This is a genomic window from Streptomyces sp. NPDC007971, from assembly GCF_042958635.1.
Lineage (GTDB): Bacteria > Actinomycetota > Actinomycetes > Streptomycetales > Streptomycetaceae > Streptomyces.
In genome coordinates this window covers 250911-308221 of record NZ_JBIBJK010000001.1, presented here as the reverse complement: position 1 = coordinate 308221, position 57311 = coordinate 250911, and the positions used below count along the sequence as shown (strand labels likewise).

Here is a 57311-nt window from a genome sequence, read left to right as displayed (position 1 = left end):
GCCGATCCAGGCGGAGTACGCCCAGGCGGCCAGGACGGCGGGGATGCCGCAGACGACGCCCATGAGGACGACCCAGCCGAGCTGGACGTGGAGGAGACCGGCGGCGGCGACCGGACCGGGGTGCGGGGGCAGGAAGGCGTGGGTCATGGACAGGCCCGCGAGCAGCGGCAGGCAGTACAGCAGGATCGACTTGCCGGTGGGGGTACCCCCGGGACGGAGCTCGTCGGCGTCCTGGGGGAGTTTGGCGGCCGCGTAGACGAGCGGCGCGAGGACGAAGATGCCGACGTCGAAGAAGACCGGGATACCGAAGATCAGGCCGGTCAGGCCCATGGCGAGCGGTGCGCGCCGCTCTCCGAAGAGGCCGAGCAGCCGGGTCGCCAGCACCTCTGCCCCGCCGCTGACTTCGAGGATCGCGCCGAGCATGGTGCCCAGCCCGATGATGATCGCGACATGGCCGAGGATGCCGCCCATGCCGGACTCGACGGTGGAGACGGCGTCGGAGCGCTGGACGGTGCCGAAGAGTTCGGTGACGGAGAGCCCGGCGAGGAGGCCGACGGTTATGGAGACGGCGAGCAGGGCGACGAACGGCTGGAGCCTGACCTTGATGATCAGGAAGAGCAGCAGGGCTATGCCGACGGCGGCGACGGTGAGCAGTCCTGGGGTGCCGTCGACGAGGAGGAGCAGGCCTCCGGTGTGGGGTGGCGCGGCGGGGGCGGTCGCGGCGAGCGGGAAGGACATATGGGGGGCCTCTTCGTAAATGCACGGTGCTTTCGGGCAGGGAGGAGCGCGGCACGGCGACCGAGGGGTTGCCGTGCCGTGCGGGGCGTGCGGGAGTGAGTGAAGAAAGGGTCCGTCAGCCGAGGACGGCGAGGGCGTCGATCTCGATGAGGAGGCCGGCCGGCAGACCGACGTAGACCGTCGTGCGGGCGGCGGGCGGCCCGGTGAGGCCCTGCTCCTCGAAGTAGGCGTTGTAGATCTCGTTCATCTCGGCGAAGTGGGCCACGTCGGTGAGGTAGACGCGGATCATCATCGCGTCGTCCCAGCCCGCGCCGCCCTCTTCGAGGATCGCCTTGACGTTGGCGAGGGTCTGCAGGGTCTGCTCGCGCAGGGTGGGGCCGGCCGGCGTCGGGGGCCTGCCCTCCTCGGCGGGCAGGAAGCCGACCTGGCCGGCGACCTGGAGGATGTTGCCCTTCCTGACGCCGTGGGAGAACTTCGCGGGCGGGGTGGTGTGGGTCTTCGGGGTGAGCGCGGTCTTCTCGGTCATGCGCAGGTGCCCTTCGCTGGCGTTTCGGTCATTCGGGGGTGCCCTTCACCGGCGTCCTTCCGGAGTACTCGCCGCTGATCGCGTCCGCGGTACGGCGCACCTGCGGGAGCAGGGTGAGGAGTTCCTCGGCGGTGACGACGACGTTCGGCGCCGACACCGACATCGCGGCGACCACCCGGCCGTCGGCGCCGCGGACGGGGGCCGCGACGCAGTTGATGGACTCCTCGTGGCCGCCGAGGTCGGTGGCCCAGCCCTGTTCGCGCACCTGCTCCAGCTCCCGCAGGAAGGCGGCGGCGTTGGGGGTCGAACGGGCCGTGTAGAGGGGGTAGTCGAGCTTGTCCGCGAGGGCGCGGCGCTCGGGTTCGGGCAGGTCGGCCAGGAGCAGTTTGGCGACGGCGGCGACGGTGATCGCCACGGGCTTGCCGATCCGGGAGTACATCCGGACCGGGTAGCGGCTCTCGACCTTGTCGATGTAGAGGACCTCGTTCTCCTCGTACACGGCGAGGTGCACGGTGTGGCCGCAGCTCTCGTTGAGGCGGACGAGGTGGGGGTGGGCGATCTCGCGGATGTCGAGGTTCTCCATCGCCTCCTGGGCGAGGGCGAAGAGGCGGGCGCCGAGGCGGTAGCGCTGGTCGGACTGGCGGTAGACCAGGCCGTGCTCGTGCAGGGTGCGCAGCAGGCGCAGGGCCGTGGACTTGTGGACGCCGAGCCGGTCGGCGACCTGGCCGAGGTCGGCGGGGCCCTCGGCGAGCAGCGGCAGGATGCTCAGGGCGCGGTCGACGGTCTGACTCATGCGGTGTTCGCCTCCTCGGTGGCCTCGCCGGCTTGCGTCCAGCCGGGGCCGAGTCGAAGTCTCCCCCATGCCTCGTCGTCCAGGGCTGCGAGGCGGTCGGCGCGGCTCATCCAGGAGGGGCGCTGCGACGGGGGTCCCCCCGGGCGTTCGGCTCCGGGGCGGGCTCCTTGAGGGGCGGTGGCCGGGTGGCGGGTGGGAGGGACGGCCAGGTCGCCGGGCGTGGTGAGCGCGGCCGCGGCCATCAGGTGCCCGTGCCGGATGCGCTCTCGCGGGGGCAGGCCGCGCAGGGTGGCGGAGAGGAATCCGGCGGCGAAGGCGTCCCCGGCGCCGACATGGGCGACGACGTCGACCCTCGGGGCCCGGACGAAGGTCGCGGTGCCGTCGGCGTCCTGGAGCCCCTCGGTGTTCCTGTCGAACACGGTCGCTCCGCCGCTGCCCTGCTTCACGACCACGATCTCCGGCTCGGGCAGGGCTTCCAGGATGGCCCGGCCGCCGTGCAGTCCCCACGCCTGACGTGCCTCGTCGTCGCCCACGAACACGATGTCGGCGCACCGCGCCAACTCCAGCAGCACCCGCGGCCCGTCGGCGTCCGGCCACAGCGCGGGCCGGTGGTTGACGTCGAAGGAGACCAGGGGGCGGCCGGGCCGCGGGGCCGTCAGTTCCCGCATCAGTGCCAGGCAGTCGCCGGAGAGTGCCGCCGTGATGCCGGACAGGTGCAGCAGCCGCCCGGCGCGCACGGCGGCCAGATCGACGTTGTCGACGGCCATCGCGGAGGCCGCCGAGCCGGTCCGGTAGTACGCGACCTCATGCGCGTCGGTGGCCCGGTCGGCCGCGGTGCGGAAGTAGATGCCCGTCGGCCGGCCGGCGTCGATGCTGACGGCGCTCGTGTCGACGCCGTACCCGGCGATCCGCTCGACCAGGTGCTGCCCGAACCCGTCCGCCCCCACCCGGCTCACCCACCGCGTGGAGTGGCCGCGGGCCGCCAGGACGCAGGCGACGTTGGACTCGGCTCCGCCGATGGCCCGTTCGAAGGCGGGGACGTCGGCGAGGCGGCCCGGCCGGGTGGGCAGGAAGGTGACCATGGACTCGCCGAGCGCCACGACGTCCACAATGTCAGGGGCGTTGCGGGCTCCGGTGACGGTCACGATCGTCGTAGCTCCTCGGTGGCGGGAGTCCGTTGACCCCGTGTTGGCCGAGATGTTAGACAGCAGTGAGCGACATACGCAATGCACGTTGCAAATAATGCAACGCAGCAGATCAGGGAGGGCCCATGGCTCGCGAAGCCGGTTCCGAAGCACTCGCCCGCCTCGCCGAGGAACGCATCGACCATCGCTTCAAGGGACTCCCGCCGGATGCCGCGGGCCTGACCGTCGCCGAGCTGGCCGCCCAGCGCCGCAACCTCTTCACCGACGGCTTCACCACCCCGGTCCTCGCCCTGTCCGCCGAGCGCCTGGAGCACAACCTGGCGCTCATGGAGACGTACACGGCCCGGCACGGCCTCGCCTTCGCCCCGCACGGCAAGACCTCGATGGCCCCGCAGCTCTTCCGGCGCCAGATCGAGCACGGGGCGTGGGGCATCACCCTCGCGATGCCCCACCAGGTGTGGGTGGCCCGGGCGTTCGGGTTCGGGCGGATCTTCCTGGCCAACGAACTCGTGGACCCGGCCGCCCTGCGCCGCATCGCCGCCGACCTGGCGGCCGACCCCGACTTCCGTTTCGTCTGCTACGTCGACTCCGTGCGCGGGGTCGAGCTGATGGACGCGGCCCTGCGCGGCGCCGCCCGCCCGGTGGACGTCGTGGTGGAGCTGGGCGCGGGCGAGGGTGCGCGTACCGGCGTGCGCACGGACGCGGACGCGAGGGCGGTCGCGGACGCGGTGGCGGGCACCGGGACCCTGCGCCTGGTGGGCGTCGCGGGCTACGAGGCCCAGGTTCCGGGGGCGTCACCGGACCGTGTGGGCGACTGGCTGCGGCGGCTGGTGGCTCTCGCCGCCGAGTTCGACAAGGCGGGGCTGTTCGCCGGGGCCGGGGAGATCGTGCTGAGTGCCGGCGGCAGCGAGTGGTTCGACGCGGTCGCCGACGTCTTCGCCGAGGTCCCCGCGCTCTCGCTCCCCGTCCTGAAGCTGCTCCGCTCGGGCGCGTACGTCTCGCACGACGACGTGCACTACAGCAGGCTCACCCCGTTCAACCGGGTGCCCGAGGAGGGCTCCCTGGAGCCCGCGTTCCGGCTGTGGGCGCAGGTCGTCTCCCGGCCCAGTCCCGAGCAGGCCTTCGTCAACGCGGGCAAGCGGGACGCCGCCTACGACCTCGACCGTCCCGTGGCCCACGTGGTGCGCCGGGACGGCACCGAGCACCCGGCGACCGGCATCGAGGTGACCGCCCTGTCGGACCAGCACTTGTGGCTGGGCACCGGCCCTCGGGCGGACGTCGAGGTCGGCGACTGGATCGGCTTCGGTCTGTCCCACCCCTGCACGGTGTTCGACAAGTGGCAGCTGATCCCGGTGGCCGAGGCGGACGGGACGGTCGTCGACTACCTCCGCACCTTCTTCTAGGGAGCAGGGGAGCGCCGTGGAGGACCTGGTCATCCGGGACGCGGACGTCGTCGACGGCAGCGGTGCGGATTCCTACCGCGCCGATGTCGTCCTGGACGGCGGCCGGATCGTCTCGATCGTCAAGGAGGCCGCGGCGGCGGGCTGCCAGCGGCCCGGGGCGCGGCGGGAGCTGGACGCGGAGGGGCTCGTCCTGTCCCCCGGCTTCATCGACATGCACGCCCACTCCGACCTGGCGCTGCTGCGCGACCCCGACCACAGCGCGAAGGCCGCGCAGGGGGTCACGCTCGAAGTGATCGGCCAGGACGGCCTGTCGTACGCGCCGGTGGACGACCGCACGCGGGAGGAGGTCCGCCGGGCGATCACCGGCTGGAACGGGTACGGCGACGACATCGACATGGACTGGCGGACGGTCGGCGAGTACCTCGACCGGCTGGACGGGGGCATCGCCGTCAACGCCGCCTATCTCGTGCCGCAGGGCACGGTGCGCGCGCTCGCGGTCGGCTGGGAGGACCGGCCGGCCACCCCCGCCGAGCTGGACCGGATGCGGCAGCTGGTGGCGGAGGGCCTGGAACAGGGCGCGGTGGGCCTGTCCTCCGGGCTCACCTACACGCCCGGCATGTACGCGGGCAACGCCGAGCTGACCGAGCTGTGCCGGGTGGTGGCCGGGTACGGCGGCTACTACTGCCCGCACCACCGCTCCTACGGCGCCGGGGCCCTGGAGGCGTACGCCGAGATGGTGGAGCTGACCCGCCGGGCGGGCTGTGCGCTGCACCTGGCCCACGCCACCATGAACTTCGGCGTCAACCGGGGCCGGGCGCCCGACCTGCTGGGCCTCCTCGACCGGGCCCTGGACTCCGGCGCCGACATCACGCTGGACACCTACCCCTACACCCCCGGGTGCACGACCCTGGCCGCGCTGCTGCCGAGCTGGGCGGGCGAGGGCGGGCCGGACCGGATCCTGGCCCGGCTCGGCGACCCGGCGACGGCCGAGCGGATCCGGCACGACCTGGAGGTGACCGGCTCGGACGGCTGCCACGGGGTGCCCGTCCAGTGGGACACGATCGAGATCGCGGGCGTGACGAACCCCGGCCTCGGTGACCTCGTGGGCCGCACGGTCCTGGAGGCGGCCTCGGAGCGCGGTGAGACTCCCTGGTCGACCGCCCGCCGCCTGCTGGCCGAGGACCGGCTGGGCACGACGATCCTCCAGCATGTCGGTCACGAGGAGAACGTCCGCACGATCATGCGGCACCGCGCCCACACCGGCGGCTCCGACGGCATCCTGCAGGGCGCCAGGCCGCATCCGCGGGCCTACGGCACCTTCCCCCGCTATCTCGGCCACTACGTCAGGGAGTTGGGCGTGCTCACGCTGGAGGAGTGCGTCGCCCACCTCACCGGGCGGCCCGCGGCCCGGCTGCGGCTGCCGGACCGCGGACTGGTGCGCGAGGGCCACCGGGCGGACCTGGTCCTGTTCGACCCGCAGACGGTCGCCCCCGGCGCCACCTTCGCCGAGCCCCGCGCGCTGCCGGCCGGCATCCCGTACGTCCTGGTCGACGGCCGGTTCGTCGTCGAGGACGGCCGGCGCACGGACGTACTGGCGGGCCGGTCGGTCCGCCGTACGCCCGTGTGAACGTTCCGGCCGGGGGTTACGGCTTGGGCAGGGTGCAGCCGGACGCGTCGAGGTTCAGCTTGTTCCCGGTGGTGAAGCACGCCGGGATGATGTAGGTCTCCTCGGCGTAGTTGATGCCCTTGCGGACGGTCACGTTGCCGTTCTGGTCGACCTCGCAGGGGTTGTTCTCGGTGCAGCGCTCGCCGTCCTCGTTGCCCGTGTTGTTGACGGCGACGACCTTGCCGGTGGCGGTGTCGATCACGGGCGAGCCCGAGGTGCCGCCGATGGTGTTGCAGGCGGAGGTGTAGCGGAGCGAGTCCTTCCAGGTCCAGTCGCCCTCCTGGAGCCGGTAGACGAACCCGTCGACGTTGCAGCTGTAGATCCGCTTCCAGTAGCCGGAGACGACCTTGATGGCGGAGCCGGCGGCGGGGTGCGTGTCCTGGAGGGTGAGCGGGCTGATGCCGTACGAGCTCTTGATCTTCGCGTACGTGGTGGTGGTGCGGTAGATCGTGATGTCCGTGTCCGTCATGGTCGAGTAGACGACCTGGTTGGCGCGGAGCGTGGCGACCTTGCTACCGGAGGAGTTCAGCAGGCCGAAGGAGCGGCTGGAGGACTGGCCGGTGATGACCTCGCCCGGCCCGGGGAAGCCGGTCTCCAGGCAGTGGCCGTTGGTCAGCACGAGCGCCGGGTCGGTGTCCGCGGAGGCGGGGAAGCGGACGACCGAGCCCGAGCAGTTGCTGAGCGAGACGGTGCCGGCGAAGTCGACGGTCGCCGCGGGGGCCTTGGCCTGCGGGGCGGCGACCGCGGGGGCCGCACCCACCCCGGCTATGGCCAGGGAGGAGAGCGCGGCAAGGAGAGGCTTGTTCATGTGGGGGTCCCCTCTTACGACTTGGGCGACCGGAGTTCTTCCGGCCGCCCACTGAGTTGTCATGCGCATTCTCGATGCCGCGAGGGGGTGCGAACAAGAAGCGCGGTCAGGTCATAGGGGTTTCCCTGTGCGCGGAGCAAGAGGGAACTCGGCCGCACCGCAACCGACTTGGGACGGGCACCCCCGCCGCTCCGCGGCCGCCCGTGGCCCCACGACGACGGCATTCCGGCAGCACCGGCCCCTGAGGACGGCGCCCGGCAGCGCCACCCCCGGGACGGCGCCCGTTACGCCTCCCGTGGCGGCGAAAGCGTCGCCCGCCGGTCAGTGGTGGTGCCACCGGCCGCCGCGACCGTGCTTCCAGCCGCCCGGGGAGCCGGGCGCGGAGACCGTCGGGCCTGCCGTCGTACCGGTGGGCACGGGCGGGCGGGACACCGCGGGCGCCTGGGCGGAGGCGGTCGCGACGGTCGGCCCGCCGGTCGCCCGGGGCCGGGACGCGGTGACGGCCGGGGAGGCGGCCGGGCCGGACGGCGCGGCCGGCCCGGACGTGCCGGTGGCCGTCGCGGCGGACGCGGAGCCGGTGTCCGTGCGCGGGCTCGCGGCGGCGGAGTCACCGGCGGCGACGCGCCCGCGGCCGGACGGACCGGTCCTGCCCGGCCCCGGGGAGTCCGAGCCGCCCGCCAGCGCCGCGATCACCGCGACCGTCCCGGCGGCACCGAGGGCCCCGGCGAGGATCACCGTCCGGCGGCGTGAGCCCGTGCGCCGCTGCCGCCGCCGGCGCTCCGCACGGCCCTCGGCGGGCTCACGCGGCGCCGGCACCACGGGCAGCCGGGCCGTCTCGTCGTAGGCGTTGTGGTGCCAGCCATGGGCGGAGGCCGGATCGGCGTACTCCTCGTACGAGGGGGCGGCGCCCGTCTGCGGGTGGTACACGTTCGGGCGGCCGTCAGGGCCGGCGTCCGCTCCCTGCGCGCCGTGCGCCCCCGCCCCGTGGTCGCGTTCGGTGGACATGGCGGCGGATTCTAGAGAGGCGGGCCGCTTCCGGGACAGCTACCGGCGATAACAGCACAAACCTCCGGGTCCCACGTGGCGGACAACACGGCCCACGAGGCGTTACCGGGCCGTAAGCTCACAGGCATGCAGGTGATCCAGTCGACCAAGCTCGCCAACGTCTGTTACGAGATCCGGGGCCCGGTTCTCGAGGAGGCGATGAGGCTGGAGGCGGCCGGTCACCGCATCCTCAAGCTCAACACCGGCAATCCCGCCGCCTTCGGCTTCGAGTGTCCGCCGGAGATCCTGGAGGACATCCTCCGCAACGTCTCGACGGCACACGGCTACGGCGACGCGAAGGGCCTGCTGGCAGCCCGCCGTGCGGTCGTCATGCACAACCAGACCCTCGGCATCGAGACGGACGTCGAGCACGTCTTCATCGGCAACGGCGTCTCCGAGCTGATCGTGATGGCGATGCAGGCGCTGCTGGACGACGGCGACGAGGTCCTGGTCCCGGCCCCGGACTACCCGCTGTGGACGGCGGCCGTCTCCCTGTCCGGCGGCACGGCCGTCCACTACCGCTGCGACGAGCAGTCCGACTGGATGCCCGACCTCGCCGACATCGAGCGCAAGGTCACCGACCGGACCAAGGCCATCGTCGTCATCAACCCGAACAACCCCACGGGTGCGGTCTACGACGAGGCGATGCTGCGGGGCCTGACCGACATCGCCCGCCGGCACAACCTGCTGGTCTGCTCCGACGAGATCTACGACAAGATCCTCTACGACGGCACCACCCACACGCCCACGGCGGCCGTGGCCCCCGACCTGCTGACGCTGACCTTCAACGGCATGTCGAAGGCGTACCGGGTGGCCGGCTACCGGGTCGGCTGGATGTCGGTCTCCGGCCCGCGCTCCCACGCCGACTCCTACATCGAGGGCCTGACGATCCTGGCCAACATGCGGCTGTGCGCGAACATGCCGGGGCAGCACGGCGTGGTCGCCGCACTCAGCGGACGCCAGTCGATCAACGACCTGGTGCTGCCGGGCGGGCGGCTGAAGGAGCAGATGGACGTCGCCTACGAGCTGCTGACGCAGATCCCGGGCGTCAGCTGTGTGCGGCCGAAGGGGGCGCTGTACCTCTTCCCGCGCCTCGACCCGCAGGTGTTCAAGATCAAGGACGACCGGCAGATGGTGCTGGACCTGCTGCGCCAGGAGAAGATCATGGTCGTCCACGGCACCGGCTTCAACTGGCCCGAGCCCGACCACTTCCGGGTGGTGACGCTGCCGAGCGCCGGTGATCTCCGGGACGCGGTGACACGGATCGGCACCTTCCTGGACGGATACGGCCAGCCGTAGCGGACGGAGACCGGCGGACCGCAGTCCGTGACCAGACTCAACTTTAGACGAAATCCAAGCTAGGATGGCTTCCTGTCAGAGCACAGGAGGCCATCCCCCATGTACGAACCGATCCGCACCAAGTCGGTCCACAGCACGGTGGCCGGCACCCCGTCCGACTTTCCCCACCGGTCGCGCGAGGAGGAGCTGGACATCCAGCTCGCCGGGCACCTCGCCGCGCTCCTCGCCGTCACCGACGAACTGCGCGCCCTCGCCCCCTCGGGCGACCTGGACACCGCCGCCGAGCGGCTCGCCGGTGAGGTGACCCGGCTGCGGGGCGGACGTACCCCGCTGCGGGCGGCCCCGGCCGCCGCAGGGGCGCCCGAGGACCTGCACCGGCGGGCACACGCGCTCGCGGGCCGGGCTCTGGTGGTCGCCGCCTCGCGCGCCGACACGGCGGCGGCGATCCTCGCGGCCGAACGCATGGACGCGCACACCGCTGCGCCGGCCGGGCCGAAGGAACTGAGCACGGCCCACTGACCCCGCTCCAGGGGTCCCCTCGACGGCCCCGGTCCGCGTGCACCGCAGCGACGCGCGGACCGGGCGCCACACACCGCGTCGGGCCAGCCGTGGTGCGTTGCGCCGTTTCGGCTTGTTCCGTCCTGCGACTGCCGGTCGTTCGTGGTTGCTCGCGCAGTTCCCCGCGCCCCTCCGAGGCGCTCCACGCGCCGTTCGCCGTGGGCCCCTTGGGGGCGTTGCAGTGCCGGGGCCGGTATGTCACCCACCGTTCACCGGCCGCCACGGGGAACGTTGGATTCCGGGAGCACGCTCCCCGGCGTGAGACGTATCGCGGGAATCGTCCTCGCGGTCCTGCTGATCGGCGGCGTGGTCATCGCCGTCGTCGTGGGCCGTCAAGGGGAGGACAAGGGCACGGCAACGAAGACCGTGCGAGGAGTGATCGGTTCGGAGAAGGCGGACTTCTTCGCCGATCCCGACGTGGTGAAGGCCCTTGCCGCCAAGGGCTTCACCGTCAGGACGGAGGCATCGGGTTCCTGGGCCATGGAGGGCCTGGACCTCAAGGGGTACGACTTCGCGTTCCCGTCCAGCCAGGCGCCCGCCGACCAGCTGGCCGCCAAGTACCACGTGCAGGAGCCGCTGCCGCGGCCCTTCTACTCGCCCCTCGTGGTCGTGGCCCACCGCAGCGCCGCCGACGTGCTCGCCGCCAATGGTCTGGCGGTCCTGGACGGGAAGAGCCGCGGCACGCTGAAGATGGCCGCCTATCTGGACGCCGCCCGGCACGACCGCACCTGGCAGCAGCTCAGGGGAGCGTCCCGGCACGGGGAGCTGACCGGCACCCTCTACATCGCGAGCACCGACCCCGAGACCTCCAACTCCGGTGCCCTCTACCTCGCCGCGGCCTCCTACGTCGCGGGCGGCGGCAAGGTGGCCGCGAACGACGCCGACGTCGGGCGCACCGCGCCCCTGCTGCACAAGCTGGTCAGCGTCCAGGGCGCCCAGCAGTCCAGCTCGGACGCGGTCTTCCGCGACTTCGTCAGCGGCGCCGGCAACCCCCTGGTGCTCGTGTACGAGTCGCAGGTCGCCTCGCTGCTCTCCCAGAAGCACGGCGCCGGGGCGGACGACCTCGTGGTGCTCTACCCGGACACCACGGTCAACAGCGACCACACCGTCGTACCGCTCGACGCGAACGGCCGCGCGCTCGGTGAACTGCTCAGCACCGACCCGGCCCTGCGCAGGCTCGCCGTCCGGCACGGCTTGCGGCCGCAGGGCGACGCCGCCGAGTTCGCCGCCGCCACCGCGGACCACACCGACTACCTCAACCAGAAGCTGACCGGCGTCCGGCAGGCGCCCGTGCCCACCTCCGCGGTGCTGCACGAGATGGCCCGCCGGGCGCGCGGATGACGGGGGGACAGCACATGACCACGGCAGACGAAGGGTTCTCGCTCACGCCGCCCGGCGACGGCGAGTTCACGCTCACACCGCCCGAGGCCGTCGCGCCCGTGCCCCGGGACAAGGCCGGCGGGCTCGTGCCCGTCGAGGACGGGGTCCGTGCCGAGATGGCGCGCAAGGCCGCCGGCTACGTCGAGGCGGTCGCCTCGCTCGACGCCCGCTCGCCCGAGTTCGCGAGCAGGATCGGGGAGATCACCTCCCTCGGCGCCGGTGACATGCGCGCCGCCGCCGTGCAGTCCAACCGCATGCTGGAGCGGGCCGTGCGCAGCCTGCCCGACAAGGGCGGGGACGCCCAGTCGAAGGTCGCCGGGTCGCTGGTGGAACTCCGCCGGGTCGTCGAGGACCTGGACCCGCGCGACCTGCCGGCCGGCCGGACCCGCAAGTTCCTCTCCAAGCTGCCCGGCGGCACCAGGCTGCGCGACCACGTCGCCAAGTACGCCTCCGCGCAGGGCACCCTGAACAGGATCGTGGGCTCGCTGCGCGGCGGCCAGGACGAACTGCGCCGCGACAACGCCGCGCTGCAGACCGAGCGGGTCCGCCTGTGGGAGACCATGGGCAAGCTCCAGGAGTACGTCGTCCTCACCGAGGCCCTGGACGGCGCCGTCGAGCAGCACATCGACCGGGTCACGGACCCGGAGCAGGCCGACGGCCTGCGCGCCGACGTCCTCTTCCCCGTCCGGCAGAAGCACCAGGACCTGCTCACCCAGCTCGCGGTGTGCGCACAGGGCTACCTCGCCATGGACGTCGTACGCCGCAACAACGACGAGCTGATCAAGGGCGTGGACCGGGCGGCCACCACCACGGTCTCGGCCCTGCGCATCTCCGTGATGCTGGCCTCCGCGCTCGACAACCAGAAGAAGGTCGTCGAGCAGGTCAACGCGCTGCGCGGCACCACCGAGGACCTCATCCGGGGCAACGCGGAGATGCTCGCCACCCAGAGCGGCGAGATCCAGCGCATCGCCGCCGACCCGGCCGTCGGCGCGGACACGCTGCGCTCGGCCTTCCAGCAGATCTACCGCACCCTCGACACCATCGACACCTACAAGGTGCAGGCGACCGAGGCGATGGCCACGACCATCCGGTCCCTGACGGACGAGCTGCAGAGCGCGAGCGCCCACCTGGAGCGCAGCCGCTCGCAGAACGCGCTGGAGGGCGGACTGGGATGACGACCGGACGCACCGGGCGCGCGCTGGCCCTGCTCGCCACCGCCGCCGCCCTGCTGAGCGCCTGCACGGCCGAGGGGCACAAGGACGACGCCACCGCCCCGAAGCCCGGCACCCTGCGGGTCCTCGCCTCCAGCGAACTCAGTGACATGACCGCCGTCTTCGACCGCGTCCGCAAGGACACCGGCGTCACGATCCGCCCCACCTACATGGGCACCCTGGACGCCGTCGACCTGCTCGCCAGGGGCAGGGCCGACGGGAGGTACGACGCGCTGTGGCTGTCCTCCGACGACTACCTGCGGCTGCGCCCCGACGCGGCGAAGAAGGTGGTCTCCGAGACGCCCGTCATGTCCAGCCCGGTCGCGATCGGCGTCAGACCGGCCACCGTCCGGACGCTCGGCTGGAAGCCGGGGCAGGTCACCTGGGCGCAGGTCGACCAGGCGGTGCAGAACGGCGGGCTGACCTACGGCATGACCGACCCCGCCCGTTCCAACTCCGGCTTCTCCACGCTGATCTCGGTCGCCTCGGCCCTGTCCGGCGCCCAGTCCGCGCTGACGGACGCGGACGTGGCCAAGGCGACGCCCCGGCTGAAGCAGTTCTTCAAGGGCCAGAAGCTGACGTCGGGTTCGTCGGGCTGGCTGGCGACGGCGTACCGCAGGCGTGGCACCGTCGACGCCCTGTTCAACTACGAGTCCGTCCTCAAGGGCATCCCGGGGCTGACCGTGATCCGCCCCGCCGACGGCGTCGTCACCGCCGACTACCCGCTCTCCTCGCTCTCCTCGACCGGCGCCCGCACCCGCGACGACGTCCGCAAGGTGGCGGACGACCTGCGCACCGAGGCCGTGCAGAGGCTCATCACCGCGACCACCCGCCGGCGCCCGGTCGTGCCCTCGGTGCCGCCGGCGGCCGGGCTCGACACCGGCCGCCGCCGCGAACTGCCCTTCCCGGGCAGCCGCTCGGTCGCCGACGGGCTCCTGAGCTCGTACGAGAACGAGCTGCGGCGCCCCTCGCGCACCGTGTACGTCCTCGACACCTCCGGCTCCATGGAGGGCGGCCGGCTGAGCGCGCTGAAGAAGGCGCTCACCGGCCTCACCGGCGACTTCCGCGACCGCGAGGAGGTCACGCTGATGCCGTTCGGCTCGGACGTCAAGAGCGTGCGGACGCACGTGGTGGACCCCGGGGACCCGAAGGCCGGCCTGGACGCCATCCGCCGGGACACCGACTCCCTCGACGCCGACGGCAACACGGCGATCTACACCTCCCTGGAGAAGGCCTACGACCACCTCGGCACCGGCCGCGACACGTTCACCTCGATCGTGCTGATGACCGACGGCGAGAACACCACCGGCGCGAAGGCCGGGGAGTTCGACGGCTTCTACCGCCGGCTCACCGGCACCCGGCGGGACACCCCCGTCTTCCCGATCCTCTTCGGCGACTCCGACCGCGCGGAACTCGCGCACATCGCCGACCTGACCGGCGGCCGCCTCTTCGACGCCCGGCACGGCTCGCTGGACGGCGCCTTCGAGGAGATCCGTGGCTACCAGTAAGGTCCTCGGCTACCTGGAGTCCCGCAAGAACCTCGCCGGCGGCGCCTGCGGCCTGCTGGGTCTGGTGCTGACCTTCACCGGGGTCGCGGGCCCGTACTGGCCCGTCGTGGTCGCCGGACTCTACGGCGCGGGCGCGCTGATCGCCCCGCCGGAGCGGCCTGCCCTGCCCCGGTTCCCGGACCCGTCGGCGCAGCTGGACGCGGTGCGCGAGGACTTCGCGAAGCTCGGCGCCTACCTCGCCGACGTCGACGTGCCGCAGGCCCTGCGCACCCGCCTCACCGAACTGACCGACCTGCTGGGCGCGCTGCTGGACCCGGGCTGGGCCGCAGAGCTGCTCGCCCAGGACCCCGAGGCCGTGCACACGCTGTCCCGGGCCGTGCGGCAGGACGTCCCCGAGGCGGTCGACACCTTCGTGCGCACCAGGTGGTGGACCCGCCTGGCCCCGGGCACCGAGCCGCCCGAGCGGCACCTGGAACGGCAGCTCACCCTGCTGTGCGAGGAGGCGGAACGCCTGGCGGCGGCCCTGCGCGACACGGAGGCCCGGCGCCAGGAGACGCACACGCGGTACCTGGAGGACCGTTCGCAGTAGGCGCGAGCCGCAGCCGACGGCGCTTCGGCATGGACGAGGGCCCCGCACGCCGTTGTGCGGGGCCCTCGACGGTGTCACCACGGCCGGCCGTGACGATCGCTGGTCAGGGCATCCCAACCGGCCGTGGAGTCTTGTCGGTCTCAGCCCAGGCGCTCGACCAGCGCGCGGTACTGGTCCCACAGCTCCTTCGGCGTGTGGTCGCCGAAGGTGTTGAGGTGCTCGGGGACGAGGGCCGCCTCCTCGCGCCAGACGTCCTTGTCGACCGTGAGCAGGAAGTCCAGGTCGGACTCGGACAGGTCGAGACCGTCGGTGTCCAGCGCGCCCTTGGCCGGCAGCACGCCGATCGGGGTCTCGACGCCCTCGGCCCTGCCGTCCAGCCGCTCCACGACCCACTTCAGGACGCGGCTGTTCTCGCCGAAGCCCGGCCAGACGAACTTGCCCTCGTCGTTCTTGCGGAACCAGTTGACGTAGTAGATCTTCGGCAGCCTGGACTGGTCCTTGTCCTTGGCCACGTCGATCCAGTGGGCCATGTAGTCGCCCATGTTGTAGCCGCAGAAGGGCAGCATCGCGAAGGGGTCGCGGCGCAGTTCGCCGACCTTGCCCTCGGCGGCGGCGGTCTTCTCGCTGGCCACGTTGGCGCCGAGGAAGACGCCGTGGTTCCAGTCGAAGGACTCCGTCACGAGCGGCACCGCGGTGGCGCGGCGGCCGCCGAAGAGGATCGCCGAGATCGGCACGCCCTTCGGGTCCTCCCACTCGGGCGCGATGATCGGGCACTGCGAGGCCGGGACGGTGAAGCGGGCGTTCGGGTGGGCGGCCGGGGTCTCGGACGCCGGCGTCCAGGCGTTGCCCTTCCAGTCGGTCAGGTGGGCGGGCGACTCCTCGGTCATGCCTTCCCACCAGACGTCGCCGTCGTCGGTGAGCGCCACGTTCGTGAAGACGGCGTTGCCCCACAGCGTCTTCATCGCGTTGGCGTTGGTGTGCTCACCGGTGCCGGGCGCGACGCCGAAGAAACCGGCCTCGGGGTTGATCGCGTACAGCCGGCCGTCCTCGCCGAACCGCATCCAGGCGATGTCGTCGCCGATGGTCTCCACGGTCCAGCCGGAGATCGTGGGCTCCAGCATGGCGAGGTTGGTCTTGCCGCAGGCGGAGGGGAAGGCCGCGGCGACGTACTTGGACTCGCCCTGCGGCGGGGTGAGCTTGAGGATCAGCATGTGCTCGGCCAGCCAGCCCTCGTCGCGGGCCATGACGGAGGCGATGCGCAGGGCGTAGCACTTCTTGCCGAGCAGCGCGTTGCCGCCGTAGCCGGAGCCGTACGACCAGATCTCGCGGCTCTCCGGGAAGTGGGAGATGTACTTGGTCGAGTTGCAGGGCCAGGGGACGTCCTCCTGGCCGGGCTCCAGGGGGGCGCCGAGGGTGTGCACGGCCTTGACGAAGAATCCCTCGTCGCCCAGCTCGTCGAGGACGGCCTGGCCCATGCGCGTCATCGTGCGCATGGAGACGGCGACGTAGGCGGAGTCCGTGATCTCCACGCCGAGCGCGGACAGCGGGGAGCCGAGCGGTCCCATGCAGAACGGCACGACGTACATGGTCCGGCCGCGCATCGAGCCGCGGAACAGTCCCTGCTCACCGGAGAAGATCTCCCGCATCTCGGCGGGGTCCTTCCAGTGGTTGGTCGGGCCCGCGTCCTGCTCCTTCTCGGAGCAGATGAAGGTCCGGTCCTCGACGCGCGCGACGTCGGTCGGGTCGGAGGCGGCGTAGTAGGAGTGCGGGCGCTTGATCGGGTCGAGCTTCTTGAAGGTCCCCTTGGTGACGAGCTCCTCGCTGAGACGCTCGTACTCGGCCTCGGATCCGTCGCACCAGACCACGTTGTCCGGCTGGGTCAGTTCAGCGATCTCGTTGACCCACGAGATCAGTTCCTGGTGGTTGGTGGGGACGCCGGTGGGAGCCGCGATGTCGCGCGCCACGATTGCTCCTAATTGAGGGATTTTTTGTCTTGTCGCCCCGTGGGGGCTGCGACCCGGACGCTTCGTAGCCGCTCATCCGGTGCCGACCGCACTCATTTGATCATCCGATTCTAGTGCCCATCTGTCCAGAGGGCATCACAGGTGAGCGGCGTGAGGAACGCCACGGTTTCCGTGATTCTTTGCGTCCACATGGAGTTCAACGGAAGGACTTTTTGCGTTGTGCGTGTTCATCAGAGCGTGCTGACGCGCGACTTACGGTGGCGTAGGTACCATGCCGGGCATGACTGCGCCCGTCCCCGACGCGCCCACGGACACGCCGGCCGCCGGCCGCGGTCCCGCCGCGCCCTCCGAGTCACATCCGATCAAGCCCCGGCTTCGCGGCTGGCTGCACCTCGGCATGTTCCCGGCCGCGCTGGTCGCGGGCCTCGTGCTCACCGCTCTCGCCGACTCCACCAGGGGCCGCATCGCCTGCGGGATCTACGCCCTGACGGCATGCCTGCTCTTCGGCGTCAGCGCGCTGTACCACCGGGGCAATTGGAGCCCGCGGATGGACGGCATCCTGCGCCGCCTGGATCACGCCAACATCTTCCTGATCATCGCGGGCACCTACACCCCGCTGACCATGCTGCTCCTGCCCGGCGCCAAGGGCCAGTGGCTGCTGTGGGGCATCTGGGCCGCGGCCGCCGCGGGCATCGTCTTCCGCGTCTTCTGGGTCGGCGCACCGCGCTGGCTCTACACCCCCTGCTACATAGCGATGGGCTGGGCGGCCGTGTTCTTCCTGCCCGACTTCATGCGCACCGGCGGCATCGCCGTCCTGATCCTGGTGATCGTCGGCGGCCTCCTCTACAGCGCCGGCGGCGTCATCTACGGCATCAAGCGCCCGAACCCGTCACCGCGCTGGTTCGGCTTCCACGAGGTCTTCCACTCCCTCACCCTCGCCGCGTTCGTCGTCCACTACGTCGGCATCTCGCTGGTGGCGTACCAGCACGCATAGCCCCTCCCCCTTCCCGCCATCCGGCCACGGCTCCCGAGCCGTGGCCGTTTTCTGTGCTGGCATCAGATTTCATTTGACAGCTCCTCGATTTTGAGAGCTACTCTCATTTCATGACCACTGTCACGCACACCCACGACACTCGGCACGACCCCCGCCGCTGGTGGGCCCTCGGGGCCCTGGTCGCGAGCATGCTGGTGCTCGGCTTCGACATGACGATCCTCAACGTGGCCCTGCCGACCATGGCGGAACAGCTCGGCGCGACCACCGGCGGGCAGCAGTGGATGGCGGACGCGTACGTCGTCGTCTTCGCGGCCCTGATGCTCCCGGCAGGCCTGCTCGGCGACCGGTTCGGCCGACGGCTGATGCTGATCACCGGGCTCGTGATCTTCCTGGCCGGTTCCCTGCTCGGCGCCCTGGCCGGCGAGGTGAACCTGGTGATCGCCGCCCGCGCGGTGATGGGCGTCGGCGCCGCGCTGATCACACCGCTGGCGATGTCCGTGCTGCCGTCGCTGTTCGCACCCGACGAGCAGGGCAAGGCCCTCGGCCTCGTCTCGACCGGTTCGGCCCTCGGCCTGCCGCTGGGACCGATCATCGGCGGCTGGCTGCTCGACCACTTCTGGTGGGGCTCGGTCTTCCTGATCAACATCCCCATGGTCGCGATCGGCATCCTCGCCTGCGTCCTGCTGCTGCCCGAGACCGGCAACCCGGCCTCCCCCAGGGTCGACAGCCTCTCCACCGCCTTCACCGTCGGCGGGCTCGGCACCCTCATCTACGCGATCATCGAGGCCCCCGAGCGCGGCTGGGGCGATCCGCTGATCCTCGGCATGTTCGCCGCGGCGGCACTTCTGATCACCGGGCTGGTGCTGCGCTCGCGCCAAGTGCGCCACCCCATGCTGGACATGAGCCTGCTCACCCAGCGCGGCTTCCTGTTCAACACCGTCGCCGCGACCCTGGTGATGTTCGTGCTGTCCGGGCTGATGTTCGTGCTGCCGCCCTATCTGCAGGCGGTGCTCGGCAACGACACCCTCGGCACCGGCGTCCGGATGCTGCCCATGGTCCTCGGCCTGTCCGTCGCCGCGAAGTTCGCTCCCCCGCTCGCCAGTCGCTTCGGAGCACGCGCCGCGGTCAGTGCCGGCCTGGTCGTGCTGGCCTTCGCCGCCCTGCTCGGCAGCCGCACGACGACCGGCTCGGGCTACGGCTTCACCGCCCTGTGGCTCTCCGTCGCCGGCCTCGGCTTCGGCCTCGCGCTCGTGCCCGCCATGACCGGTGCCCTCGCGACCCTGCCCCGGGACCGGGCCGGCAGCGGCTCCGGCCTGCTGATGACCCTGCGCCAGGTCGGCTCCGCGATCGGCATCGCCCTGCTCGGCAGCCTGCTGGCCAACGTCTTCCGCGACCGGCTGGACGTGACCGGCCTGCCCGCACCCGCCGCCCACACCGCCGGGGACTCGGTCGTCGCCGCGCACGTGATCGCCCACAGGACCGGGTCCGCCCACCTCGCCGCCTCCGCGAACGGCGCCTACGTCCACGGCATGGGCATCGTCCTGCTGGTGTGCGGCGCCGCAGCCCTGGTCTCCGCGCTGCTGGCCGCGGCGTTCCTGCCGAACACCCCCGTCGTGCGACGCACGGAGGGCGAGGAGATGCCGGTCGTGGCCGAGCCCGCGGGGAATGCCTGACAATGACGGGCATGACGGCCGCACAATCCTCCGCCTCCGCCGCCGACCGGCCCCGTCTCGGTCTGCGTGAACGCAAGAAGATCAAGACCCGGGAGGCGATCCGCGCGGCGACGTACGCCCTGATCGGGGAACAGGGCTACGACGCCACGACGATCGACCAGATCGCCGAGCGGGCGGAGGTGTCGCCGTCCACCGTCTTCCGCTACTTCCCGACCAAGGAGGACATCGTCCTCACGGACGAGTACGACGCGCTCCTGCTGGAGGAACTGCGCGCCCGCCCGGCGGACGAGCCGCTGACCGACTCCCTGCGGTACGTGATGCGCAGGGCCGTCACGCTGGGCATGAGCGAGGGGCCCGAGGTGACCCGGCTGCGGACACGCCTGACCGCGGAGGTCCCCGCCGTGCGCGCCCGCATGATCGAGAGCATGTCGGCCACCGGCCTGCTGCTGCGCCGGGCCGTCGCGGAACGCTCGGGTCTGGCGGAGGACAGCCTGGAGGTGCGGGTGTATGCCATGTCCCTCATCGGCGGTCTGATGGAGGTCTCCCTGTACTGGGCGGAGAACGGCCACCAGGGCGAGCTGGCGGACCTCATGGACCGCGCCCTGGACGTCCTGGACGACGGCCTGCCCGCCGCAAAACCCTGAGGCTGCGACCGCCGGCCGTGCCATGCTGGCCAGGTGAACGGTCCCGAGATCCACGTCGAAGTCGCCCCCGCACTGCACCTGTTCGTGCCGCCCGCACGGCGCGCCGGCGCCACCGCGCTCGGCACGGACGGCGTCTCGACCCTCGGCCATGTGATCGAGTCCCTCGGCATCCCGCTGACGGAGGTCGGCGCGCTGGTGGTGGACGGCCGCGAGGTGCCGACGTCACACATCCCGGCGGCGGCCGAGCGCGTCTCGGTCCGCGCGGTGGAACGCCCGCAGCAGGTCCCCGGCGCCCCTCTGCGCTTCCTCCTCGACGTCCACCTCGGCACCCTCGCCCGCCGGCTGCGTCTGCTCGGCGTGGACGCGGCGTACGAGTCGACCGACATCGGCGACCCGGCGCTGGCCGCCCGCTCGGCGGCGGAGCAGCGGGTCATGCTCAGCCGCGACCGGGGCCTGCTGCGCCGCCGTGAGCTGTGGGCCGGGGCCTACATCTACAGCACCCGCCCCGACGACCAGCTCCAGGACGTCCTCGACCGCTTCGCCCCGGTCCTGCGCCCCTGGACCCGCTGCACCGCGTGCAACGGCCTGCTGAAGCAGGCCACCAAGGAAGAGGTCGCCGACCAGCTCAAGGGCGGCACGCAGCGCTCCTACGACGTGTTCGCCCAGTGCACCAAGTGCCACCGCGCGTACTGGAAGGGCGCGCACCACGACCAGCTGGAAGCGATCGTGGAACGCGCCCTGAAGCGCCCTGAAGGGGCGCGGGGAACTGCGCGACCAGCCCCCACGCGCCCGCAGTGACTACCGCACGTCGCCCCTCCCGCACGCGACCTTGTCCCCGTTGCGGTCCAACCCCGCAGGATCGTCCCCGCCGTTGACCTTCAGCCGCCCGTAGTGGTTCTGCCGAAGCCAGGCGCAGCGTCCCGCGGCCGTCCTCTTCACCTGCGGCGGGAACACCGTCGGCACGCACACGTTGACCGAGCCGTAGTGCCGGTCGCACCCGGAGATCGTGGGGCTGACCTTCTGCGAGGACCGTTTCCTGCCCGGCCCCGAGGTCGCGCCCTTCAGGCCGTCGGCGAAGGAATGGACGTGCGCGGAGGCGGCGGAGGCGCTCAGTGCGGCCGGACCCCGCAGGTGCACCCACCTGGCCACCGACGGCACCCCATGGGAGTCCACCGCGAAGAGCATGTACCAGCCGGGCGGGGCCAGGTCGGGGTTGCTCGTCACGTTCAGGTCGACGTTGTTGCCGTCGACGGACAGCGGCAGGTCGACGAAGCGCTGGTTCGGGTCGGAGGAATGGGTGACCGCGGCCGGCCGGATCAGCTCGGCCTTGGCGATGGGCCGGTCGACGGTGATCCGCTGGGTGTCGCCGTACTTCCACTCCTGGTCGATCACCGAGGTGATCGCCGGCCGGGTGCCCTTGTAGAGGTAGGGCGGGGTGTAGATCGACACGTTGTGGTTCCAGGTGCCGTTGCCCGGGTTGTCGCCGGTGGCCATCACCCGGCCGTCGGGCAGCAGGAACGCCGAGGAGTGGTACCCGCGGGACTCGGGGTCGGCGGCGACGGGGTCGAAGGTGTTGGTGTCCGGGTCGTAGACCGAGGCCTCGTACACCGGGTCGGCGCGGTTGTGCAGCGCGCCGCCCGTCTCCAGCACCTTGCCGTCGGGCAGCAGCACCGCGGAGACGTACATCTTGCCCTGGTTGCCGGTCTCCGGCCGGGGACCGTTGCCCAGGTCCACCGTGCCCTGCGGGATCTGCGGCCCGGCGATGTACGACGGGTTCGCCAGCTTGAGGTCGATCAGATCGGTCAGGCGGCCCGCGTCCGGGTTGGAGTCGATGTTGCCGCCGCCGATGGTGAGGACCTTCTGGTCCTGGGCCGGAGGCAGCAGCACGCTGGCCGACTGGTCCCGCTCGTCCTTGTTCCGCAGCCCCGGGATCTGGGTGACGGTGCCCGCGCCGTAGTCGTAGACCGCCGAGCCCGTGCCGGGGATGTTGTTGCCGAAGACATGGCTGCCCGAGTAGAAGAGCCGGCCGTCCTGCATCAGGATCATCGACGGGTACAGGCCCCAGTACGACCAGGTCTGGTTGACCTTCGACAGCGGCAGCCACTGCTGGTCCTTGTCCGACCAGAGCTCGGCGGTCACCGAGCCGGTGGAGTCCTCGCGCAGGCCGCCGAAGGAGATGACGTCACCGTTGCCCAGCTCGGTCGCCGAGGGGTACCAGTGGCCGTCGTTGAGGTCGTTGGTCCTGCTGTAGGTCTCGGTCTTCGGGTCGAAGACGTACGACTCCCTGAACCCCTCGTAGCCGTGCCCGCCCGCGACCGGGTAGGCCTTGTTGCCGCTCAGGACGAGCACCCGGCCGTCCTGGAGCTGCACATGGCCCGCGCAGAACATGTCCTTCGGCGTCGGGACGACCTTGTACGTGCCGTTCGCCGGGTCGTACACCGCGGACGTGAAGGTGCCCGCGTGGAAGTTCTCCTCGCTGTTGCCGGAGCCGGCGATCAGGAGCACCTTGCCGTTGTTGAGGACGACGGAGTGCATGGAGCGGACCGGGTTCTGCGTCGGCAGCACCGACCAGCTGCCGTCCGCGCACTGGTCGGTCGTCCCCGTGCACTGGGCGGGCGGCAGGGTGTCCGGGACCTGCTCCATGGTGTAGTCGTCGGTGGTCGCCGAACCGGTGCCGTAGACGGAGACGCCCCAGGTGATGCGGTCGGTGCCGGCCGGTACCTCGGGCGTGCGGACCGTGGCCTGCGTCCACGCGTTCGCCATGTCCAGGGTCTTCAGGTCGGTCCAGTACTGCCAGCCGGCCGTGGCGTCGTGCCGGAAGAGCGTGATGTTGGCATCCGGTGTCGTGGTCCTGTACCAGAGCCCGAGGTCGTACTGCCTGCCGACGCTCACCACCGGCGCGCACGCGGTGGACTCGGTGATCAGGGCCTTGCGGTCGCCGTCGGCCCGGCGGGTCAGTGTGACCTTCATGGCCTTCGCACCCGAGTGGGCGTCGGAGGTGGTCTCGAAGCTGAAGTCGTTGTCGCCCCAGCCGGACTTCTCCCAGCAGGACGGCATGCCGTCCGTGCCGGCCGTCTCGAAGCCCGGGTTCTGCACCAGGTTCGCGGCCTGGGCCGGCTGCGGTGCGGTCAGGAGCAGACCGGCGGTCAGGACCCCCACCCCGGCCAGCGCGGTCCGTCTGCGGCGCTTGTTCACACGGCTCTCCTTGCGGTCGTACGGTTCCCCCGCCTGCGCGGGAGATAGACCAGCGCTTCGGTCCCCACGAAGCGCAGGACGAACGTCAGCACCAGCGCGAGCGCGGTGGCGGGCAGCGCCCCCATGCCGAACCGGTCGACGAGCAGCGCGATCAGCGGGATGCGCAGCACCAGGTCGGCGTTGGCGAGCAGCGCGAACCGGCCCAGGCGGTCCCACCAGCGGCGGTGCGCACGCCGGTCGCGGAACAGCAGCTGCTCGATGAGCAGGAAGTTCCAGGCGACGCCGAACTGGTTGGCGAGGATCTCGGCGAGGACGAGGGGGGTGCCCCCGTGCGAGCTCATTTGAGCATGGGGGAGCAGGCCGAGCACGGTCAGCGCCCACAGCGCGGCCAGGTTGGGCACGAAGCCGCTGGCGCCGATCAGGCCGAAGCCGACCATGCGGGCCACCGGCGAGGCGGTGCGCAGCCCGGCCAGGTGGCGCAGGAAACGGAAGCCCTCCTGCGCGCTCGACTTGGACTCCCCCGCGAACCGGTCCTGGAAGACGAACGGCACCTCGGCGACCTGCCGGGGGCGGCTGCGCACGGCCAGTTCCAGGAGGATCTTGTAGCCGAGCGGCTTGAGGACCTCCGCGGTGACCGCGCTGCGCCGGATGGCGAAGAAGCCGCTCATCGGGTCGCTGATGCCGCGCAGTCTGCGCGGGAAGAGGGCCTTGGTCAGCCAGGTCGCGCCGCGCGAGACGGCCACCCGGTAGCTGTCGGCGAGCCCGGCCCGGCTGCCGCCCTTGATGTACCGGGAGGCGACGACGAGCGCGGCGTTCGCCCGCTCGCCGGTGGCCACCAGCTCCGGCACCAGGGACGGCGGGTGCTGGCAGTCGCCGTCCATGACGACGATCCACTCGGAGGCCGCCGCCTTCAGCCCCTCGACGACCGCCCCGCCGAGCCCGCCGACCGGTTCCTCGCGGTGCAGCACGGCCACCGGGAACGGGCAGTCCTGCGCGGCCTCGCGGATCACCTCGGGGGTGTCGTCGGTGGAGTCGTCCACGAAGACGACCTCGCAGGGCAGCCGGGCGGGCACCGACTCGGTGATCCGGTGCAGCAACTGCCGGATGTTCGCGGACTCGTTGAAGGTCGGGACGACGATGGTGACGGCGCCGGGCTCGGCGACCTCGGCACCCTGGACGGCCGGATCGCCCAGCTCGCCCGGAACGGTGTGCTCGTGGCTGGTCATCGCGCGCCTCCCGCGGCTGCCGTCCGGATCTGCCGGATCTCGATGCGGTCGTCCCCGGTGCCGAAGGTGGCGACCGGCTCGGAGTGCCGGATGGCGGCCCTGACGTTCGGCAGGTCCTTGGCGTCGCGGCGCACGGTCGGCGAGGCGACGACGTAGTCGAGGTCCCGCCAGCCGTGCGGCATGGTCCTGGTGACGGCCGGGTCGAGGTCGGCCTTGTAGAACCAGATGACGCCGAGCCCGGGCCGGTATCCGGCGTGCACGAGGTCCAGCCACAGGGCGTCGTCGACCAGGACCCGGGTGCGCTCGGGGTGCTCGACCCGCGTGCTCAGCCAGCTGGAGGCCTGCCGGTAGGGCTTGTTGGCGTCGGCGGTCAGGGCGGTGCGGTCGCCGTCGTACCAGTGCGGCACGACATAGGCGCCGGCGGCGACGGCGAGGACGGCGGCGAGGGCGTACCGCCCGCCGGTGGCGTAGCGCCTCTCGCCCTCGGTGCGCCACCGGCGCAGCACCGCGTGGGCGACGGAGGCGGCGCCGCCGGCCAGGACCAGGGCGAGGAAGGGCAGGGCGCCGATGATGTACATGGCGGGCAGATAGCCGCCCGGACGCAGGGCCACGGCGGCCAGGATCGCCACCGTCAGGGCCGGTCCGGCCAGCGCCCGGGCGGTGACCGACCAGCGCCAGGTGACGATCAGCAGCAGGGCCCCGGCGAGGCCGCCCAGGGGCAGCACCCGGTCGTAGTACAGCCAGGAGTGCAGCACGCCGTGGGAGCCGGAGGAGGCGTCCAGGATGAATCCCGAACCGGGCCTGGACATCTGGTACTTGATGCCGTCCCACAGCGAGACGTGCCCGGCGCCCGGGAACAGCTCGCCCTTGAGCAGGGCGAAGAGCGGGTAGGAGAAGCCGATCAGCACGCAGGCGGTGACGGCTCCGGTGAGCGCGAACTTGCGGGTGTCGCGGTGGCTGTGCCGCCACATGGTGACGAACAGGGCGGGCAGGACGACGAGCATCGTCTCCTTGGTGAGCACGCCCGCGGCGGCCGCGAGGCCCGCGCCGAAGTGGTGCCACAGATGGCGGCTGGGCGAGGCGGCCAGGCAGAACGCCAGCAGCAGCCACATCGCGGCGAGGTTGTCGAGGAAGATCTCCCGGCTGAGCACGACCGCGAGCGGGGAGAGCCCGAACAGGGCCGTGCCGAGACCCGCGGCCCAGCGGGGCAGGGACAGCCGCCGTCCGAGGACGTAGACCAGGAGCGCGCTGACGGCGCTGATCACGAGCATGACGACCCGCATGGCACCGACGGTCATCGAGCCGGGGCTGAGCGCCGAGGGTATCCAGCTGAGCAGGGCTATCTGGATCCAGCCGAGCGGCGGGTGGTCGTACCAGTAGGTGTAGTGGGCCAGGCCCCGGCCCTGCTGGACGGCCCAGGCCTGGGCGAGGTAGGTGCCCTCGTCGTCGCTGAGGGTCGGGTAGTCGGCGATGTTCCAGCCCTGGACGACGAGGATCACCGCCAGCAGGAGGCCGCACAGGAGCAGGTCGGAGCGGGAGGAGCGGAGCCGCTCCGGCGGGCGTGTCCGGCCGGTCGAACGCCCGTCAGGCGCAGGCCGGCCCTGCGCGGGGACCGTCTTCGTGGTCACCGCGGGAAGGGTGGAGGTCACGCAGGAACGTCCTCTCGGATGGGCTCGGCGGCGGTGAGGTGCGCGCCGACATGAGTGGTCAACTCCCAGTCGTTCCGTCCGCGTTGCTCGCGCCACACTGCGCGGATCGCGGCACCGGCGAGGAGGACCTGGTAGAAGGGGCCGCCCACGACGAGCTTCGCGTAGTGCACGAGGCGGACCCTGAGGCCGTACTGCTTGCCGAAGTCATGCAGTCCGACGATCTCGAAGACGAAGGTGACGGCGGCCGTGACCAGCGGCAGGAAGGTGAGGAACGCGACGCCGACGGGCACGTCGAGGAAGAGCGCGACGGCCGCGTTGAGCGGGATGATCACCCCGGAGAAGGCCTGCAGGAACGGGGTCATCAGCGTGTACCGGGCGAGCAACCGCTGCCTGAGAGAGGGCAGTTGCCTCCAGTCCTTCTTCCGGTACACCTGCAGGAAGCCCTGGTTCCAGCGGGTGCGCTGCTTGAGCAGCGACATCAGCGAGCCAGGGGTCTCCTCGCGGGTGACCATCTCGGAGTCGTAGGCGACGACGACCTTCTTGCCGACGCTGGAGAGCCTGACACCCAGGTCGCAGTCCTCGGCCAGGCAGTTGGGGTCCCAGCCGTCCGCTTCCCTGAGGACACCGGTCCGCACGAAGACGGTGTTGCCGCCGAGCGGGATGAAGCCCTTCTGCGCGTGCAGGTGCAGCCGGGAGCGGAACCAGAAGAAGTACTCCAGGCAGTTGCGCAGGCTGTACCAGCTGGAGTGGAAGTTGATGAGCTGGACGCCGCCCTGGACGACGTCCGCCCCGGTCGTCCTGAAGGCGTGGTCGACGTGGGCGAGCAGCTCCGGGTGGACCTGGTCCTCGGCGTCGAAGACCCCGACGACGTCGCCGCGGCAGTGCGGCAGCGCCGTGTTCATGGCCTTGGGCTTGTTCTTCTTCTCGTGGGTGTCGACGACCACCCGCACCCGCGGGTCACGGGCCGCTGCCTGCTCGGCCACCGCGGTGGTCTCGGGGTCGTCGTGCCCGACGATCACGATGATCTCGAAGTCGGTGTGTGTGGACTCCAGCAGCCGCTGGATGGTGTGGTCGAGCACGGCCTGCTCGTGCCGGGCCGGCAGAAGCAGCGAGAACGACAGGTGCTCACCCCCGTCCGGTCTGCTGAACCGGGTGGAGGCGAGCACCTCGGGCGTGCGCCACGCGTGCATCTGCCACCACAGCGTGAAAGCCGCCATCCAGAACAGCGCCAGTGAGACGGCAGCGACGAAGACAGACGTCAGCAAAAGATCCCCCCAGATCCCCATTACCCCCTGTGCACACGACGGTGCGTCACACCCGTCGTGCGCAGTGGAGACAGTAGGTGGGATCTGTGAAGTCCAAAAGCTGTTCCGATAAATAACGTGTTTCGGAACGTGGTGTGGTAAGCGGTACCTATCCGAACACCCAGTCACATACGGACAGTTCGCCGCCTCCGCACCCTCCCGGCCCTGCGCTGCTCAGCGCGCGTTCAGCGCCGCGCCCAGCCGCTCCGGATCCGTCGTCGGGGCATCACAGGTGAAGTTGCGGCAGATGTACGCCGCCGGTTCACCGCCGACCAGCGGGCGGTCGGCGAGCAGCGGGAACTCGTCACTGTCCGCAGTCCCCGCGGCGACGACCGCGCCCGGCGCGGTGGCCAGAAGTGCCGTGCGGTGCAACGCTGTTGTCCGCTCGTCGGTGAGGGAGGGGCCGACGACGGCGACCTCCCGGGGCCCGTCCAGCAGCGCCTCCGCGACGGCCAGCCCCCAGCCGATGAACCGGGGAACGCGCGGCCCGAGCGTCCTGACGACACCCAGCGCCCGTTCCGCGGCGGTGCGATGCGCCTCGGAGCCGGTGTGGGCGGCATGGCTCAGCAGGGCGCCGGCCGCCGCGGTCCAGCCGGACGGGGTGGCGTTGTCGGTGGGGTCCTGGGGCCGGCGGATGAGCTGCTCGGCGTCGGAGGCGGTGTCGTACAGGGAGCCGCTGTCCGGGTCGGTGAAGCGGGCGAGGACATGGTCGAGGAGCAGCCCGGCGAAGTCGAGCCACACCCCCTCCCCCGTCACGGAGGCCAGCGCCAGGAAGCCCTCGGCGACATCGGCGTAGTCCTCCAGCACACCCGCGTTGGCACCCGTGCGGCCGTCCTTGCTGGTGCGGGCGAGCCGGCCGTGCTCGTCGAGATGCACGCGCACCAGGAGGTCGGCGGCGCCGAGGGCGGCTTCGACGAGGTCGGGGCGGCCGAAGTAGGCGCCGGTCTCAGCGAGCGCGGCGATCGTAAGCCCGTTCCAGGCGGCGACGACCTTGTCGTCCCGGCCGGGGGCGGGGCGCCCGGATCGCTCCGTCAGCAGCCGGTCCCTGACGGACGCGACCTTCTCGGCGTCGAACACGCCCTCGCTCTGCGGGAGTTGGAGGACGGACTGCCCGTGCTCGAAGGTGCCCTCCTCGGTCACCCCGAAGTACTGGACCGCCAGGTCGCCGTCCTCGTCACCGAGGACCGAACGGAGCTGTTCGGGGGTCCACACGTAGTACGCGCCCTCGACGTGCCGCCCGCTCCCGTCGTCGCTGTCGGCATCCAGCGCCGAGGCGAACCCTCCTTCGCCGGTGCGCAGTTCGCGCACCAGGAAGTCGGCGGTCTCCAGCGCGACCCGGCGCGCGAGGTCGGAGCCGGTGGCCCGCCACAGGTGCGCGTACACCCGGCACAGAAGGGCATTGTCATAAAGCATTTTCTCAAAATGGGGCACGATCCAGTCGCGGTCGACGGAGTACCGGGCGAAGCCGCCGCCGAGCTGGTCGTAGATCCCGCCCCGGGCCATGCGCTCGCAGGTGTCCTGGGCCATCTGCAGGGCACCCTCGGCGCCGGTGCGGGCGTGGTGGCGCAGCAGGTACTCCAGGACCATGGACGGCGGGAACTTCGGCGCGCCGCCGAACCCTCCGCGCTGCGGGTCGTACTCCCGGGTGAGCCCGAGCAGGGCCTGGGCGAGTTCCTGCTCGCCGGGCGGCTCGTCCCCCTGGTGGCTGATCTCCCGCTGGGCGAGGTCGCGCACGATCTTCCCGGCGACCTCGCCGACCTCCTCGCGCCGGTCCGCCCAGGCCTGCCGGACGCCCTCCAGCACCTGCCGGAAGGAGGGCATGCCGTGCCGGGGCGCGGGCGGGAAGTACGTCCCGAAGTAGAAGGGCTCGGCGTCCGGGGTGAGAAAGACGGTCATGGGCCAGCCGCCCTGGCCGGTGGCCGCCTGGACGGCCTCCATGTAGACGGCGTCGACGTCGGGACGCTCTTCCCGGTCGACCTTGACGCTGACGAAGTGCTCGTTCATGAAGGCCGCGGTGACCTCGTCCTCGAAGCTTTCACTCGCGAGGACGTGGCACCAGTGGCAACTGGAATAGCCGACGCTGAGCAGTACCGGCACCTCTCGCCGCCGGGCCTCTTCGAATGCCTCACCCGACCAGGGCCACCAGTCGACGGGGTTGTCGGCGTGCTGGAGCAGGTACGGGGACGTCTCGTGAGCCAGTCGGTTCGGCATACCTCCATCCTGCCCCACCCGTACCCGTCAGTCCCCCGACGGCTCGGCCTTCCACCCCGCGGCACCGCAGCCCGCGCGGTCGGTCTCGGGGCGCCGCTGCCTCGGTGCATGGGACAGCCCCCCTTGCGGCGACACGCCCGTACACGAGCCACCCGTTCATCGATCACCTGCTCCACCAGCGGAACAATGATCGAGACGCCCACGGGCCACGTCCGCCCGGAACCCGGTCCTCCCCGGACACCAGTCGGCGATCGCCTACCCCTCGCCTTGGCGCCGCCCCCGAAGCACACTCATAGGCAAGGCAGTTGTCACCGGAGGGGGACGGCACATGCGGGACAGCCACCGGGCGGAGGCCGAGCGGCTGCTGGCGCGGGCCGTGGAGGAGGAGGTACGCCGCCTGGGCGGGCGGGCCGACGGACGGCTGCTGCTGTCGCGGGCGCGCGCCGCCCTGGACGCCATCGCGCAGCCGGCCGCCGAGGAGTACACGACCTACACGCGCGCACTCGACGAGGCCGAGGCCGGCCGCCTCACCTTCGGGCAGCGCTCTGCACGCCAGGGCGCCGGAACCGCCCTGCTGGCGGCCGCCGTTGCCGCGGTGGGCGCCACCGTCGCCGACCTGTATCTGGGCACCGGTGCCGGCGCGGCGCTCGGCGCGGGCGTCGCCGCGGGCGTGGCGGGAGCCGCCGCCACCGTGGTGAAGGTGGCCGGTTCCCATCTGCCCGCCGCCCACCACCGCGCGGGCGCGGCCGGCCAGCCCGGCGGCCCCGAGCAGCTGCGGCTGCAGTGGCTGACCGCGCTGGAGGTGCGCGGCATCCGCCCGTTCCTCGACCAGCAGCGGGTGCTCGGCGCCGCCACGGGCCCCAGGCAGCCGGGCGGCCCGTCGCTGCGCGGCGCGGACCGGAGCGCGGCCGCCCGCAGGCGTACGGTGCTGGAGCAGTCGTTCGGTCAACTGCCCGAGCCGGACGGCCCGTTCGCGGGGCGCCGCCAGGAGCTGGCGCGGATCAGGCAGTGGGCGCAGGCGGCCCGGGCGGCCACGGAGACCCGGCCCACGGTGGTCGTCCTGAGCGGGGAGCCCGGCTCGGGCCGTACGACGCTCGCGGTCCGCGCGGCGCACGAGCTCAGGGACCACTTCCGGGGCGCGGTCGTCGTGGACCTGCGCGGCGACAGCCGGGAGGGGCCGTCCCTGCCCACCCGGGACGCCCTGCTGCATCTGCTCAACCGGCTCGGCGCACCCCGCGAGCAGCTGCTGTTCCGCGAGCGCTCCTCCCCCGACCAGCAGGTCAAGCGGCTCGGCGAGCTGTACCACCGGCATCTGACCGGTCTGCCGGTGACGATCGTGCTGGACGACGCCTCGGACCCGGAGCAGGTGCGCGCCCTGGTGCCGGAGCGCTCCGACAGCCTGGTCCTGGTCACCGCCCGCACACCCCTGGAGCTGCCCGCGGACCTGCCGGCCTGGGTGCACCACCTGCCGGTGCGGGCCCTGGACCCGGCGGGCGCCGAGGAGCTGCTCAACGCGGCCGCCGAGGACGCCTCGGGCCCGTACGACGCCGAATCCGCCGATCTGATCAGGGAGCTGTGCGGGGGCCTGCCGCTGACCCTGCGCATCGTCGGCTCGGCGCTGGGCCCGCGCTCGCCCCGCCGGCTGGCGACGGACCTGGCCGCTTACGGCCCGGCGGAACCGGTGGAGCGGGCCCTGTGGCTGCGCTACACCGACCAGCCGGAGACCACGCGGCGACTGCTGAGAAGGCTCGCGCTGGCCGGCCGGGCCTCGCTCGGCGCGGCGGCGGCCGCCGCCCTGCTGGCCACCGACGAGCCGGAGGCCACCCGGCATCTGGTCGCCCTCGCCGAGGCCGGCCTGATCGACCATGTGCGCGGCAGCCGCTACCGGCTGCACGACGTGGTGCGGGCCTTCGCCCGGGGCCGTCTGCTGGACGAGGAGGACCCGGCCGAGCGCACGGCCGCGCAGGAGCGGCTGATCGTCAACTACGCGGAGCTGGCCGACTCGGTGCTGCGGCTGGTCGACGGCAACATGTCGACGCGTTCGGACCGGTTCGGCCCGCACGGCTTCACCTCGCTGGACGAGGCGCTGCGCTGGCTGGACGACGAGTCGAGCTTCATCACGGCGGCCCTGCGCCAGGCCGAGGGCGTGGACCAGGCGGCCGTGCAGAACCTGCTGGGTGCGCTGTGCGACTACTGCCTGCTGCGCGGCGACCTGTACCGGCTGGGCGAGATCAGCGAGCTGGCCCAGGCCGTGGACCAGGGTCTGCTGGCGCGCTCGGTGCAGTGGCGCACCGGTATCGCGGCCCGCCAGCTGGGCGAGCTGGACAAGGCACGCACCACCCTCGCCTCCGTGGTGGACCTCTACCGGGAGGCCCACCACGACGCGGGCGCGGCCCGCGCCCTGTGCTCCCTCGGGATCACGCTGCACCACCAGGGCAGCCTCACCGAGGCGGCGGCCAGGCTCCAGGAGGCCCTGGACCTCCAGGCGGCCGAGGAACTGGCGACGGACCGGGCCTGGACGATGCACGCGCTGGCGGCGGTCGAGCGCGACCGCGGGCGTCTGCCCCAGGCCCTGGACCTGCTCACCCGCTCCCTGGTCCTGCACCGCGAGGGCGGCTCCCTGCACGGGGAGGCCTGGGCCCACTTCCAGCTCGGGCAGCTGGCGCTGCGTCTGGGCGACGTACCGCGCGCGGAGGCGGAGCTGCGGGCGGCGCTGGAGCGCTACGGCCGCACCCATGACGCCCGCGGGGAGGCCTGGGCGCTGACCCAGCTGGCCCGGGCGCGGCTGGTGGACGGCGACGCCTCCCCCGCCGTCGATGCCCTGCGCCTGGCGGCGGCACGGCACCGCGAGAACGAGGACGCGCGCGGCGAGGCCTGGACGCTGTACTACCTCGGCCAGGCACTGGAGGAGACCGGCGAGCTGGCCCCGGCGGTCCGTGAACTGGAACGCTCCCGGCAGATGTTCTCCCGGATGCGCGACGTCTACGGCCTCGCCTGCGCCCGGCACCACTCGGCGCGGGCCACCCGTGACCAGCGGGCCGCGCAGACCGGCTCGCTGCGCAACTCGGGCTTCGCCCGCCAGCTGCTCGTGGACGCCCGCGCCGACTTCCAGCGCATCGGCGTCGCCCACGGCGAGGCCTGGACGTGTCTGGAACTGGCCGTGGTGGACGCGGGCAACGCCCGGATGCAGCAGGCGCTCGCCCTGTGCGACGAGGCGCTGACCCTGTTCATGTCCTTCGGCGACCGCCGCGGCGAGGACTGGGCGCGTTTCCTGCGCTGCACACTGCTGCCGTATGCGGCGCCGGGCGGGACCGAGGTGGGTACGGCCGTCGCCCAGGAGGAACTGGCCCAGCTGTCCCGTGCCACGCATCCGCTGCGCGACGACAAGCTGGGCGAGTGGATACCTGCCTTCGCCCTGCTGCTGGAGCGGGGCGTGAGCCTGGAGACGGGCTGGCAGGCCTGGCGCCTGCACATGACGCCGGACCGGCACGCCCGGGAGGTGATGGGGGTGGAGTCGGCGACAGGGCCATGACCCGACGGGGGTGAAGGCGGCGCCACGGCCATGACCTGACGGAGGTCGAGGCAGCGGCACAGCCATGACCGGACGGAGGTCAAGCCGTCGGCACGGTCCCATGGGCTCGCCGGCCGGTACCGAGCTGGTCCGCCGGGACGGTGATCGGGCACGTACGACGGCGCGGCTCGGTCCCCCACGCCGTCGAGGCAGTGGGGGAGGTTCCGAACCGGCCGTCGCCCAGAGCCTCAGCGGCCGTGCCGGCGCCTCAGCCCTGCTGCGGCTCTCCCCGGCCGGTGGCTGCTGCCGTCTCCTCCTCGGACGGGGCCTCCTTGAAGTCGACCTTCTGCATGTGCTTGCTCATCGACTTCATCAGGCCCCACACGGCCAGGGCCATCACCGCGAAGACGATGAAACCGAGGACGCCGGGGGTGACCTTGTTCTCGTCGACCTCCTTGGCGAGGGGGACGAGGTGCGTCACTGCCAGGCTCACGCTTGCACTCATGTCAGGCATTGTCGCGGATGCCCGCGAAGAGGTCGTCCTCGGGGAGGGAGGTGTCGACGAGGGACTTCGCCAGCTCGTACTCCTCCGTCGGCCAGACCTCCTTCTGCAGCTCCATCGGCACCTTGAACCAGCCGCCGTCGGGGTCGATCTGCGTGGCGTGCGCGATCAGCGCCTTGTCACGGATCTGGAAGAAGTCCGCGCACGGGACGTGCGTGGTCAGCGTGCGCTCGGTGCGCTCGAACTCGTCCCAGCGCTTGAGCCACTCCCCGTAGGGCGACTCCAGGCCGCGGTCCAGCATCGCGTGGTGCAGGGCCTCGGTTCGCGGACGGTTGAAGCCCTGGTTGTAGTAGAGCTTCTGCGGCTGGTAGGCCGGGCCGAACTCGCTCTCCGGGTACTTCTCGGCGTCCGCCGCGCCCTCGAACGCCACCATCGAGATCTTGTGGGTCATGATGTGGTCGGGGTGCGGGTAGCCACCGTTCTCGTCGTAGGTGGTGATCACCTGCGGGCGGAAGCCGCGGATCTTGCGCACCAGCTCACCGGCCGCCTTGTCGACGTCCTCCAGGGCGAAGCAGCCCTCGGGCAGCGGCGGCAGCGGGTCGCCCTCGGGCAGCCCGGAGTCGACGAAACCCAGCCACTCCTGCCCCACGCCGAGGATCTCGCGGGCCTCGTCCATCTCCTTCTTGCGTACCTCGTGGATGTGCTCCTCGATGTACTTGTCGCCCTGCAGCTTGGGATTGAGGATGGACCCGCGCTCTCCGCCGGTGCAGGTCACCACCAGCACGTCCACCCCCTCGGACACGTACTTCGCCATGGTGGCCGCGCCCTTGCTCGACTCGTCGTCGGGGTGCGCGTGAACGGCCATCAGTCGTAGCTGCTCAGTCAAGACTCAATCCTCGGTGTGTCGGCGCCCCGGTGTCTTCGGGTGCAGTTGATCGGGTGCCGCCCCGCAGGGGCGTCCTTGAGGGGCGGTGGTCGGATGGCGGGCGGGCGGCTTCTATAGTGACCGAATCGGGGGGCGAATAATTCCGGGTCCCGCCCCGGGGCCTCTTTTCGGGACATCGGTCCCGACCCTGCCGGGAGGACGATCATGAGCACGGCGAGCACGCGGCTGCCCGAGGGCCGCTACGGCCGCTCCTCGGACGAGCGCGCCGACCGGAAGCTCCGGATCGCGGGGGCGGTGCTCGGTGCGGCTCTGCTCGCCCTGGTCGGCTACTTCGCCTACCACTACGTGGCGGAGAACAAGATCAGCGCCCAGGTGATCACCTTCGACGCGTCCGACGACGCGGTCCGGGTGCATCTGGAGGTCCACAAGGACGCGGGCTCCTCCGGCTACTGCACGCTGCGGTCCCAGAGCGCCGACGGCGCCGAGGTGGGCCGGGCGGACTTCCGTTTCACCGGTTCGGCCACGCGCATCGACAGGGTCGTCACGCTCCGTACGACGGCGAAGGGCACGACCGCCGAGCTGCTCGGCTGCCACGCGGGCTGACTCCACCGGCAAAAGCCGTCCACCGGTGCCGGACAGCGCCCGGTGTCACCCGGAATGCGCATACGCTGACCTGCGTTGATGCGATTCTGATGGCTTATGTCCTCCCCCTTTGGCCGGGGAATTGTTAGGCTCGTGGTTTCGCCCTTCCAAGAGGGAACATGCTTCTGGGTAGGGCGATGATTTGTATCCCCAGTACCGACGAGGAGCACCCTGTGACCCAGACCAGCGAGAACGTCACCTGGCTGACCCAGGAGGCGTACAACAAGCTCAAGAGTGAGCTTGAGTACCTTACTGGTCCTGCGCGCACGGAGATCGCCGCCAAGATCGCGGCCGCGCGCGAGGAGGGCGACCTGCGCGAGAACGGCGGGTACCACGCGGCCAAGGAGGAGCAGGGCAAGCAGGAGCTCCGTGTGCGCCAGCTGACCCAGCTCCTGGAGAACGCCCAGGTGGGCGAGGCTCCGGCCTCCGCGGACGGTGCCGTCGCGCCGGGCATGGTCGTGACGATCGCCTTCGACGGTGACGAGGACGACACCCTGGCGTTCCTGCTCGCCTCCCGCGAGTACGCGAGCACCGACATCGAGACGTACTCGCCCCAGTCGCCGCTCGGCTCCGGTGTCATCGGCCACAAGGTCGGCGAGGACGCGGAGTACGAGCTGCCGAACGGCAAGAAGGCCTCGGTGCGGATCATGAAGGCCGAGCCCTACTCGGCCTGAGCCCCGCCCCGCACACGCAGCGCGCCCCCGGCGTCCCAAGGACGCCGGGGGCGCTGTCGTGCCTGCCGGACCTGTGACGCACACAGGCCCGTCAACCGGCCGCCCGGCGGTACCTGCGAACCGCCAGGGTGCGGAAGACGACGACGATCAGGACCGAGTAGATCAGCGAGGCCCAGACCGGGTGCTGCATGGGCCAGGCGGTCGAGTGCGACTGTCCGGGGCTGCCGAACAGCACGCGGGCTGCCTCGACGGTGGCGCTGAACGGGTTCCACTCCGCTATGTGACGCAGCCACGGGGTCATGTAGGTGGTGTCCACGAACGCGCTGGAGATGAAGGTCACCGGGAAGAGCCAGACCAGTCCGCCGGAGGTGGCCGCCTCGGGGGTGCGCACGCTCAGGCCGATCAGGGCACCGATCCAGGTGAACGCATAACCGAGCAGGAGCAGCAGACCGAAGGCCGCGAGGACCCGTCCGGCGTCGGTGTCGTGATAGGTCCCGACCCGCCAGCCGACCAGCAGCGCGACGACGGCGAGGACCAGCAGGGTGAGCGCCGTCTGGACCATGTCGGCCAGGGTCCGCCCGGTCAGCACCGCACCCCTCGCCATGGGCAGGGAGCGGAAGCGGTCGATGAGCCCCTTGTGCATGTCGTCGGCGATGCCCGCACCGGAGCTGGCGGTGGCGAAGGTGACGGTCTGCGCGAAGATGCCGGCCATCAGGAAGTTCTTGTAGGACTCGGCGCTGGTACTGCCGCCGATCCGCATGGACCCACCGAACACGTACGTGAACAGCACCACGAACATGATCGGTTGTATCAGACCGAAGATCACCATCTCCGGAATCCGGGACATACGGATCAGATTGCGTTTTGCAACGATCAGCGAGTCGCGGACGGACCGGGTGAGGGGGTTGCCGGGGGCCACGGCGACCACGGCGTCGGTGACGGCACTCACTTCACGGCCTCCTTGCCGTTCGCCCGGCTCTGTTCGGGGACCTCGGCCACGTGTCCGGTCAGGGACAGGAAGACGTCGTCGAGGGTCGGGCGGCGCAGCCCGATGTCGTCTATCTCGATCCCGCGGCCGTCCAGCTCCCGGATGACCTCGGCGAGCAGCTTGGCGCCGCCGGTGACGGGGACAGTGAGCTTGCGGGTGTGCTCCTCGACGGCGGTCTCGCCCTTGCCGAAGCCCTGCAGGATTTCGGCGGCGGTCCGTATGTGCTCGCGCTCGTGCACCACGACCTCGACGCGCTCACCGCCGGTGCGGGCCTTGAGCTGGTCGGAGGTGCCCTTGGCGATGACGCGTCCGTGGTCGACGACCGCGATGTCGTGGGCGAGATGGTCGGCCTCTTCGAGGTACTGCGTGGTCAGCAGCAGGGTCGTACCACCGGAGACGAGCTGTTTGATGACCTCCCACAACTGCTGGCGGTTGCGCGGGTCGAGGCCGGTCGTCGGCTCGTCCATGAACATCACGGGCGGTGAGACCACGAGGGCGGCGGCGAGGTCGAGCCGTCGGCGCATGCCCCCGGAGTAGGTCTTGGCGGGGCGGTCGGCGGCGTCCACGAGGTTGAACTGCTCCAGCAGCTCGGCCGCGCGCTGCTTGGCCGCCTTGGCCTTCATCTGGTAGAGCTGGCCGACCATCTGGAGGTTCTCCCGGCCGGTCAGGTATTCGTCGACCGCCGCGAACTGGCCGGACAGGCCGATGGAGCGGCGGACGGTGTCGGGGTGCTTGAGCACGTCCACGCCCGCGACGACGGCCTTGCCGCGGTCGGGGCGCAGCAGGGTGGTCAGACAGCGGACCGTCGTCGTCTTGCCGGCGCCGTTCGGCCCGAGCAGGCCGAGGACCGTGCCCTCGGGGACATCGAGGTCGACGCCGTCCAGTGCCTTTACGTCGCCGAAGGTCTTCACCAGACCTTCGGCATAGATGGCGCCTGGCATGTGAGTCTCCACGTCGTCGGGATTCTTCGGAAGGGAGTCGGAAGGAAAGGAGTCGGAAGGAAGAGTAGGTTCGGCGGGCTCGGTGCCGCCCTCGGTTTTCCACCTGCCGTTCCGCACAGGGCGGCTCCGGCGGTCCGGCGGCCACGCGCCACACCATAACGCGATGTATCGCGTCTCTCAATATGTTTCACCGACCGAATGGAACCGCCGCTCCCGGCCTCGCCCGGCCCACGCCCCGGGCCGGCCCCCGTGCGCGCCCCGGCCCACGCCCCCCCGGCCGGGCCCGCGCCTCAGTCGATGACCGTGTAGCCCGCCTCGCGCAGGGCCTGGCCGACCTCGGCGCAGTGCACCGGTCCCTTCGTCTCCAGGTGCAGCTCCACCTCCGCCTCCGCGAGCCCGAGCCGGGGATCGGTTCGTACGTGGCTCACGTCGAGGACGTTGGCGTCGACCGCCGACAACACCCCGAGGAGCGTGGCGAGGGCGCCCGGCCGGTCCGTCAGCCGCAGCCGGACCGCCAGGTAGCGGCCCTGTGCGGCCATGCCGTGCCGCAGCACCCGCTGGAGCAGCACCGGGTCGACATTGCCGCCGGACAGCACGGCGACGACCGGGCCGGGGAAGGCGCCGGGCTCGCCGAGCAGGGCCGCCACGGGGCTCGCCCCGGCCGGCTCGACGACCAGCTTGGCCCGCTCCAGGCACAGCAGCAGCGCGGCGGACAGCTGGTCCTCGCTGACCGTGCGGACCTCGTCCACCAGCTCGCGGACGATCCCGAACGGCACCAGGCCGGGCAGCCCCACCTTGATGCCGTCGGCCATCGTCGCCGGGTTGCGCACCGGCGTCGGACGTCCGGCCGCGAGCGAGGGCGGATAGGCCGCCGCGCCCTCCGCCTGCACCCCCACGATCCTGACGTTCGGCCGCAGCGCCTTCACCGCGACCGCGATCCCGGCCGCGAGCCCGCCGCCGCCGATGCCGACGACGATGGTGCGCACCTCCGGGCACTGCTCCAGGATCTCCAGGCCGACCGTGCCCTGACCGGCGATGACGTCCGGGTGGTCGAAGGGGTGGATGAACACCGCGCCCGTCTCGGCCGCGTACTCCTGGGCGGCCGTCAGTGTCTCGTCGACGACCTGGCCGTGCAGGCGCACCTCCGCGCCGTAGTCGCGGGTGGCGCTGATCTTCGGCAGCGGAGCGCCCTTCGGCATGAACACGGTGGCGTGCACACCCAGCAGCGAGGAGGCCAGCGCGACGCCCTGCGCGTGGTTGCCGGCGCTCGCGGCCACCACCCCGGCGGCACGTTCCTCCGGCAGCAGCCCGGCGATCCGGATGTAGGCGCCGCGCAGCTTGAACGAGCCCGTCCGCTGCAGGTTCTCGCACTTGAGGTGCACCGGCGCGCCGATCAGCTGGGACAGGTGCCGGCTGCCCTCCATCGCGGTCACCCGCGCCACGCCCGAGAGCATCTTCTGCGCTCCGCGCACATCGTCGAGGGTGACGGAGCGCAAGGAGTCAGTCCTGCCGTAGCTCATGACTCAAGTCTCGCAGTTCACGGTCGCACACGAAGGGTGTGACCAACCTCCGAGACCGGTTCGTGCAGCGCCGGTACGGTCCGCCCCCGGGCCGCGTACCCTGTCCCCCAACCCAGCACCCCTCATGAAGCGAGCCTCCGGCCATGCCCACAACACCTGAAATGTCGATGGACATGACGACCGTCGGTGACACCGGTCTACTCGACACCCTCCAGCACGAGGTGGCACTGTTCGCCCGCCGTGCGGAACAGACCCGGCTCGGCGGGGTCGGGCAGGTGCGCAACTCCATGGACCGCGCCGCCTACCTGCTGCTCAACCGTCTCGACAACGAGGGTCCGATGGGCGTCAAGGCGCTCGCCGCGAGCATGGGGATCGACTCGTCCACGGTCACGCGGCAGGTGGCTCCGCTGGTCGACAGCGGGCTCGTCAAGCGCACCTCGCACCCGGAGGACGGACGGGCGGTGGTGCTCCAGCTGTCCCCGCGCGGCCTCTCGCGGCTGGAGGAAGTGCGCTCCTCCCGGCGTCAGTTGATGGCCGAGCTGACACACGACTGGGCGCCGGAGGAGCGCGAGCAGTTCTGCACGCTCCTCACGCGCTTCAACAGCGCGCTGTCCGCCCGGATGTCCGTCCAGGGGATGCCTTCCCCGGAGCAGCCGCCGACCGCCTGAGCCGCCCGCCGCACGGGTGCGGTCCCGAGCGCCGTACGGGTGCGGTCCGAAGTCTTGACCTTGGGCCGCCGCTGGCCTCATATGAGACCGGGTCCTGCTTCGTACGCGGTTCATCCGCCTCGTGCCGGACAGGGCCCCCTCAGGGGGGAGGCGCGGTGCGTGATCGGCAGGCATCCCGCGATTCCTGCCGGGCCCGGGAGTTCGAGACGTTCGTGGCGGGCGCGGCCGGACGGCTGCTGCATGCCGCCACCCTGCTCACCGCCGAGGCGCCGGACGCCAACCCGCGCGCGCGAAGGCTGCTGACGCTGGCCCTCGCCCATACGTACGCCGGCTGGGACCGGCTGCGCGGCGAGGACCCCTACGTCCGCGCCCGCCAGCAGCTGGCCACGCGCTTCGCGCACGGGACCTGGCACCAGTACGGCGCCTTCGGCCGCGCCCGGCCCCATCCACGCAGCCCGCTCGCCGCCCTGACACCGCAGGAACGGCTGATCCTGGTGCTGCGGCTGTACGAGGGGGTCGCCGAGGAACAGACGGCGGCCCTGCTGGGCCTGCCCGCCGAGCGCGTGCACACCATCTGCGACCGTGCGACGGCCACCCTGCTGCATCCCTCGCGCCCGGCCGCCCCGCGCGCGGTGGGCGGCGCGAAGGTGGCGCCGTCATGAGGCGACGGTGCAGGGGCGGGGCCCGGTGAACCGCACCGAGCGGGAGGCCGCGGCACGGTGGCTCATGGACCAGATGCCGGTCCCCGTGCCGCCGGACCTCTACGGCGAGGCCGTCCGCCGCGGCACCCGGGTGCTGAGGCGCGGGCGCGCCGTCCGCCGCCTGCTGTGGCTGCTGCTGTGCGCCACGGCCGTCGCGTTCGCCGTGTGGGCGGTACACGCCCACCCCTGGGTGGAGCCGCCGTCGCAGACGACTCCACCGGTCGGCGGCTGGTGACGCGGTCCGTCAGCCGAGGGCCTGCTGCAGGTCCTCCAGCAGGTCGTCGACGTTCTCGATGCCCACGGACAGGCGCACCAGATCGGCGGGGACCTCCAGGGCGGAGCCGGCCGCGGAGGCGTGCGTCATCCGGCCGGGGTGCTCGATGAGCGACTCGACGCCGCCGAGCGACTCGCCGAGCGTGAACACCTTGGCGCGGTTGCACACCTCGACGGCGGCCTCCTCGCCGCCCTCGACCCGGAAGGACACCATGCCGCCGAACGCCTTCATCTGCTTGGCGGCGGTCTCGTGGCCGGGGTGCTCGGGCAGCCCCGGGTACAGGACGCTCGTCACGCGCTTGTGCCGGGTCAGCATGTCGGCGACCTTGGTGGCGTTGTCGCTGTGCCGGTCCATGCGCACCGCGAGGGTCTTGGTGCCGCGCAGCACCAGCCACGAGTCGAAGGGGCCGGCGACGGCGCCCATCGCGTTCTGGTGGTAGGTCAGCTCCTCGCCCAGCGCCTGGTCGGAGACGATCAGCGCACCGCCGACCACGTCCGAGTGGCCGCCCATGTACTTGGTCAGGGAGTGCACGACGACGTCCGCCCCGAGCGACAGCGGCTGCTGGAGGTAGGGGGTGGCGAAGGTGTTGTCGACGACGAGCCTGGCACCCGCGTCGTGGGCGACCTGGGCGACGGCGGCGATGTCCGTGATGCCCAGCAGCGGGTTGGAGGGGGTCTCCACCCAGACGGCCTTGGTCTTCGGGGTGATCGCGGCCCGTACGGCCGAGGGGTCGCTGGTGTCGGCGACGGACCACTCCACGCCCCACCGGGACACGACCTTGGCGAAGAGACGGAAGGTGCCGCCGTAGGCGTCGTTCGGGATCACCACGTGGTCGCCGGGGCTGAGCAGCGTGCGCAGCAGGGTGTCCTCCGCCGCCAGGCCGGACGCGAAGGCGAGGCCGCGGCTGCCACCCTCCAGCGCGGCGAGGTTCTCCTCCAGGGCCGTCCTGGTGGGGTTGGCGCTGCGGCTGTACTCGTAGCCGCCGCGCAGGCCGCCGACGCCGTCCTGCTTGTAGGTCGAGACCTGGTAGATCGGCGGGACGACCGCGCCGGTGAGGGGATCCGCGGTGTTGCCCGCATGGATCGCGAGGGTCTCGAAGTGCTGACTGATCTGCCTGTCGCTCATGTCCACCGAGCGTAATGCTCCTGACCGGATGGTGGCGCCCGGCAGGCTCATCCCGGCGTCGGGGACGGGTTTTCCACAGGCACGGCGGCGGGGTTCGCCAAGGGTCGGTGGTGTCTGGTTCGCTGGAGACATGGCGATTCTCTGGCTGCTCATGGCCCTGGTCCTGCTGAGCTTCGTGCTGCTCCCGCTCCTGCGGCGCCGGCGCGGGGCGGTCGGGCAGGTTCCCGCGGGCCACCCGGACGCCGCCGATCCGGCGCGCTACGGCTTCGTGCGCCAGGAGGAGCTGGACGTGCGGATGCCCGGCCCCGACCAGGACCTGCTGGACGTCCTGGACGTGGTGCAGCGCACCCAGGACTACCGCGCGGCCGCCCAGCTGCTGGCCGGCACCGAGGCCGACGGCGAGGCACGCTGGCAGCGGGTGCAGGCGTTCGCCGGCGCGGCGGCGCTGGAGCTGCGGCAGCGGCCGGGCGGGGTGCATGAGACACCGGGCGGGCAGTGGCTGCGGGTGTGGCGGGCCGAGCAGCCCAAGGACGCGGGCGGCGCGGCGGTGCACGCGGAGTTCCTGGTGCAGCAGGCGTGGCGGACGTCCACGCCGGGCACGGAGGAGTTCCGGATCATCATGGAGGAGGCGAGGGAGGCGTGCGGGCAGGCTGCGCTCCTGGCCCCCGGCGACCCGGTGCCGTACATCGCCGAGCTGTCCATCGCCCGGGGCCTCGCCTGTCCGCAGCCGGAGTTCGAGAAGCTGTGGCTGAGCGTCCTGGACCGCGCCCCGCACCACATGGGGGCACACCTGGCCGCGCTGCACTACTGGTGCGAGAAGTGGCACGGCTCGCGCGAGCAGGCGTACGCGTTCGCCGAGGCCGCGGCGGCCCGCGCACCCGAGGGCTCGCTGCTCGCCGCGCTCCCGCTCTTCGCGGTGTTCGAGCACCTCCCCGAGGTGAACCTGGTGGCGAGCCTGTACCGGAGCGAGGTCGTCACCAAGGCGGTCCACGGCGCCCTGCACGCGGTGCACTCGGCCCGTCCCGACGACCCGGTGCTCGCCCACGTCCGCCATCTGCTGGTCTTCTTCCTGGTCCGCGCCGAGCGCTGGGCGGAGGCCATGGACCAGCTCGTCCACGTCGACGGCCATGTCGGCGCGCTGCCCTGGACCCTCTCCACCGACCCGGCCGCCGAGTTCGCCCTCTACCGCGCGCTGGCGGTGGCGGGCTACGAGGCGAACGGTGGCAGCCCGGCAGCCCTGCCCGGCTGACCGCCGCGGGAAATGAGATTGCCCCGCTGACCTGCAGTAGGGCATACTCCGCGTGCTCCGAGTTTGCTCACGCTTTGCCGAGCCCGCCCGGCGTTCGCTCCGCATTCCTCCGAGTCTGCTCCGAGTCCCCCCACACTCACCGGCAGCACCGCTCGCGGTGTTCGCCATGTCCAATTCTCCGGATCCTGTGGGGGGGATCTGCCCGATGGGCGCAACTCTGCGCGCACTGCGCGCTCTTGTTCTGCTGTTCGGCTTCTACCTGCTGAGCCTCGTGCTGCTCGGGGCGCTGGCCGGTCTCGACATCGCCCTGTTCACCTGGGGGCACGGCCCGGTCGCCGTGAAGGTCGCCATCGTCTCGGTGCTGCTCGCCATCCCTGTCGTGCAGGGCATGTTCATGCTGCGCACGCCCAGGGGGGAGGAGCCTGCCGGCATCGCGGTCACCGAGGCCGAGGAGCCCCGGCTGTGGGCCCTGGTCCGGGATCTCGCGGCGGCCACGGGTACCCGCGCCCCCGGCCGCATCGTGCTCACCGCCGACGTCAACGCGGCCGTCAGCGAGCGGTCGCGGCTGCTCGGCCTGCTGCCCGGCCCGCGCCGCCTCTACCTCGGCATGCCGCTGCTGACGGGGCTGACCGAGGCGCAGCTGCGTGCCGTACTCGCCCATGAGTACGGCCACTTCAGCGGCGGCGACACCCGGCTGTCCGCGCTCGTGGTGCGCGGCCGGGCGCAGATCGGCCGGGTGATCGGGCAGTTCCACGAGAGGGCGGACGGCAAGGTGGCCACCGAGCGCGCCCGCCAGGAGGCGGCCTCCGCCAAGCGGGTCGCCAAGGGCAAGAAGGCCAAGACGGTCGACACCCGCGGGACCGGGGCGACGTACCGGACGATGGCGGCGATCTACACCGCCTACGGCAAGCTCTACCTGCGCGCCTCACTCTCCACGGCCCGCGCCCAGGAGTACGCCGCCGACCTGGCCGCCGCCCGCATCGCCGGCCGCGACGCGACCGCCTCCGCGCTGCGCGAGATCCCGGTGCTGGCCGCCTCCCACGACTTCTACCTCGACTCCTACGCCACCCTCGGCCTGCCGGCACAACTGCTGCCGCCACGGGGCGAGTTCTTCGGCGGCTTCGGCCGGCTGCTGTCCGCCCGTGAAGGGGAACTGAGGAAGCTGCGCGGGGAACTGCCGACCGAACCCGCTTCGCCGTACGACTCCCATCCGCCGATCGCCGACCGGGTGCACCGGATCGAGGCGCTGCCCGCCGACGGGCGCACCGAGGAGGCCAAGGGCGCGGCGCTCGCCCTGCTCACCGACCCGCGGCGCACCCTGGCCGTCCTGGAGGACCACGTCCTCACGGACGAGGTCCTCGCCTTCCCGCGCACCGGCGCCTGGGAGGAGTTGCTGGACGCCTCCATGGCCAAGGGCCTGTCCTCCGCTCGCACCCCGCTGCACCGCGCGCTGGCCGACTACACCGGGCAGCCGCCGACCCTGGCCGTGCTGCTGGAGGTGATCGACGGCGGCCGGCTGTGGCAGCTCGCCGAGCGGATGCCGCTGTCCGAGCAGGCGGCCGCGGCGAAGGGCCGGGCCTTCCGCGAGTTCGTACGGCCGCGGCTGGGTGATGCCCTGCGGACGATGGTGCTGGCCGAGTTCAGTGCCCGTTCGCTGCTGCACTGGGAGTTCTCCTGGTCGCGCCCGGCAGCCGTCCGCCTGCCCGGCTGGGCCTCGGAGAACACGCCCGACGACGGGCCCGAGGCCGCGCTGGAGGCGGCCGTGGACGCGGCGCTCGCCGACCACCCCGACACCGCCCCCCTGCGCGGACTGCTGCCGCCGACGCCCCAGCCGGCGTAACCGGCACAGCGCGCGTGAGCACGACGACCGGGCAACCACCGAGGCCGCGTGACCATCACGGCCGCGTAACTGCCAAGACCGCGTGACCGGCCGCGTGACCAACACGGCCGGGTGAACGGCACAACCGCGTAGGCGGCACAGCGCACACGAGCGAGGCGGCTCGCGCGGGCGACACGGCCCGCACGAGCACCGCAACCCGCACGCGCGACGCGGCCCGCACGAACCGCAGAACCCCGGCAGGGCGACGCGGCCCGCACGAGCACCGCACACCGCAGGGGTCTCGCACCCCTCACGCGCAGCCGGCCCGACCAACGGCCGTCGGCTGCGCGCACCCCGACCTCTCCCGACGAACGGACCGACCCCGATGACCGTCCTTCTCTGGATCCTGGGCATCCTCGCCCTCCCCGTGGTGATCGCCGCCGTGTGGTTCACCGGCGTGTTCGTGAAGGAGCTGTTCTCGCCGAGCCCTCCGGGCCCCGACGAGGCGGCCGAGGCCGCGGAACGGCTCGGCCTGCTGCCCGCCGAGCGGCAGGACACCGAGCACGCCGCGCCGCTGCCCGCGCCCTGGACCGAAGCCCTCGACGCGGTGCGGGGCGGCGACTGGCAGCCCGCCGCCGAGGTGCTGGGCGGCATCGGCCGGGACTGGGAGCGCCGTACGACGGTCACCGGTCTGCTGGGCACGCTCGCGGCCGAGGACGACGCCTGGCTGCTGGCCTGGGAGGCCGCGTGCCCCGACGACCCGGACGCGGCCGTGGTCAGGGCGCAGAGCACGGTGGACCTGGCCTGGGATCTGCGCGGCGCGAAGACGGCCGAGTACACGACGCAGGAGCAGTTCGAGGGCTTCCGCCGGATGCTGGTGAGCGCACGCGAGGAGATCGGCCGGGCGGCCGCCCTCAACCCCGACGACCCCACCCCGTACATCGTGGAGATCTGGGTGGCACTCGGCCTCGGCTATCCGCACGCCGAGATGGACAAGCTGTGGGCGGAGATCACCACGCGCGCCCCGCACCACTTCGGGGCCCACCTCTCGGCCCTCCAGTACTGGTGCGCGAAGTGGCGGGGCTCCGAGCAGCAGGCGTTCGACTTCGCCGAGCGCGCGGCGGCCGGGGCGCCGCTGGGCAGTCTGCTGTCGGTGCTCCCGCTCGTCGCGCACTTCGAGCACGACGAGTCGACCACCGTGGCGGCCGACAGCACGCCCGAGATGGTGGCCAGGGTCGACGCGGGCCTCGCGGACGCGGCGGCCGCCGACCCCGGGCACCCGGGCCTCGCACGGCTGCGCCACCTGCTCGCGTTCTATCTCCACCTCCAGGACCGGCACGAGGAAGCGCTGGAGCAGTTCAAGCTGGTCGACGGCCATGTGGACGCGCTGCCGTGGCGGTACCGGGGTGACGGGGCGGCGGCGTACTACTGCCGGGTGCGCAACGAGACGGTGCAGGCGGTGACGGGCACGGCCTGACCGGCCGGGGCGCGCCAATGCCCCGAGCGGGCGGGCGCGTCAGTGGAGGTGGCCGGTCGGGACGCGTCAGTGCCCTGAGCGGTCGGGGCGCGTCAGTGGAGGTGGCCGGCCGGGACGCGTCAGTGGTGGTGGCCGTGCCGGCCGAGGGTCTCCACGGGGGTCGCGCCGGGGCGGGTCCACTGCGGCACGGGGCGGCTGGTCGGGCCCCAGGTGGCGTTGCCGTCCGCGTCCGAGCGCCAGTACCAGCAGGCCTGGCGGCCCACGGACGGGTACCCCTCGTGGACGTCGCCGACCACGCGGCGGCCCTCGGGGTTGTCCTCCCAGGCCTCGCCGCGGCCGTAGGGCGTCATGTCGAGCAGGCCCAAGGCCCCGTTGACCCGTTCGTTGCCGCGGCCCGTCGTGGAGTAGGTGAGGAACACCCGGTCGCCGTCGCGCAGGAAGCAGACGAGCTGTCCCATGCCGCCGCCGACCGGTGCGTCCACGTCGCGCACCGAGTACCAGGGCTGGGTGTAGCCCATGAAGTCGACGAAGGAGGCGACCTCGTCCCACCGGCCCGTGGTCAGGACGGCGAACGAGACGCCTCGGGCGTTGAGGTAGACGGCGTCCTTGAGGTGCCAGGCCGTGGTGGTGCAGCCCTCGCACTGCCCCTGGTGCGGAGCGCCGTCGTACCACATGTGCTTGTAGACGACGAGCTCGTCGCGGCCCTGGAACAGGTCCAGGAACGGGACGGGGCCGTCGGGTCCGACGACCTCGACCGTCCCGTCGAACTCCACCATCGGCAGCCGGCGGCGGGCCGCGGCGATGGCGTCGCCCTCGCGGGTGTGGGCCTTCTCGCGGACCAGGAGCTCGTCCCGGGCGGCCTGCCAGGTGGCCAGGTCGACGACGGGCGGGCGCCCGGGCAGCGCGGTGGGCGGGTCACTGGGCGTGTTCCTCATGGCGTCCTCCGTGGTGTCTCCTGCAGGGCAGCGTCCTACGACGCCCTGCGACGGTCACCGGAACAGACTCGCGACACGGCCGGAACTCATCGCGACAGGCAGGATCCGCGCGGCCACGCGGAACCCACGATCACCGTCCGGCGGCGCGTTCCCACTACAGCACGTTTTGCCGAGCCCAGTAATCGGCGTGAAAGGCATGAGAACTCTGATAACGCCGCACTAGCCGCTCAAAATGCTCACCTTCATGAGGGGAAGCCTGAGTTCGACGATTCAGTATGTATGGCTCGATGGCATTCCAGACCCGCGGTGGAGAGCGATGGAAGCAGGCCAGGACCAGGTCGAAGGCCAGCAATTTCTGCTCGACCAACACTCCTAGCATCTCAAGTTGATCGTGGAGTTGCCAGAAGGAATGGAAGTCTTCCTCACTCATGTGAGTGGGATCAAAATCCTCCGGCGAACCAAACTCCCCGCTTACGAGACGGTGCCGGAAACGCCGCGACGCCGGCGAATGATATTTCTCTTGGAAAGAGATGAGCAGCTGAACATGCCGAGAAAGGCGAGCCTCCTTGATCTGCGAGTAAGCGAAGAATGAAGCAGCGATCACGACTAAGGTTCCGATCGCAGCACTCATGGCGCCAACAGCTGTCCAAACATCCCCCATCTCTGCAGTACAGCACCACGTTGAACCTGTGGGTAGATGGCCTACGAGATCGGTCGACCGCGTTGGCGTGGTTCCGGCCAGAAAGGTCTGTGAGCGTGGCTTGACCTGGGTCACCAAGCGGCGTTCACAACCCCATCCATGCACACGTACACAGGTGGACAGCGTCGAGTTGGGGCAGATCCGGGCGGTCGGGCCTGGGTCTGGTTGCGTCCTTGGAAGTGGTGTACGGGTTCGACCTGATCCTGGGGATCCGGCATTGCGATGAGGCCCGCATAGTCGAACAGCCACCGGCTGATCTTCGAGGTGTCGAAGCCCAAAGGGGATCAGCACGATGACCACATCCGACAGTCTGCCCCTGCACGCGGCTCGACGTGGATTATCAAGCCGCGTTCACAGACCCGTGCCGCCATGTACCCCATGGGTGATGCCGCCAGTTGTGCCCGGATTGCCGGTCAGGGACGCAGGTGGGCGAGGAGTTCTGCGCCGGCGGGGTATTCCTGCTCCTGGGGGAGCAGTTGGGTGGCTGAGTCCAGTTCCCCGTCCCTGACGAGTGCGTGGATCTCGTTGGCGAGCGGGGTCACGTCGCTCATGGACACGATCCACTCGTCCGCGTAAAGCGACGATGCCTCACCGGAGAGGCCCAGTTGCAGCGAACGGTGTGGCAGGGGACGCAGGTGCAGATCGCGTTCGGGATCCCACTGGACACGGGCCGGTGCGCGCTTGAGGTCACGCTGCCAGGTGCCGCGATCGGGATGCAGTCCGCGAACGTAACTCGACAGGCAGGCATGGCGCAGCGCCCAGTCGAAGCCGTCGCGAGTGATCTCGACGGCGAGGACGGTCTCCTGACCCTCCTTCGTGCCCCAGCCGGAGCGGTACATCATCCACATGAAACTGGGTTTGATCCACGTCATGCGGTCAGGCTTCCACGCGGCCGGAAAGCGGCCGTCTCGGACGGCGGGCAGTCCGATCTCAGGGGAGTACGCCTGGTAGACGGTGATCGTGGACGCCGTGTGGAGCGCGCGGATCCTGCGGTGCGGTTCTTCCATGGCGTCCAGCGTCGGCTCGGTCAGCTCAGGTGACCACCGATTTTCGATCCGTTACTCGATCCGACGGAGCACGCCGGACGCGGGCGGCAGGCAGTCGCCCGTGCGAGCCGAATCGCGTCCGGCACATGGAACGACATCTCGGCAATGCCGCACACGAGGCGGCGGATGTCAGAGAGCCGACAAAGGTTTCCTGAAGTGCGGAGCTCGAGATGGATGCTGCTCACCTTGCTGTGGCAGCCCTGAGCGAGTTCATCCAAGTGGCCCGTGCACCATCCGGCTTCGAAGGGGTACGGCTGACGAGAGTGCGATCAGGCGCAGGGCGCCGATCCGGCGGTGGCCGCTCTTTCGGCAGTCCGACGCGTTGACCGTATGCCGGGTGCATGGCGGAGGCGAAGGCTCCGTTGATCTTCTGAGGAAGAGCTGAGGTCGCCTGGAGGGACGGTGGACGGTGACCCGCCTGCCCGTCCTGCCCCGCGTGAGCCGAGGCCCGCCCCACCTGGGCCGAGGCCCGCCCCACGTGAGCCGGGACCTGGCCCGGGTGGGCCGAGGTCTGCCCAGCGTGAGCCAGTGTCGGCGGTGGGGAAGAATGGAACTCCCGCGCCCGGTGAGGTGATGGTGATGCCCGCTTGGCATCTGCGCGACTATCACGACGACGATCTCGACCAGGCCATCCAGATCTGGGACCAGAGCCGCCTGGCCGACGAGCACCGGGTGTTTCCGGTCTCCGAGGTGATGGCCGCGGCCAAGGCCGGTCAGACGGCGGTGGTCGCGGTGGTCGGGGACCAGCTGGTGGGCATGGCCGTGGCACAGGCCTTCGGCAGGCGGGGGTGGATCCTCCTGGTGGCCCTCGCGTCCCGATGGCGCGAGCGCGGGATCGGAAGTGCTCTCCTCGCCGAGGTGGAGCGGCGCCTGCGAGCCCTGGGCGTGCGCCACGTCAGCGCGCTGCTGCCTGCCGGAGCCGCGGGGACGAAGGCCCTGGAGAACTCCGGCTACCGGTTCCGCGACGACCTGACCTACTACGAGAAGACCGAACCCCCCGGCACCGCCGACGCCGACGCCCTCGCCGCGCTCGGCGGCCGCATTCTGCCCGACGGGCTCTGGGACGCCATGGCCGGCATGGAGCGGGAGAAGGAGATCATCGAACGCCGTGTCGTGCTCCCGCTGACCGAGCCGACGCTGGCCGACCGCTACGGCGTCGCCCCGCCCAAGGCGATCATCCTGTTCGGCCCGCCCGGCACCGGTAAGACCAGTTTCGCCAAGGCGGTGGCCTCGCGGCTCGGCTGGCCGTTCGTGGAACTCTTCCCTTCCCGGCTCGCGGCCGACACGAGCGAGGGACTGGCCGTCGCGCTGCGGGAGGCCTTCGCGGACCTGGCGGAACTCGACTCGGTACTGCTCTTCATCGACGAGGTCGAGGAGATCGCCGGTGCGCGCTCCGGCAAGGCGGTCGATCCCGGGCACGGAGTCACGAACGAACTGCTCAAACTCATCCCCGTCTTCCGCGAGCACGACGCACGCCTGCTCGCCTGCGCCACCAACTCGGTCCGCTCCCTCGACGCAGCGTTCCTGCGACCGGGCCGGTTCGACTACGTCATCCCCATCGGCCCTCCGAACCCCACCGCCCGCGCGGCGATCTGGGCCCGCTATCTCAGGACCTGCGCCGACTCGGTGGACGTCGGCCAACTGGTCGGGGCCAGCGAGCTGTTCACCCCGGCCGACATCGAGTTCGCCGCCCGCAAGGGCGCGCAGGGCGCGTTCGAGCGCGAAGTCACGCAACGTCAGGGCCGAGCGGCCACCACCGAGGACTCCGGCCGACCGGCCACCACCGAGGACTACCTGAGCGCCATCGCCGACACCCGGCCGACTCTCAGCACGCGGATGATCGAGGAGTTCGCCGAGGACATCGACACGTACAGTCGACTCTGAGACCGAGCCCGAACAGTCGGCTCCGGAACCGGACAGTCGGCTCTCGGACCGGACAGTCGGCTCTCGGACCGGACAGTCGGCTCTCGGACCGGACAGTCGGCTCTCGGACCGGGCAGTCGGCTCTCGGACCGGACAGTCGGCTGAGTTCCTCCGTCCCCGGGAGGCCGGGCGCGACGGGCTGCGGAGGATCTTCCGCGACTACTCGCTCCGCTTCCCGGACCGAGTGGCGGCCCGGCGGGGCCACGTATCGGCACCTGCACCTGCACCTGCACCTTCCGCGTCGTCGAAGTAGACGACCAGGGTCTGTTCGAGCTGCTCGGCCAGGTGGAACGCGGTGTACGCGTACTCGACGACGCCGCGGTGCGGGTGGCGCAGCCGCTTGCGGCCGCTGTGCCGGGCCTGCACCTCGTACCGGGGCCACCAGCTCCGTGCCTCCTCGCTGCCCTCGTTCAGCTCCTCGACGAGCCGGGAGCAGCGCGGGTCGTCCGGGTGGCGTTCGGTGAGGGTCCTCAGCCGGGCGAGCAGGCCGCGGGCCTCGGGTTCCCAGTCGACCAGGACCTCTTTGGCCGCGGGATCGAGGAACACCCAGCGGACGAGGTTGGGCGGCCGGTCCGCTCCGGTGACGAGCCCCGGGAACAGTTCGCCGGCCGCCTCGTTGTGGCTGAGCACGTCGTAGGTGCCGTCGATGATGTACGCCGGGTTGGGCTGGAGCAGCAGCGGGACGGCTGCCGCCTCGGCGGGGAGTGGCGTGCGTTCCCCGGCCTCGGCCGTGGGGACGTGGCCGGCGAGCCGGAGAAGATGGCCGCGCTCGTGCGCATCCAGTCGCAGCGCCGTGGCCAGGGCGGTCAGCACCTGTTCGGAGGCGCGGATCTCGCGTCCCTGCTCCAGGTACGTGTACCAGGTCGCGCTGATCCCGGCGAGCAGGGCGAGTTCCTCCCGCCGCAGTCCCGGGGTCCGTCGGCGCCCGGTGCGGGGCAGGCCGACCTCGTCGGGGGTGAGGCGTTCTCTCCGGCTGCGCAGGAACGCCCCCAGCTGACGGCGTCGGTCCGGCTGTACGGGCATGGGCTGCACCTCTGGTTCCAGAATAAACGCGGTCTGGATACCAGGCTAAGCCTCTCGCAGACTGGTGCGCGAGCACATGCAGCGGCTCCCGGCACTGCCCGCCGCTGCCGAGAACCGGGAGGACGACGTCATGGCCGGAATCAAGGGCAAAGTGGTGGCGATCACGGGGGCGAGCAGCGGCATCGGTGAGGCGACCGCGCTGCTGCTGGCCGAACGGGGCGCGCGCCTCGTCCTCGGCGCGCGCCGCTCCGAGCGCCTGGCGGATCTGGTCGACCGGATCGGGAAGGCGGGTGGCACGGCCGTGCAGATCCGCACCGACGTGACCCGGCGGGACGATCTGTCGGCCCTGGTCGCGCTGGCCCTGGAACGCTTCGGCCGGCTCGACGTGCTCGTCGGCAACGCCGGGTCCGGAACCATCTCGCCCCTCGACGATCTGCGCGTCGACGAGTGGGACCACATGGTCGACGTCAACGTGAAAGGTGTGCTGCACGGAATCGGCGCCGCGCTGCCGGTCTTCCGTGCGCAGGGCAGCGGCCACTTCGTCACCACGGCCTCCACGGCCGCCCACCGCATCGTGCCGAGCATGGCCGTCTACGCCGGCACCAAGGTCGCGGTCCGGGCCATCTGCGAAGGACTGCGCCAGGAGGCCGGTGACGGTCTGCGGGTGACCACCGTCTCGCCCGGCCCCATCGCCACGGACTTCGCCGAGGCCTCGACGAACAGCCGGGTCAGAGCACAGATCGTGGAGATGCGGGACCGTGTCGCGATCCCGCCCGAGGCCGTCGCGCGGGCGATCGCCTTCGCCGTCGAGCAGCCCGCCGACGTCGACGTGAACGAGATCGTCGTCCGCCCCACCGCCCAGGCCTGACGCCCGCCCCACCGCCCGATCCCGACGCCCGCCGTCCCAGGACGGACCGGGCGTGCGGGGCGCCGTCGGGGCGGACGGACGGCAAACCCCGACCGCCCACAGCCCACAGCCCACAGCCCACAGCCCACAGCCCACAGCCCACAGCAAGTGTCGCGGTCGTCGAGGCGGCGGTAATTGGCGCGACGGCAGCGGCTCCTCCCCCGTACATTCGCCCCTCGCGGAGCTCGCGCGAAGACGCACAAGGGGAGGAACCGGGATGGCCGGTCATACGTTCCTGATGGGCGGCGGCTGGAACGCCCCCGAGGTGTACGAGCCGTTCCTGCGGGCGGCGGCGCGTGGAGGGGGCGGTCTGCCGCGGATCGGGTGCGTGATCGTCGACGAGGGCGACGGGCGGCGGCAGTTCGACCGCTATGCGGAGGCGCTGGGGAAGGCCGGGGCGTGCGCGCCCGTGCCGCTCTTCGTGCCGCTCGGCGGACGGTTCGAACCGGAGGGCGCGCTGGACGGCGTCGACGGCCTGCTGGGGTGCGGCGGGCTGACGCCCGCGTACCAGGAGGCGTTCGCGAGCTGCCTGGACCGGCTGCCCCGGCTGCTCGCCGGGCGCGGGGTGCCGTACGCGGGGTTCTCCGCGGGTGCGGCCGTCGCCGCGCGGCGGGCGGTGGTCGGCGGATGGCTGGTGGACGGGGTGCCGGTGTGCCCGGAGGAGACCGGCGAGGACCTGGAGGAGATCGAGGTACGGGCGGGGCTGGGGCTCGTGCCGTTCGCGGTGGACGTGCACGCCGCGCAGTGGGGGACGCTGCCGCGACTGGTCGCGGCGGTCGGGCGCGGGACGGTGCCGTACGGCGTCGCCCTGGACGAGGACACCCTGCTGGAGGTGGACTCCGGGGTGGCCCGGGTTTCAGGGCGCGGGCGCGTGCATGTCGTACGGCCGGGTGCGGATGCGGGCGTGGCCGTACGGTCGTACGCCGCCGGGGAGAGCTTCGGCGTGGACTGACCACGCCCGCGGGCGCCCACTGTCCGACGACCAGCTCGCACCCCCCGCACCCCGCCACACCCCGCGTCTGCCGTCGGCGGAGCCCGTCTGCAGCGCGCACCGGTGGCTCCGCGCGGACAAGTGCTCGGCGCGCACCGGTGGCTCCCGCGCGCCCGTGATGCGGCGTGGGCCGGTGGCTCAGATGGTGGCGTTGTCGATGACGAAGCGGTAGCGGACGTCGCTGGCGCGCACCCGGTCGTACGCCTCGTTGATCTGGTCGGCCCGGATCAGCTCGATCTCCGCGCCCAGGCCGTGCTCGGCGCAGAAGTCCAGCATCTCCTGGGTCTCGGCGATGCCGCCGATGCCGGAGCTGCTGACGCTGCGGCGGTGGCCGAACAGGGACTGGAGGACGATCTGCACCGGCTCCTCGGGCAGGCCGACGTTCACCAGGGTGCCGTCCGTGCGCAGCAGGGACAGGTACGCGGCGAAGTCGAGCGGCGCCGAGACGGTGTTCAGGATGATGTCGAACGTGCCCGCCAGTTCCTCGAAGGTGTCCGGGTCGGCGGTGGCGTAGTAGTGGTCGGCACCCAGCCTCAGGCCGTCGTCCTTCTTGCGCAGGGACTGCGACAGGACGGTGACCTCGGCGCCGAGCGCGTGCGCGATCTTGACGCCCATGTGCCCGAGGCCGCCCAGACCGACGACGGCGACCTTCTTGCCGGGGCCGGCGTTCCAGTGCTTCAGGGGCGAGTAGGTGGTGATGCCCGCGCAGAGCAACGGCGCGGCCACGTCCAGCGACAGGCCCTCGGGGATGCGGACGACGTAGTTCTCGTCGACGACGACGTTCTCGGAGTAGCCGCCGTAGGTGGGCTCCCCGTCCTTGCCGGTGTCGTTGTAGGTCCAGGTCGGGCCGCCCTTGAGGCAGTACTGCTCCAGGCCGGCCCGGCAGTTGTCGCACTCCCGGCAGGAGTCGACCATGCAGCCGACGCCCACCCGGTCACCGACGGCGTAGCGCGTCACGCCGGAGCCGACCTCGGCGACGACGCCCGCGATCTCGTGGCCGGGGACCATCGGGAAGATGCCGGGCGCCCAGCCGTCCTGGGCCTGGTGGATGTCGGAGTGGCAGATACCGGCGAACTTGATGTCGATCAGGACGTCGTACTCGCCGACCGCGCGCCGCTCGATGGTGGTCCGCTCCAGCGGGGCCTTCGGTGCGGGCGCGGCGTAGGCAGCAACAGTGGTCATGCCGAGTTCTCCTAGCAGCGGTTCCGAGCCCGGTCGCCTTCCGGCCGGGCACGTAATCCAGCCTGCATCCGATCCGCCCGCACCACCCAGTCCACGGGTTTGCGTACGACCACTGTGCCTACCACTGGCGGGGTCAGGCTCATGGGCGTACGACCAGGTGGCAGGGCCGATACTGACGGTATGGACGAACAGCCGGATGCGGCCGTGACCGGCCGGACCCTGGACCGGCGGGCCGAGCTGAGCGAGTTCCTGCGCAGCCGACGGGCCCGGCTGAAGCCCGAGGACGTGGGGCTGCCCGACTTCGGACGGCACCGCCGGGTGCCCGGGCTGCGTCGCGAGGAGCTGGCCCAGCTGGCCGGGGTGTCGGTGGCGTACTACACCCGGCTGGAACAGGGCAACGGACGCAACGTCTCGGCCGAGGTCCTGGACGCGATCGCCCGGGCCCTCAGGCTGACGGACGCCGAGCATGCCCACCTCACCCACCTGGCCAAGCCGAAGGCGCACAAGAAGAGGCCCGCCGCACGGCAGCAGCAGGTGCGGGGGGCACTGCGCCAGCTGCTGGACACCATGGACGGCGTACCCGCGTACGTCGTCGGCCGGCGCTCGGAGATCCTCGCCTGGAACCGGATGGCGGCGGCGGTCTTCGGCGACTGGTCGCTGCTCCCGCCCGCCGAGCGGAACTGGGCCCGGCTGGTCTTCCTGCACCCCGAGTACCGGGACCTGTTCGTCGACTGGGAGCAGAAGGCGATCGACATCGTCTGCGCGCTGCGCATGGACGCGGGGTGCCATCCCGACGACGCGCGGCTGTCCGCCCTGGTGGGTGAACTCTCGGTGCGCAGCGAGCAGTTCCGGCGTCTGTGGGCGACCCATGACGTCAAGGAGAAGAGCCACGGCGTCAAGCGGCTGCATCATCCGCTGGTCGGCGATCTGTCGCTGAACTTCGAGGGTTTCCGGCTCACGGACGGCTCGGAACTGTCCCTGGTGACGTACCACGCGGAGCCGGGCTCCCCCTCCGCCCAGTCCCTGCGCCTCCTGTCGAGCTGGGGCACGGACGCGACCCGCGCGGTGTCGGCGTAGAAGCCTGCGTCAGCCCCGATAGGGCGGCATCGCCCCCCAGTTCCACCTGGGCACCGGCTGCTCGGCCGGGGGCCGCGCGTCCGGGCCCGAGAAGTACACCGCCAGCCGGGTGCCCCATTCCACGTAGGCCAGGAAGGCGGAGCGGAACTCGGCGTCGGTGGGGAGACCGGCGTCGTCGGCCGCGTCCTGGATGAGGTTGACCCAGCGTCGGCGCTGGGGCTCCGTGATGTGCTTGCCGAAGTGGTGGGCGACCATGTGGCCGTGGCCGCCCTGGGTCTCGGAGTACGCGGCCGGGCCGCCGAAGACCTCGCCGAGCCAGAGGGCTACGTGGGCGGCGTGGTCGGGGGCCAGGTCCGCGAAGAGGGGGGCCAGGAGGTCGTCCTTGCGGACCTTGTCGTAGAAGGCGTCGGTCAGGCGGGAGAAGGCCTCGGCGCCCCCCGCCCAGTCGTACAGGGCGGGGACGGCGGCGCCGCTGCCGTGCACGCCGGTCGGGCTGTAGTGCCGCATCTCCTCGATGTTCTCGACGTACGGGCGGATCTCCGCGAAGAACCGCGGAAACAGCTCCGACTTGCGGAAGCCCTCCAGATGCTCCTGCGTGGACGTCCAGGTGATCCGCAGGACGTAGGAGTCGGGCTCCTCTTCACAGCGGGTCAGTTCGTAGTCGACGCACTGCGGGGCCGCGGCCAGCTGGGCGGCGGCGCGGGTGTAGGCGGACAGGAAGTCCGCGGACTGCTGCTCGGGGATGCGATACCGGATGTATTCGACCGTGTGAGCCGTCATGCGCCCACAGAAGCACGAACGGCCTGCCGGAGGCTGCTCCTCCGGTGGACTGTCCGCTCAGCGCTCAGCGAACGACGGGCTCCGCCTTGAGCGCGGCGACGAAGGGCGCCCAGGCGTGTGCGCCGAGGACGAGGACCGGCCCGCCGGACACCTTGGAGTCACGGACCGGGACGAGTCCGGGGATGTCGTCGGCGACTTCGACGCAGTGGCCGCCGTCACCGTTGCTGTAGCTCGACTTACGC

General features: G+C 71.6%; 50 protein-coding genes (1 of these 50 only partly in view). 25 read left to right on the top strand and 25 right to left on the bottom strand.

All coding sequences use genetic code 11. From position 1 onward, the window contains the following. The 4 genes from ACFZCP_RS01375 to ACFZCP_RS01360 form a co-directional block, all read right to left on the bottom strand. A protein-coding gene (locus tag ACFZCP_RS01375) for a gluconate:H+ symporter (RefSeq protein WP_391423009.1) crosses the window boundary here: on the bottom strand, positions 1-738 show its start. It extends 777 nt beyond the left edge of the window; the window shows 738 of its 1515 coding nt (coding positions 1-738); its start codon is at positions 736-738; its stop codon lies off the left edge, out of view. 115 nt (positions 739-853) lie between these two features. After that, complete coding sequence (locus ACFZCP_RS01370; RefSeq protein WP_391423007.1) at positions 854-1264, bottom strand: Rid family hydrolase; 411 nt, start codon at positions 1262-1264, stop codon at positions 854-856. Between the two features lie 28 nt (positions 1265-1292). Continuing rightward, positions 1293-2057 (bottom strand): IclR family transcriptional regulator C-terminal domain-containing protein, encoded by a 765-nt coding sequence (locus ACFZCP_RS01365; protein WP_391423005.1) that lies wholly within the window; start codon positions 2055-2057, stop codon positions 1293-1295. Next, a complete protein-coding gene (locus ACFZCP_RS01360; protein WP_391423003.1) occupies positions 2054-3202 on the bottom strand; it encodes a PfkB family carbohydrate kinase in 1149 nt (382 codons plus the stop codon). Before ACFZCP_RS01360 ends, ACFZCP_RS01365 begins: the two co-directional genes overlap by 4 nt. Before the next feature lie 125 nt (positions 3203-3327). Here ACFZCP_RS01360 and ACFZCP_RS01355 point away from each other — a divergent pair, with 125 nt between their 5' ends. Both ACFZCP_RS01355 and ACFZCP_RS01350 read left to right on the top strand, forming a co-directional pair. Next, a complete protein-coding gene (locus ACFZCP_RS01355; RefSeq protein ID WP_391423001.1) occupies positions 3328-4605 on the top strand; it encodes an alanine racemase in 1278 nt (425 codons plus the stop codon). Positions 4606-4621: 16 nt separating this feature from the next. Further along, the gene (locus ACFZCP_RS01350; RefSeq protein WP_391423000.1) at positions 4622-6232 is read left to right on the top strand and encodes an amidohydrolase family protein; all 1611 of its coding nucleotides are present in this window, start codon (positions 4622-4624) and stop codon (positions 6230-6232) included. Between the two features lie 16 nt (positions 6233-6248). Here ACFZCP_RS01350 and ACFZCP_RS01345 read toward each other — a convergent pair whose 3' ends face one another. Next, positions 6249-7079 carry a trypsin-like peptidase domain-containing protein gene (locus tag ACFZCP_RS01345; RefSeq protein WP_391422998.1) on the bottom strand — a complete coding sequence of 277 codons (831 nt, stop codon included), beginning with the start codon at positions 7077-7079 and terminating at the stop codon, positions 6249-6251. Positions 7080-7400: 321 nt separating this feature from the next. Then, entirely contained in the window at positions 7401-8084 is a 684-nt protein-coding gene (locus ACFZCP_RS01340) for a hypothetical protein (RefSeq protein WP_391422996.1), read from the bottom strand. 126 nt (positions 8085-8210) lie between these two features. Between ACFZCP_RS01340 and ACFZCP_RS01335 the strand changes: the two genes are divergently transcribed. From ACFZCP_RS01335 to ACFZCP_RS01310, 6 genes are all read left to right on the top strand, one after another. After that, the gene (locus tag ACFZCP_RS01335; RefSeq protein ID WP_391422994.1) at positions 8211-9422 is read left to right on the top strand and encodes an aminotransferase class I/II-fold pyridoxal phosphate-dependent enzyme; all 1212 of its coding nucleotides are present in this window, start codon (positions 8211-8213) and stop codon (positions 9420-9422) included. Positions 9423-9521: 99 nt separating this feature from the next. Further along, positions 9522-9941 carry a hypothetical protein gene (locus ACFZCP_RS01330; protein ID WP_391422992.1) on the top strand — a complete coding sequence of 140 codons (420 nt, stop codon included), beginning with the start codon at positions 9522-9524 and terminating at the stop codon, positions 9939-9941. Positions 9942-10238: 297 nt separating this feature from the next. Next, the gene (locus ACFZCP_RS01325) at positions 10239-11321 is read left to right on the top strand and encodes a substrate-binding domain-containing protein (protein ID WP_391422990.1); all 1083 of its coding nucleotides are present in this window, start codon (positions 10239-10241) and stop codon (positions 11319-11321) included. A gap of 14 nt (positions 11322-11335) precedes the next feature. Then, entirely contained in the window at positions 11336-12535 is a 1200-nt protein-coding gene (locus ACFZCP_RS01320; RefSeq protein ID WP_391422988.1) for a toxic anion resistance protein, read from the top strand. Continuing rightward, on the top strand, positions 12532-14079 hold the full coding sequence (locus tag ACFZCP_RS01315) for a substrate-binding domain-containing protein (protein ID WP_391422986.1): 1548 nt from the start codon (positions 12532-12534) through the stop codon (positions 14077-14079). The genes ACFZCP_RS01320 and ACFZCP_RS01315 overlap by 4 nt, the downstream gene beginning before the upstream one ends. Next, positions 14066-14668, top strand: a complete 603-nt coding sequence (locus ACFZCP_RS01310; protein ID WP_391422984.1) for a hypothetical protein — start codon at positions 14066-14068, stop codon at positions 14666-14668. Before ACFZCP_RS01315 ends, ACFZCP_RS01310 begins: the two co-directional genes overlap by 14 nt. Before the next feature lie 140 nt (positions 14669-14808). Here the strand turns inward: ACFZCP_RS01310 and ACFZCP_RS01305 are convergent, their stop codons facing one another. Next, entirely contained in the window at positions 14809-16632 is a 1824-nt protein-coding gene (locus tag ACFZCP_RS01305) for a phosphoenolpyruvate carboxykinase (GTP) (RefSeq protein ID WP_391422982.1), read from the bottom strand. A 280-nt stretch (positions 16633-16912) separates the two neighbouring features. Between ACFZCP_RS01305 and ACFZCP_RS01300 the strand changes: the two genes are divergently transcribed. The 4 genes from ACFZCP_RS01300 to ACFZCP_RS01285 all read left to right on the top strand — a co-directional run bounded on the left by ACFZCP_RS01300 (position 16913) and on the right by ACFZCP_RS01285 (position 20741). Continuing rightward, on the top strand, positions 16913-17626 hold the full coding sequence (locus tag ACFZCP_RS01300; protein ID WP_391422980.1) for a hemolysin III family protein: 714 nt from the start codon (positions 16913-16915) through the stop codon (positions 17624-17626). A gap of 110 nt (positions 17627-17736) precedes the next feature. Next, positions 17737-19299 carry a DHA2 family efflux MFS transporter permease subunit gene (locus tag ACFZCP_RS01295; protein ID WP_391422978.1) on the top strand — a complete coding sequence of 521 codons (1563 nt, stop codon included), beginning with the start codon at positions 17737-17739 and terminating at the stop codon, positions 19297-19299. 2 nt (positions 19300-19301) lie between these two features. Beyond that, positions 19302-19943, top strand: a complete 642-nt coding sequence (locus ACFZCP_RS01290; RefSeq protein ID WP_362688357.1) for a TetR family transcriptional regulator — start codon at positions 19302-19304, stop codon at positions 19941-19943. Between the two features lie 33 nt (positions 19944-19976). Beyond that, positions 19977-20741, top strand: a complete 765-nt coding sequence (locus ACFZCP_RS01285; protein WP_391422976.1) for a Mut7-C RNAse domain-containing protein — start codon at positions 19977-19979, stop codon at positions 20739-20741. On the opposite strand, the gene ACFZCP_RS01280 is transcribed toward ACFZCP_RS01285, so the two are convergent. The 5 genes from ACFZCP_RS01280 to ACFZCP_RS01260 form a co-directional block, all read right to left on the bottom strand. Then, positions 20742-23138 (bottom strand): galactose oxidase-like domain-containing protein, encoded by a 2397-nt coding sequence (locus ACFZCP_RS01280; protein ID WP_391422974.1) that lies wholly within the window; start codon positions 23136-23138, stop codon positions 20742-20744. After that, complete coding sequence (locus ACFZCP_RS01275) at positions 23135-24364, bottom strand: glycosyltransferase (RefSeq protein WP_391422972.1); 1230 nt, start codon at positions 24362-24364, stop codon at positions 23135-23137. Before ACFZCP_RS01275 ends, ACFZCP_RS01280 begins: the two co-directional genes overlap by 4 nt. Then, positions 24361-26013: a glycosyltransferase family 39 protein gene (locus ACFZCP_RS01270; RefSeq protein ID WP_391422971.1), complete on the bottom strand. Its 1653-nt coding sequence runs from the start codon at positions 26011-26013 to the stop codon at positions 24361-24363. The genes ACFZCP_RS01275 and ACFZCP_RS01270 overlap by 4 nt, the downstream gene beginning before the upstream one ends. After that, positions 26010-27278 carry a glycosyltransferase gene (locus ACFZCP_RS01265; protein WP_391422970.1) on the bottom strand — a complete coding sequence of 423 codons (1269 nt, stop codon included), beginning with the start codon at positions 27276-27278 and terminating at the stop codon, positions 26010-26012. The genes ACFZCP_RS01270 and ACFZCP_RS01265 overlap by 4 nt, the downstream gene beginning before the upstream one ends. Before the next feature lie 213 nt (positions 27279-27491). Beyond that, a complete protein-coding gene (locus ACFZCP_RS01260; protein ID WP_391422968.1) occupies positions 27492-29528 on the bottom strand; it encodes a DUF255 domain-containing protein in 2037 nt (678 codons plus the stop codon). Between the two features lie 328 nt (positions 29529-29856). Between ACFZCP_RS01260 and ACFZCP_RS01255 the strand changes: the two genes are divergently transcribed. Continuing rightward, positions 29857-33060 carry a tetratricopeptide repeat protein gene (locus ACFZCP_RS01255; protein WP_391422966.1) on the top strand — a complete coding sequence of 1068 codons (3204 nt, stop codon included), beginning with the start codon at positions 29857-29859 and terminating at the stop codon, positions 33058-33060. Positions 33061-33307: 247 nt separating this feature from the next. On the opposite strand, the gene ACFZCP_RS01250 is transcribed toward ACFZCP_RS01255, so the two are convergent. Beyond that, positions 33308-33553, bottom strand: coding sequence for a hypothetical protein (locus ACFZCP_RS01250; RefSeq protein WP_391422964.1), 246 nt, complete (start codon positions 33551-33553; stop codon positions 33308-33310). After that, entirely contained in the window at positions 33546-34406 is an 861-nt protein-coding gene (gene mca, locus ACFZCP_RS01245; protein ID WP_362688586.1) for a mycothiol conjugate amidase Mca, read from the bottom strand. The genes ACFZCP_RS01250 and mca overlap by 8 nt, the downstream gene beginning before the upstream one ends. Before the next feature lie 225 nt (positions 34407-34631). Between mca and ACFZCP_RS01240 the strand changes: the two genes are divergently transcribed. Then, positions 34632-35030, top strand: coding sequence for a DUF4307 domain-containing protein (locus ACFZCP_RS01240; RefSeq protein ID WP_391422962.1), 399 nt, complete (start codon positions 34632-34634; stop codon positions 35028-35030). A 212-nt stretch (positions 35031-35242) separates the two neighbouring features. Next, positions 35243-35743, top strand: a complete 501-nt coding sequence (greA, locus tag ACFZCP_RS01235) for a transcription elongation factor GreA (RefSeq protein ID WP_391422960.1) — start codon at positions 35243-35245, stop codon at positions 35741-35743. Between the two features lie 91 nt (positions 35744-35834). On the opposite strand, the gene ACFZCP_RS01230 is transcribed toward greA, so the two are convergent. The 3 genes from ACFZCP_RS01230 to ilvA all read right to left on the bottom strand — a co-directional run bounded on the left by ACFZCP_RS01230 (position 35835) and on the right by ilvA (position 39192). Further along, positions 35835-36692, bottom strand: coding sequence for an ABC transporter permease (locus tag ACFZCP_RS01230; protein ID WP_391422957.1), 858 nt, complete (start codon positions 36690-36692; stop codon positions 35835-35837). Continuing rightward, a complete protein-coding gene (locus tag ACFZCP_RS01225; RefSeq protein WP_391422955.1) occupies positions 36689-37672 on the bottom strand; it encodes an ATP-binding cassette domain-containing protein in 984 nt (327 codons plus the stop codon). Before ACFZCP_RS01225 ends, ACFZCP_RS01230 begins: the two co-directional genes overlap by 4 nt. Before the next feature lie 290 nt (positions 37673-37962). Continuing rightward, complete coding sequence (ilvA, locus tag ACFZCP_RS01220) at positions 37963-39192, bottom strand: threonine ammonia-lyase (RefSeq protein ID WP_391422953.1); 1230 nt, start codon at positions 39190-39192, stop codon at positions 37963-37965. A 161-nt stretch (positions 39193-39353) separates the two neighbouring features. On the opposite strand from ilvA, the gene ACFZCP_RS01215 reads away from it, so the two are divergent. From ACFZCP_RS01215 to ACFZCP_RS01205, 3 genes are all read left to right on the top strand, one after another. Next, on the top strand, positions 39354-39860 hold the full coding sequence (locus ACFZCP_RS01215; RefSeq protein WP_391423677.1) for a MarR family transcriptional regulator: 507 nt from the start codon (positions 39354-39356) through the stop codon (positions 39858-39860). Between the two features lie 155 nt (positions 39861-40015). Continuing rightward, the gene (locus ACFZCP_RS01210; RefSeq protein WP_391422951.1) at positions 40016-40522 is read left to right on the top strand and encodes a sigma factor-like helix-turn-helix DNA-binding protein; all 507 of its coding nucleotides are present in this window, start codon (positions 40016-40018) and stop codon (positions 40520-40522) included. A gap of 25 nt (positions 40523-40547) precedes the next feature. Continuing rightward, a complete protein-coding gene (locus ACFZCP_RS01205) occupies positions 40548-40796 on the top strand; it encodes a hypothetical protein (RefSeq protein ID WP_362688402.1) in 249 nt (82 codons plus the stop codon). Between the two features lie 9 nt (positions 40797-40805). Here the strand turns inward: ACFZCP_RS01205 and ACFZCP_RS01200 are convergent, their stop codons facing one another. Further along, positions 40806-41960, bottom strand: a complete 1155-nt coding sequence (locus ACFZCP_RS01200; RefSeq protein ID WP_362688405.1) for a cystathionine gamma-synthase — start codon at positions 41958-41960, stop codon at positions 40806-40808. A 130-nt stretch (positions 41961-42090) separates the two neighbouring features. On the opposite strand from ACFZCP_RS01200, the gene ACFZCP_RS01195 reads away from it, so the two are divergent. From ACFZCP_RS01195 to ACFZCP_RS01185, 3 genes are all read left to right on the top strand, one after another. Further along, a complete protein-coding gene (locus ACFZCP_RS01195) occupies positions 42091-43209 on the top strand; it encodes a hypothetical protein (RefSeq protein ID WP_391422949.1) in 1119 nt (372 codons plus the stop codon). Between the two features lie 205 nt (positions 43210-43414). Continuing rightward, entirely contained in the window at positions 43415-45049 is a 1635-nt protein-coding gene (locus tag ACFZCP_RS01190; protein WP_391422947.1) for a M48 family metalloprotease, read from the top strand. A 364-nt stretch (positions 45050-45413) separates the two neighbouring features. Beyond that, a complete protein-coding gene (locus ACFZCP_RS01185; RefSeq protein ID WP_391422945.1) occupies positions 45414-46505 on the top strand; it encodes a hypothetical protein in 1092 nt (363 codons plus the stop codon). Between the two features lie 119 nt (positions 46506-46624). Here ACFZCP_RS01185 and ACFZCP_RS01180 read toward each other — a convergent pair whose 3' ends face one another. From ACFZCP_RS01180 to ACFZCP_RS01170, 3 genes are all read right to left on the bottom strand, one after another. Beyond that, positions 46625-47440, bottom strand: coding sequence for a DUF899 family protein (locus ACFZCP_RS01180; protein ID WP_391422943.1), 816 nt, complete (start codon positions 47438-47440; stop codon positions 46625-46627). A gap of 154 nt (positions 47441-47594) precedes the next feature. Then, positions 47595-48071: a hypothetical protein gene (locus ACFZCP_RS01175; protein ID WP_391422941.1), complete on the bottom strand. Its 477-nt coding sequence runs from the start codon at positions 48069-48071 to the stop codon at positions 47595-47597. A gap of 482 nt (positions 48072-48553) precedes the next feature. After that, complete coding sequence (locus tag ACFZCP_RS01170; RefSeq protein WP_391422939.1) at positions 48554-49147, bottom strand: DUF4291 family protein; 594 nt, start codon at positions 49145-49147, stop codon at positions 48554-48556. A 612-nt stretch (positions 49148-49759) separates the two neighbouring features. On the opposite strand from ACFZCP_RS01170, the gene ACFZCP_RS01165 reads away from it, so the two are divergent. After that, positions 49760-51070: a GNAT family N-acetyltransferase gene (locus ACFZCP_RS01165; protein ID WP_391422937.1), complete on the top strand. Its 1311-nt coding sequence runs from the start codon at positions 49760-49762 to the stop codon at positions 51068-51070. 198 nt (positions 51071-51268) lie between these two features. Here ACFZCP_RS01165 and ACFZCP_RS01160 read toward each other — a convergent pair whose 3' ends face one another. Then, positions 51269-52132, bottom strand: coding sequence for a helix-turn-helix domain-containing protein (locus tag ACFZCP_RS01160; protein ID WP_391422935.1), 864 nt, complete (start codon positions 52130-52132; stop codon positions 51269-51271). A gap of 130 nt (positions 52133-52262) precedes the next feature. On the opposite strand from ACFZCP_RS01160, the gene ACFZCP_RS01155 reads away from it, so the two are divergent. After that, positions 52263-53000: an SDR family oxidoreductase gene (locus tag ACFZCP_RS01155; protein WP_362688592.1), complete on the top strand. Its 738-nt coding sequence runs from the start codon at positions 52263-52265 to the stop codon at positions 52998-53000. A gap of 256 nt (positions 53001-53256) precedes the next feature. Continuing rightward, positions 53257-53991, top strand: a complete 735-nt coding sequence (locus ACFZCP_RS01150; protein ID WP_391422932.1) for a hypothetical protein — start codon at positions 53257-53259, stop codon at positions 53989-53991. A 177-nt stretch (positions 53992-54168) separates the two neighbouring features. Here the strand turns inward: ACFZCP_RS01150 and ACFZCP_RS01145 are convergent, their stop codons facing one another. Next, complete coding sequence (locus ACFZCP_RS01145) at positions 54169-55212, bottom strand: NAD(P)-dependent alcohol dehydrogenase (RefSeq protein ID WP_362688441.1); 1044 nt, start codon at positions 55210-55212, stop codon at positions 54169-54171. Between the two features lie 180 nt (positions 55213-55392). On the opposite strand from ACFZCP_RS01145, the gene ACFZCP_RS01140 reads away from it, so the two are divergent. Beyond that, positions 55393-56289: a helix-turn-helix domain-containing protein gene (locus ACFZCP_RS01140; RefSeq protein ID WP_391422930.1), complete on the top strand. Its 897-nt coding sequence runs from the start codon at positions 55393-55395 to the stop codon at positions 56287-56289. A gap of 9 nt (positions 56290-56298) precedes the next feature. Here ACFZCP_RS01140 and ACFZCP_RS01135 read toward each other — a convergent pair whose 3' ends face one another. Both ACFZCP_RS01135 and ACFZCP_RS01130 read right to left on the bottom strand, forming a co-directional pair. Continuing rightward, on the bottom strand, positions 56299-57069 hold the full coding sequence (locus ACFZCP_RS01135) for an antibiotic biosynthesis monooxygenase (RefSeq protein WP_391422928.1): 771 nt from the start codon (positions 57067-57069) through the stop codon (positions 56299-56301). A gap of 64 nt (positions 57070-57133) precedes the next feature. Next, positions 57134-57311 (bottom strand): DUF397 domain-containing protein (locus ACFZCP_RS01130; RefSeq protein ID WP_391423674.1); only part of this gene is annotated, 178 nt, incomplete at its 5' end.

Coding starts and splice junctions, on each gene's coding strand:
- ACFZCP_RS01370 (WP_391423007.1), bottom strand. CDS start 1,264: ATGACCGAGAAGACCGCGCTCACCCCGAAGACCCACACCACCCCGCCC.
- ACFZCP_RS01365 (WP_391423005.1), bottom strand. CDS start 2,057: ATGAGTCAGACCGTCGACCGCGCCCTGAGCATCCTGCCGCTGCTCGCC.
- ACFZCP_RS01355 (WP_391423001.1), top strand. CDS start 3,328: ATGGCTCGCGAAGCCGGTTCCGAAGCACTCGCCCGCCTCGCCGAGGAA.
- ACFZCP_RS01345 (WP_391422998.1), bottom strand. CDS start 7,079: ATGAACAAGCCTCTCCTTGCCGCGCTCTCCTCCCTGGCCATAGCCGGG.
- ACFZCP_RS01340 (WP_391422996.1), bottom strand. CDS start 8,084: ATGTCCACCGAACGCGACCACGGGGCGGGGGCGCACGGCGCGCAGGGA.
- ACFZCP_RS01335 (WP_391422994.1), top strand. CDS start 8,211: ATGCAGGTGATCCAGTCGACCAAGCTCGCCAACGTCTGTTACGAGATC.
- ACFZCP_RS01330 (WP_391422992.1), top strand. CDS start 9,522: ATGTACGAACCGATCCGCACCAAGTCGGTCCACAGCACGGTGGCCGGC.
- ACFZCP_RS01320 (WP_391422988.1), top strand. CDS start 11,336: ATGACCACGGCAGACGAAGGGTTCTCGCTCACGCCGCCCGGCGACGGC.
- ACFZCP_RS01315 (WP_391422986.1), top strand. CDS start 12,532: ATGACGACCGGACGCACCGGGCGCGCGCTGGCCCTGCTCGCCACCGCC.
- ACFZCP_RS01300 (WP_391422980.1), top strand. CDS start 16,913: ATGACTGCGCCCGTCCCCGACGCGCCCACGGACACGCCGGCCGCCGGC.
- ACFZCP_RS01295 (WP_391422978.1), top strand. CDS start 17,737: ATGACCACTGTCACGCACACCCACGACACTCGGCACGACCCCCGCCGC.
- ACFZCP_RS01290 (WP_362688357.1), top strand. CDS start 19,302: ATGACGGGCATGACGGCCGCACAATCCTCCGCCTCCGCCGCCGACCGG.
- ACFZCP_RS01275 (WP_391422972.1), bottom strand. CDS start 24,364: ATGACCAGCCACGAGCACACCGTTCCGGGCGAGCTGGGCGATCCGGCC.
- ACFZCP_RS01260 (WP_391422968.1), bottom strand. CDS start 29,528: ATGCCGAACCGACTGGCTCACGAGACGTCCCCGTACCTGCTCCAGCAC.
- ACFZCP_RS01255 (WP_391422966.1), top strand. CDS start 29,857: ATGCGGGACAGCCACCGGGCGGAGGCCGAGCGGCTGCTGGCGCGGGCC.
- ACFZCP_RS01250 (WP_391422964.1), bottom strand. CDS start 33,553: ATGCCTGACATGAGTGCAAGCGTGAGCCTGGCAGTGACGCACCTCGTC.
- mca (WP_362688586.1), bottom strand. CDS start 34,406: ATGGCCGTTCACGCGCACCCCGACGACGAGTCGAGCAAGGGCGCGGCC.
- ACFZCP_RS01240 (WP_391422962.1), top strand. CDS start 34,632: ATGAGCACGGCGAGCACGCGGCTGCCCGAGGGCCGCTACGGCCGCTCC.
- ACFZCP_RS01225 (WP_391422955.1), bottom strand. CDS start 37,672: ATGCCAGGCGCCATCTATGCCGAAGGTCTGGTGAAGACCTTCGGCGAC.
- ilvA (WP_391422953.1), bottom strand. CDS start 39,192: ATGAGCTACGGCAGGACTGACTCCTTGCGCTCCGTCACCCTCGACGAT.
- ACFZCP_RS01215 (WP_391423677.1), top strand. CDS start 39,354: ATGTCGATGGACATGACGACCGTCGGTGACACCGGTCTACTCGACACC.
- ACFZCP_RS01200 (WP_362688405.1), bottom strand. CDS start 41,960: ATGAGCGACAGGCAGATCAGTCAGCACTTCGAGACCCTCGCGATCCAT.
- ACFZCP_RS01195 (WP_391422949.1), top strand. CDS start 42,091: ATGGCGATTCTCTGGCTGCTCATGGCCCTGGTCCTGCTGAGCTTCGTG.
- ACFZCP_RS01190 (WP_391422947.1), top strand. CDS start 43,415: ATGGGCGCAACTCTGCGCGCACTGCGCGCTCTTGTTCTGCTGTTCGGC.
- ACFZCP_RS01185 (WP_391422945.1), top strand. CDS start 45,414: ATGACCGTCCTTCTCTGGATCCTGGGCATCCTCGCCCTCCCCGTGGTG.
- ACFZCP_RS01180 (WP_391422943.1), bottom strand. CDS start 47,440: ATGAGGAACACGCCCAGTGACCCGCCCACCGCGCTGCCCGGGCGCCCG.
- ACFZCP_RS01175 (WP_391422941.1), bottom strand. CDS start 48,071: ATGAGTGCTGCGATCGGAACCTTAGTCGTGATCGCTGCTTCATTCTTC.
- ACFZCP_RS01170 (WP_391422939.1), bottom strand. CDS start 49,147: ATGGAAGAACCGCACCGCAGGATCCGCGCGCTCCACACGGCGTCCACG.
- ACFZCP_RS01165 (WP_391422937.1), top strand. CDS start 49,760: ATGGTGATGCCCGCTTGGCATCTGCGCGACTATCACGACGACGATCTC.
- ACFZCP_RS01160 (WP_391422935.1), bottom strand. CDS start 52,132: ATGCCCGTACAGCCGGACCGACGCCGTCAGCTGGGGGCGTTCCTGCGC.
- ACFZCP_RS01155 (WP_362688592.1), top strand. CDS start 52,263: ATGGCCGGAATCAAGGGCAAAGTGGTGGCGATCACGGGGGCGAGCAGC.
- ACFZCP_RS01150 (WP_391422932.1), top strand. CDS start 53,257: ATGGCCGGTCATACGTTCCTGATGGGCGGCGGCTGGAACGCCCCCGAG.
- ACFZCP_RS01145 (WP_362688441.1), bottom strand. CDS start 55,212: ATGACCACTGTTGCTGCCTACGCCGCGCCCGCACCGAAGGCCCCGCTG.
- ACFZCP_RS01140 (WP_391422930.1), top strand. CDS start 55,393: ATGGACGAACAGCCGGATGCGGCCGTGACCGGCCGGACCCTGGACCGG.
- ACFZCP_RS01135 (WP_391422928.1), bottom strand. CDS start 57,069: ATGACGGCTCACACGGTCGAATACATCCGGTATCGCATCCCCGAGCAG.